The organism is Streptomyces sp. NEAU-174, from assembly GCF_052665095.1.
Map to the genome: position 1 here is coordinate 339,924 of NZ_JBQTCE010000007.1, position 57,671 is coordinate 397,594.

At 70.9% G+C, this 57,671-nt stretch carries 44 protein-coding genes and 3 pseudogenes (2 of these 47 cut by a window edge); 26 read left to right on the forward strand and 21 right to left on the reverse strand.

What is annotated here, in order from left to right:
* The 3 genes in view from ACT2CW_RS22220 to ACT2CW_RS22230 are tightly spaced (at most 58 nt apart) and all read left to right on the forward strand, a layout consistent with a single transcriptional unit that may run on beyond the window.
* Positions 1-106, forward strand: the 3' end of a protein-coding gene (locus ACT2CW_RS22220; RefSeq protein ID WP_445517964.1) for a purine-cytosine permease family protein. It extends 1,469 nt beyond the left edge of the window; 106 of the gene's 1,575 nt are visible here — the last part of the coding sequence; its start codon lies beyond the left edge, outside the window; the stop codon is at positions 104-106.
* Between the two features lie 58 nt (positions 107-164).
* Complete coding sequence (locus ACT2CW_RS22225) at positions 165-3,107, forward strand: hypothetical protein (protein WP_445517965.1); 2,943 nt, start codon at positions 165-167, stop codon at positions 3,105-3,107.
* Positions 3,108-3,113: 6 nt separating this feature from the next.
* Positions 3,114-3,560: an RbsD/FucU family protein gene (locus ACT2CW_RS22230; RefSeq protein WP_445517966.1), complete on the forward strand. Its 447-nt coding sequence runs from the start codon at positions 3,114-3,116 to the stop codon at positions 3,558-3,560.
* 159 nt (positions 3,561-3,719) lie between these two features.
* Here ACT2CW_RS22230 and ACT2CW_RS22235 read toward each other — a convergent pair whose 3' ends face one another.
* Both ACT2CW_RS22235 and ACT2CW_RS22240 read right to left on the reverse strand, forming a co-directional pair.
* The gene (locus ACT2CW_RS22235; protein WP_445517967.1) at positions 3,720-4,028 is read right to left on the reverse strand and encodes a hypothetical protein; all 309 of its coding nucleotides are present in this window, start codon (positions 4,026-4,028) and stop codon (positions 3,720-3,722) included.
* Between the two features lie 166 nt (positions 4,029-4,194).
* On the reverse strand, positions 4,195-5,019 hold the full coding sequence (locus tag ACT2CW_RS22240) for an oxidoreductase (protein ID WP_445517968.1): 825 nt from the start codon (positions 5,017-5,019) through the stop codon (positions 4,195-4,197).
* A 38-nt stretch (positions 5,020-5,057) separates the two neighbouring features.
* Here ACT2CW_RS22240 and ACT2CW_RS22245 point away from each other — a divergent pair, with 38 nt between their 5' ends.
* Positions 5,058-5,627, forward strand: coding sequence for a TetR/AcrR family transcriptional regulator (locus tag ACT2CW_RS22245; protein WP_445517969.1), 570 nt, complete (start codon positions 5,058-5,060; stop codon positions 5,625-5,627).
* Positions 5,628-5,829: 202 nt separating this feature from the next.
* Here the strand turns inward: ACT2CW_RS22245 and ACT2CW_RS22250 are convergent, their stop codons facing one another.
* Both ACT2CW_RS22250 and ACT2CW_RS22255 read right to left on the reverse strand, forming a co-directional pair.
* Positions 5,830-7,023, reverse strand: coding sequence for an alginate lyase family protein (locus ACT2CW_RS22250; RefSeq protein ID WP_445517970.1), 1,194 nt, complete (start codon positions 7,021-7,023; stop codon positions 5,830-5,832).
* An 87-nt stretch (positions 7,024-7,110) separates the two neighbouring features.
* Positions 7,111-7,542 (reverse strand): hypothetical protein, encoded by a 432-nt coding sequence (locus ACT2CW_RS22255; RefSeq protein WP_445518127.1) that lies wholly within the window; start codon positions 7,540-7,542, stop codon positions 7,111-7,113.
* On the opposite strand from ACT2CW_RS22255, the pseudogene ACT2CW_RS22260 reads away from it, so the two are divergent.
* Positions 7,543-8,071, forward strand: a pseudogene (locus ACT2CW_RS22260) (helix-turn-helix domain-containing protein). It abuts the gene before it with no gap.
* A gap of 40 nt (positions 8,072-8,111) precedes the next feature.
* On the opposite strand, the gene ACT2CW_RS22265 reads toward ACT2CW_RS22260, so the two are convergent.
* On the reverse strand, positions 8,112-8,726 hold the full coding sequence (locus tag ACT2CW_RS22265) for a dihydrofolate reductase family protein (RefSeq protein WP_432044827.1): 615 nt from the start codon (positions 8,724-8,726) through the stop codon (positions 8,112-8,114).
* Positions 8,727-8,883: 157 nt separating this feature from the next.
* Here ACT2CW_RS22265 and ACT2CW_RS22270 point away from each other — a divergent pair, with 157 nt between their 5' ends.
* Positions 8,884-9,486, forward strand: a complete 603-nt coding sequence (locus ACT2CW_RS22270) for a TetR/AcrR family transcriptional regulator (protein WP_445517971.1) — start codon at positions 8,884-8,886, stop codon at positions 9,484-9,486.
* A gap of 11 nt (positions 9,487-9,497) precedes the next feature.
* Here the strand turns inward: ACT2CW_RS22270 and ACT2CW_RS22275 are convergent, their stop codons facing one another.
* The 3 genes from ACT2CW_RS22275 to ACT2CW_RS22285 form a co-directional block, all read right to left on the reverse strand.
* On the reverse strand, positions 9,498-10,352 hold the full coding sequence (locus ACT2CW_RS22275; protein ID WP_445517972.1) for a class I SAM-dependent methyltransferase: 855 nt from the start codon (positions 10,350-10,352) through the stop codon (positions 9,498-9,500).
* Positions 10,353-10,453: 101 nt separating this feature from the next.
* Complete coding sequence (locus ACT2CW_RS22280) at positions 10,454-11,143, reverse strand: siderophore-interacting protein (RefSeq protein WP_445517973.1); 690 nt, start codon at positions 11,141-11,143, stop codon at positions 10,454-10,456.
* Between the two features lie 241 nt (positions 11,144-11,384).
* Positions 11,385-12,059, reverse strand: coding sequence for a GntR family transcriptional regulator (locus ACT2CW_RS22285; RefSeq protein ID WP_445517974.1), 675 nt, complete (start codon positions 12,057-12,059; stop codon positions 11,385-11,387).
* Positions 12,060-12,258: 199 nt separating this feature from the next.
* Between ACT2CW_RS22285 and ACT2CW_RS22290 the strand changes: the two genes are divergently transcribed.
* Together ACT2CW_RS22290 and ACT2CW_RS22295 are read left to right on the forward strand one after the other, a co-directional pair.
* A complete protein-coding gene (locus ACT2CW_RS22290; protein WP_445517975.1) occupies positions 12,259-13,821 on the forward strand; it encodes an AbgT family transporter in 1,563 nt (520 codons plus the stop codon).
* A gap of 85 nt (positions 13,822-13,906) precedes the next feature.
* A complete protein-coding gene (locus ACT2CW_RS22295; RefSeq protein ID WP_445517976.1) occupies positions 13,907-14,986 on the forward strand; it encodes an NAD/NADP octopine/nopaline dehydrogenase family protein in 1,080 nt (359 codons plus the stop codon).
* A 68-nt stretch (positions 14,987-15,054) separates the two neighbouring features.
* Here the strand turns inward: ACT2CW_RS22295 and ACT2CW_RS22300 are convergent, their stop codons facing one another.
* Positions 15,055-18,486, reverse strand: coding sequence for a CARDB domain-containing protein (locus ACT2CW_RS22300; RefSeq protein WP_445517977.1), 3,432 nt, complete (start codon positions 18,484-18,486; stop codon positions 15,055-15,057).
* A gap of 213 nt (positions 18,487-18,699) precedes the next feature.
* Entirely contained in the window at positions 18,700-19,815 is a 1,116-nt protein-coding gene (locus ACT2CW_RS22305) for a M24 family metallopeptidase (protein WP_445517978.1), read from the reverse strand.
* Positions 19,816-20,546: 731 nt separating this feature from the next.
* On the opposite strand from ACT2CW_RS22305, the gene ACT2CW_RS22310 reads away from it, so the two are divergent.
* From ACT2CW_RS22310 to ACT2CW_RS22335, 6 genes are read left to right on the forward strand one after another with little or no spacing between them, the layout of a single operon-like run.
* Positions 20,547-22,001, forward strand: a complete 1,455-nt coding sequence (locus ACT2CW_RS22310) for an acyltransferase domain-containing protein (protein ID WP_445517979.1) — start codon at positions 20,547-20,549, stop codon at positions 21,999-22,001.
* Positions 21,998-28,048: an SDR family oxidoreductase gene (locus ACT2CW_RS22315; RefSeq protein WP_445517980.1), complete on the forward strand. Its 6,051-nt coding sequence runs from the start codon at positions 21,998-22,000 to the stop codon at positions 28,046-28,048. The genes ACT2CW_RS22310 and ACT2CW_RS22315 overlap by 4 nt, the downstream gene beginning before the upstream one ends.
* A 35-nt stretch (positions 28,049-28,083) precedes the next feature.
* Positions 28,084-29,112, forward strand: a complete 1,029-nt coding sequence (locus tag ACT2CW_RS22320) for a 3-oxoacyl-[acyl-carrier-protein] synthase III C-terminal domain-containing protein (RefSeq protein WP_445517981.1) — start codon at positions 28,084-28,086, stop codon at positions 29,110-29,112.
* Positions 29,109-30,569, forward strand: coding sequence for a cytochrome P450 (locus ACT2CW_RS22325; RefSeq protein ID WP_445517982.1), 1,461 nt, complete (start codon positions 29,109-29,111; stop codon positions 30,567-30,569). Before ACT2CW_RS22320 ends, ACT2CW_RS22325 begins: the two co-directional genes overlap by 4 nt.
* Positions 30,570-30,573: 4 nt before the next feature.
* Positions 30,574-31,683 carry a Rieske 2Fe-2S domain-containing protein gene (locus ACT2CW_RS22330; RefSeq protein ID WP_445517983.1) on the forward strand — a complete coding sequence of 370 codons (1,110 nt, stop codon included), beginning with the start codon at positions 30,574-30,576 and terminating at the stop codon, positions 31,681-31,683.
* Positions 31,684-31,729: 46 nt separating this feature from the next.
* On the forward strand, positions 31,730-32,023 hold the full coding sequence (locus ACT2CW_RS22335; protein ID WP_445517984.1) for an acyl carrier protein: 294 nt from the start codon (positions 31,730-31,732) through the stop codon (positions 32,021-32,023).
* Positions 32,024-32,059: 36 nt separating this feature from the next.
* Here ACT2CW_RS22335 and ACT2CW_RS22340 read toward each other — a convergent pair whose 3' ends face one another.
* The 3 genes from ACT2CW_RS22340 to nthB are packed head-to-tail and all read right to left on the reverse strand — an operon-like array spanning position 32,060 to position 33,689.
* On the reverse strand, positions 32,060-32,422 hold the full coding sequence (locus ACT2CW_RS22340) for a nitrile hydratase accessory protein (protein ID WP_445517985.1): 363 nt from the start codon (positions 32,420-32,422) through the stop codon (positions 32,060-32,062).
* Positions 32,419-33,021, reverse strand: a complete 603-nt coding sequence (gene nthA / locus ACT2CW_RS22345) for a nitrile hydratase subunit alpha (RefSeq protein ID WP_445517986.1) — start codon at positions 33,019-33,021, stop codon at positions 32,419-32,421. The genes ACT2CW_RS22340 and nthA overlap by 4 nt, the downstream gene beginning before the upstream one ends.
* Complete coding sequence (gene nthB, locus ACT2CW_RS22350) at positions 33,018-33,689, reverse strand: nitrile hydratase subunit beta (protein ID WP_445517987.1); 672 nt, start codon at positions 33,687-33,689, stop codon at positions 33,018-33,020. The genes nthA and nthB overlap by 4 nt, the downstream gene beginning before the upstream one ends.
* A gap of 92 nt (positions 33,690-33,781) precedes the next feature.
* Here nthB and ACT2CW_RS22355 point away from each other — a divergent pair, with 92 nt between their 5' ends.
* Positions 33,782-34,666 carry an NAD-dependent protein deacetylase gene (locus ACT2CW_RS22355; RefSeq protein WP_445517988.1) on the forward strand — a complete coding sequence of 295 codons (885 nt, stop codon included), beginning with the start codon at positions 33,782-33,784 and terminating at the stop codon, positions 34,664-34,666.
* Here ACT2CW_RS22355 and ACT2CW_RS22360 read toward each other — a convergent pair.
* Positions 34,660-36,198 (reverse strand): long-chain-fatty-acid--CoA ligase, encoded by a 1,539-nt coding sequence (locus tag ACT2CW_RS22360; RefSeq protein ID WP_445517989.1) that lies wholly within the window; start codon positions 36,196-36,198, stop codon positions 34,660-34,662. The genes ACT2CW_RS22355 and ACT2CW_RS22360 overlap by 7 nt on opposite strands.
* 157 nt (positions 36,199-36,355) lie before the next feature.
* Here ACT2CW_RS22360 and ACT2CW_RS22365 point away from each other — a divergent pair, with 157 nt between their 5' ends.
* The 6 genes from ACT2CW_RS22365 to ACT2CW_RS22390 all read left to right on the forward strand — a co-directional run bounded on the left by ACT2CW_RS22365 (position 36,356) and on the right by ACT2CW_RS22390 (position 42,676).
* Positions 36,356-37,381: an AraC family transcriptional regulator gene (locus ACT2CW_RS22365; protein ID WP_445517990.1), complete on the forward strand. Its 1,026-nt coding sequence runs from the start codon at positions 36,356-36,358 to the stop codon at positions 37,379-37,381.
* Positions 37,382-37,653: 272 nt separating this feature from the next.
* Positions 37,654-38,712 (forward strand): 3-keto-5-aminohexanoate cleavage protein, encoded by a 1,059-nt coding sequence (locus ACT2CW_RS22370; RefSeq protein ID WP_445517991.1) that lies wholly within the window; start codon positions 37,654-37,656, stop codon positions 38,710-38,712.
* Positions 38,713-38,751: 39 nt separating this feature from the next.
* Positions 38,752-39,723, forward strand: coding sequence for a quinone oxidoreductase family protein (locus ACT2CW_RS22375; RefSeq protein WP_445517992.1), 972 nt, complete (start codon positions 38,752-38,754; stop codon positions 39,721-39,723).
* 27 nt (positions 39,724-39,750) lie between these two features.
* Positions 39,751-40,680: a TauD/TfdA dioxygenase family protein gene (locus ACT2CW_RS22380; RefSeq protein ID WP_445517993.1), complete on the forward strand. Its 930-nt coding sequence runs from the start codon at positions 39,751-39,753 to the stop codon at positions 40,678-40,680.
* A gap of 32 nt (positions 40,681-40,712) precedes the next feature.
* Positions 40,713-42,092 carry an MFS transporter gene (locus ACT2CW_RS22385; RefSeq protein WP_445517994.1) on the forward strand — a complete coding sequence of 460 codons (1,380 nt, stop codon included), beginning with the start codon at positions 40,713-40,715 and terminating at the stop codon, positions 42,090-42,092.
* The gene (locus ACT2CW_RS22390) at positions 42,089-42,676 is read left to right on the forward strand and encodes an RBBP9/YdeN family alpha/beta hydrolase (RefSeq protein WP_445517995.1); all 588 of its coding nucleotides are present in this window, start codon (positions 42,089-42,091) and stop codon (positions 42,674-42,676) included. The genes ACT2CW_RS22385 and ACT2CW_RS22390 overlap by 4 nt, the downstream gene beginning before the upstream one ends.
* Positions 42,677-42,750: 74 nt before the next feature.
* Here the strand turns inward: ACT2CW_RS22390 and ACT2CW_RS22395 are convergent, their stop codons facing one another.
* Entirely contained in the window at positions 42,751-43,971 is a 1,221-nt protein-coding gene (locus ACT2CW_RS22395; protein ID WP_445517996.1) for a YeiH family protein, read from the reverse strand.
* Between the two features lie 108 nt (positions 43,972-44,079).
* Between ACT2CW_RS22395 and ACT2CW_RS22400 the strand changes: the two genes are divergently transcribed.
* Complete coding sequence (locus tag ACT2CW_RS22400; RefSeq protein WP_445517997.1) at positions 44,080-44,988, forward strand: LysR family transcriptional regulator; 909 nt, start codon at positions 44,080-44,082, stop codon at positions 44,986-44,988.
* Between the two features lie 63 nt (positions 44,989-45,051).
* Here ACT2CW_RS22400 and ACT2CW_RS22405 read toward each other — a convergent pair whose 3' ends face one another.
* Positions 45,052-45,525: a MarR family winged helix-turn-helix transcriptional regulator gene (locus ACT2CW_RS22405; RefSeq protein WP_445517998.1), complete on the reverse strand. Its 474-nt coding sequence runs from the start codon at positions 45,523-45,525 to the stop codon at positions 45,052-45,054.
* 94 nt (positions 45,526-45,619) lie between these two features.
* On the opposite strand from ACT2CW_RS22405, the gene ACT2CW_RS22410 reads away from it, so the two are divergent.
* Together ACT2CW_RS22410 and ACT2CW_RS22415 are read left to right on the forward strand one after the other, a co-directional pair.
* Positions 45,620-46,924, forward strand: coding sequence for an amidohydrolase family protein (locus ACT2CW_RS22410; protein ID WP_445517999.1), 1,305 nt, complete (start codon positions 45,620-45,622; stop codon positions 46,922-46,924).
* 297 nt (positions 46,925-47,221) lie between these two features.
* Entirely contained in the window at positions 47,222-47,968 is a 747-nt protein-coding gene (locus ACT2CW_RS22415; RefSeq protein ID WP_445518000.1) for a hypothetical protein, read from the forward strand.
* Positions 47,969-48,036: 68 nt separating this feature from the next.
* Here the strand turns inward: ACT2CW_RS22415 and ACT2CW_RS22420 are convergent.
* From ACT2CW_RS22420 to ACT2CW_RS22430, 3 genes and pseudogenes are all read right to left on the reverse strand, one after another.
* Positions 48,037-48,323: pseudogene (locus tag ACT2CW_RS22420) on the reverse strand (DUF4345 domain-containing protein); the annotation flags it as partial.
* Between the two features lie 565 nt (positions 48,324-48,888).
* Positions 48,889-52,017: a discoidin domain-containing protein gene (locus ACT2CW_RS22425; protein ID WP_445518001.1), complete on the reverse strand. Its 3,129-nt coding sequence runs from the start codon at positions 52,015-52,017 to the stop codon at positions 48,889-48,891.
* 81 nt (positions 52,018-52,098) lie between these two features.
* On the reverse strand, positions 52,099-52,743 hold the full coding sequence (locus ACT2CW_RS22430) for a TetR/AcrR family transcriptional regulator (protein ID WP_445518002.1): 645 nt from the start codon (positions 52,741-52,743) through the stop codon (positions 52,099-52,101).
* Positions 52,744-53,383: 640 nt separating this feature from the next.
* Here ACT2CW_RS22430 and ACT2CW_RS22435 point away from each other — a divergent pair.
* Positions 53,384-55,123: pseudogene (locus ACT2CW_RS22435) on the forward strand (CocE/NonD family hydrolase).
* A gap of 49 nt (positions 55,124-55,172) precedes the next feature.
* Here the strand turns inward: ACT2CW_RS22435 and ACT2CW_RS22440 are convergent.
* Together ACT2CW_RS22440 and ACT2CW_RS22445 are read right to left on the reverse strand one after the other, a co-directional pair.
* On the reverse strand, positions 55,173-56,321 hold the full coding sequence (locus tag ACT2CW_RS22440; protein WP_445518003.1) for a serine hydrolase domain-containing protein: 1,149 nt from the start codon (positions 56,319-56,321) through the stop codon (positions 55,173-55,175).
* Positions 56,322-56,370: 49 nt separating this feature from the next.
* Positions 56,371-57,351, reverse strand: coding sequence for a helix-turn-helix transcriptional regulator (locus ACT2CW_RS22445; RefSeq protein ID WP_445518004.1), 981 nt, complete (start codon positions 57,349-57,351; stop codon positions 56,371-56,373).
* Between the two features lie 175 nt (positions 57,352-57,526).
* Between ACT2CW_RS22445 and ACT2CW_RS22450 the strand changes: the two genes are divergently transcribed.
* Positions 57,527-57,671: the start of an alpha/beta hydrolase gene (locus ACT2CW_RS22450; protein ID WP_445518005.1), read on the forward strand. 737 nt of this gene lie beyond the right edge of the window; the window shows 145 of its 882 coding nt (coding positions 1-145); its start codon is at positions 57,527-57,529; its stop codon lies beyond the right edge, outside the window.

Here is a 57,671-nt window from a genome sequence, read left to right on the forward strand (position 1 = left end):
CTCGCTCGTGACCACGGCGGACGCGCCGCCCGAGGGGAACACCACCGAGCTCCGGAGTCCCGACCCGGCCGTCAGTCACGCGGCCGACCGCAGCACCGAACGCTGACCGACCTGGTGGCGGCGAGGCCCATCCGGACCTCGCCGCCGCTCGAGGAGCTGACCCCTTGTCCGCCTTGCCTGTTTCATCCGCCTCGTCCGCACATGAGACCGCGCTGCGCCGCTTCCGGAACCCGGACCCCTGGCACGCGCCCGCCGCCTACTGGTTCTGGCACCGGCTGCCCGACGAGGACACGATCCGCGCCCAGGTGCGGCAGATGCACGACGCCGGGATCCGGAGCTTCCAGGTGCAGGCGCGTTTGTCGTACCCGATCGAGGGCTACTTGGACGACGACTACCTCGCCGCGTGCCGTACGGCCGTCGAAACGGCCGCCGGACTCGGCATGATCGTCGGCGTTTACGACGACTACAACTGGCAGACCGGCCACGCCGCGGGCCGGGCCGTGACCGGCCACGACGAGCTGCGTGAACGGCATCTGTTCTGGGTGCGGATCCCCGCGGGCGCGAGCGAGGGATCGCTCAGCGGGATCCGCTCGGCGACGGAGAACCTCGGCCCGGCCGCGATGGACTGGCACTACGAGGGCGGCGTCGTCGCCTGGGCCGACTGGCGGGTCGAGTACGCGCTCGTCGTGGAAGCCGTGGAGGCCGCGGGAGCTGTAGGAACCGCGGAAGCCGTGGAAGCCATAGGGACCGTGGAATCCGCGGAAGGGGAGCAGGGCGTGGCCGCCGAGCGGCCCGAGCTCGTCGACCGCGTGGACGGCGCCACCGACGGATGCCGTGTCCGCCTCGTCGAGCCCGTGCCCGACGGCGCGGAGGCGATCGTGTTCGTCTCCGCCCGCTGCGCGACCTCCCGCCTCGTGAACCCCGTCGACCCGGTCGCGGTCGATCGCTTCATCGAGGCCGGTTACCAGCCCTTCGCCGACGCCCTGGGCGACTTCTTCGGCTCCACCGTCGCCTATATGTTCTTCGACCAGCCGCATGCCGTGTACTACGACTGGGCGGAGCGCACCGGAGACCTGCGTTCGGCCATGCCGTTCCACGAGAGCCTGGCCGTCTCGATCCGGGAGCGCTGGGGCGGGCGGACCCCCCAGGTGCTCGCCGCCGTGCTCGACGGGGACGACCCGGAGCGGCTGAGCCTGCGCGCCCAGTTCTACGAGCACTTCAGCGGCTACGCGATGGAGACGTTCCTCGGCAGGCTGCGCGGCTGGAGCCACGCCCACGGCCTGCGTCAGTCCGGCCATGAGGTCCTCGGGCACGTCGGCGGCTGGGCGCTCGACACCGCGTTCGCGAACTGGGACCTGCGGGTGAACTTCGGGCTCGACCACTTCGGCGTCGACGGCTACCGCGATCTCACCGCGGTGGACGCGCAGGACGCCCTGGTGCAGCTCAGCCCCGTGTTCGGCGATTCGGTCGCCCGCCACCACGGCCGCGGCGGGACGATGGTCGAACAGTACTTCGTCACCCCGCCCGACGGCGGGACCCCGTGGTCCGGCCACTGGGGGCTCACCTTGCAGGAGTTGCGCACCACGGCGATCAACCACCATCTCCAGGGCATGCGGCAGATGATCTTCCACGGCTTCTACCAGACCCACGGCCATGGAGACGATCACGAGTCGCTGCGGAATCCGCGCTTCGACTTCCCCCCGGGCATCAACTTCGAGCCGTGGTTCGCCGATCACCACCCGCGGTTCGCGCTCGAGAGCGCGCGGCTGAGCGAATTCCTCGAACCGGTGTCGCCACAGAGCGATGTGGCGGTCCTGTACCCGTTGCGTACGGTGTGGACCGCGGGGCAGCTCGGCGAGCAGGCGACGGCGCTGGGCGAGTGGGCCCGCGCGCTCACCGAATCCCGGGTGGGCTTCCACCTCGTGGACGAACGCGATCTCGGCGCCGCCACCGTGGCGGAAAGCGCGATGTGGATCGGGGACCGCCGGTACCGGGCACTCGTGCTCCCCGCCGTGACAACGCTGCGCTCGGCGGCCTCGATGCGCCGGCTTCGCCGCCTGGCCGAATCGGGCGTACGGGTGCTCGGAAGCGGCGCGACGCCCGCCGTCTACCAGGAGGGGCCACAGACCGCCGCCGAGGACTGGGCGGACCTCGCCCCCGCCGTGGAGATGTTCCACGCGGTCCCCGGGGAGGCGGTCCTGCGCGGGCTCGCCGCGCAGCGTGCGCGGACCGAGCCAACGCTGCGCGTGCCCGTGGGCTCGGCTGTGCGCTGGCGCGGCGGCCCGGACGCGGCCGACGGCTTCCGCTTCGCGTGCTTCACCGAGACCGAGGGCACGGTGGAACTCCTGCTGCCCGACGGGCCCTGGCACATCGAGGAGTGGGACGCCGCCGACGGCACCGTGCGCACCCTCGAAGCGGCTGAGAGCCCGGTGATCGTGCTGCGGCTGGAGCGGAACGCACTGCGCCTGTTGCGTGTGCGCGGGAACGCGGAGCCCGCTTCCGGCCGGGCGGGCGCCACGAGGGATTCCGAGGCCGCGGCCGGTCCCAGCACAGACACCGAGGCCGGTCACGGCACAGGGGCCACGGCCGGTCCCGGCACACCGCAATGGTCGGCGCCGGAGCCGCTCGAATCCGGCTGGCTGCTCGAGGTCGCCGAGGACGCGTACGAGGAGGCGGGCACCCGCCGCGACATCGCGGTGACATGCGGCTGGGAGCGGCAGGGCCTTCCGGCGTTCGCGGGCACCGCCGACTATGTGCGGCGGATCGAGCTCGACACGCCGGTCCCCCTGGAGCTGACGCTCCCGGCCGTCGCCGGAGCCGTGGCCGTGTCCGTGAACGGCATGCGGGTGGCGGAGCGCGCCTGGGCGCCGTACCGCGTCACGATCCCCGCCGACGCCCTGCGGCCCGGGGGGAACGAACTCCGCGTCCGGGTCGCGCCGTCGGCGGCCAACCGCTACTACGCCGGGACCGGGCTCCGCGCCGAGCCCGAGCCGTGCGGGCTGCTCGCGCCGCCACTGCTGCGCCACGCGCTCAGGATCCCGAACCCCGGCGCCTCCCCGGACGGTTTCGGCTCCGGCCCCCGCTCATCCTCGATCACGGAAAGGTGATCCGACGTGCTCAAGGGACTCGACCCGCTCCTGACCCCGGACCTGCTGTACACGCTCGCGCGGATGGGACACGGAGACACCATCGCCCTCGTCGACAGGAACTTCCCCGCGCACTCCGTGCACGACCGTGTGATCCGGCTGGACGGCACCGACGTCGTCTCGGCGGGCCGGGCGGTGCTCGGGCTGCTGCCGCTCGACACGTTCGTCCCCGAGCCCGTCGCGAGGATGGGGGTCGTCGGCGACGCCAGCGCCGAGCCACCGGTGCAGACGGACTTCATCGCCGCCGCGGAGGAGGCATCGGGCCGTCCCGTGGCGGTGGAGACGGTCGAGCGCCACGCGTTCTACGCACGCGCCCGGTCCGCGTTCGCGGTGGTCATCACAGGCGAGGACAGGCCGTACGGATGCTTCCTGCTCACCAAGGGCGTGCTGCCGGAGTTCTCTCCGGAGCGTTGATTCCGGCCGCCGGACCGTCGGCGGCACGGCAGCGATTACCGCAGCGTGAAATGGCCTGCCCGCAGCCCAACCGCGATTTCCCGGACCGGCATGGGCCCGACCCCACTGTCCGTGGCGGGGTCGGACCCATGCCGGTGTTCATGAACACGCCTCAGCGGTTCAGCCCCGAAGACGGGCGAGCGACCGTGGCGCGGCATCGTCGGACGGCCGGCCGGCGAGCACACAGGCCTGGGTCGCGCGCGAGGGCGTGATCCCCTGTCCGACCAGAATCCTCACGCACTCCGGGCCGTTCTCCGCGGCACCGGCCTCGCATGCTTCCTGAATGGCTTCGTCGTCCCGCCCCTGCCCTTCGAGGTATTCGGCACACGCCTCGTCGTCGGCATGGGCGGGAGCGGCTGACACCCCCAGCGGCAGGAGCGCCGCCGCGGCGACGACGGCAGCGGTGACCAGACGGCTTGCACGAACCATGAGAGCCTCCCGTGGTGTGGATACGACCGGGGTAGGTCGCCAGGGCCCGTTGTCGCACCCTCCGCTCGAGCCTCGTCCGGATGAACGCTCGAACGTCGTGCGCACTCCGGTCGAGGACGGCCCCACGCGTCCGCCCGCGTGACGGAGCCGGCGTCACACCTGGGCGTCACACCTGAGCGAGGATGCCTCCGTCGACGCGGAACTGGGATCCGGTGAGCCAGCGCGCCCGCTCCGACGCCAGGAACGCGACCAACTCGGCGGCGTCCTCGGGGGTTCCGGGGCGGTTCATCGGCACGTTCAGCCGCGCCGCGAGATCGCGCTGCGCCTCCTCCAGCGACACCCCCTGACGGTCGGCGATCTTCTGATGGTGCGCGATCGCCCCCGGGGTGGCGATGAAGCCCGGCAGGACGCACACCACCCGCACCCCGGCCGGGCCGACCTCGGCCGCGAGCGAGCGGCTGTAGCTGTTCATGGCGGCCTTGGCCGCCGCGTAGGCGGCCTGGCCCGGCTGTGGCAGGTGGCTCGCGATGGACGAGACATGCACCACGACCCCCGAGCCGCGCTCCACCATGCCCGGGACCAGTTCCTGGTCCAGCCGGACCGCGGACAGCAGATTGACCTCGAGGTCCGACCGCCAGGTGTCCTGCGGCCGGGTCAGCGTGTCCGCCGGGGCGCTGCCGGCTCCCGCGTTGTCGACGAGGATGTCCACCCCGCCCGCGGCGTCGCGCACCCGCTCCGCCAGCTGTCGTGCTCCGTCGGGGTCCGCGAGGTCCGCGGTGAAGAACCGCGCCGGCAGTGAACCCTCGGGCGGTGCCGTTCTGGCCGCCGCGAACACGGTCGCGCCCGCCGCGGCGAGCCGCCGCACGATCGCCGCGCCGAGCCCGCGGCTTCCGCCGGTGACCAGCGCGCGCCGACCGGCAAGCCCTTCGTCGGGAATCGCCGGAGGCACTCCGCTGCCACCGGCGGGTACGTTGCTCTCTGTGCCGTTCATGCGGGCAGAATACCTGACTTACCAGTAAGGCAGTTTTCATGGGAGAGCAAGCCGACCGGAGGCGCACCGACACGCGTCGACGCGTACGGGCCATCGCGCTGGAACTGTTCACCGAACAGGGCTATGAGCTGACCTCGTTGACCCAGGTCGCCAAGGAGGCGGGCGTCACCAGGCAGGCCGTCCTGCACCACTTCGCCAACAAGGAGGAGCTGCTCACCAGCTCCTACGAGGAACTGCTCCCGGCGCTCGACGTCATCATCGAGTCCGCACGCGCCCACCCGCCGTCCACCGCGACCCGCATGCGAGCCATCGAGCGGTTCGACGCCCTGGTCCGCGGCGAGCACGGCGCCTCACTGGTCTGCGCCCAGCTCAACGAGCACGCCCTGCGCGGCCTGGCCGCCGCCCGCACACTCCGGCAGCGGCTGGACGACCTGACCCGCGCACTGGCCACCGGCGAAGGGCCCGAGGGCACGATGCGCGCACGGCTGGCCCTGTCCGCCGTGATCATGGCCGTGGCACGCGGACGCGAACTGGGCGGCCGGCAGGCGGAACGCCACAGGGCGGCGCTCGCGGTGGCCCGCTCACTGATCGGGTCCGAGACCGCGTAACCTGCCGCACCCCGGCCCCCGGTGACAGCGGGGGCCGGGGCACTAAGCGCTCCGCGGGAAGTGCCACGAGATGCCGTCATGCGTCTGCGGCCGCATCGTGGCTGGTCGCGCCCGCGCGGCGGAGCCGCACATCAACACAGCCCCGCGCCCCTTCGGGGCGCTGCCCGAACCGTAGTGGACTTCCTCCGACCTGCTTAGTGGGTCAGGACGGGTTGTCCGCGTGGGTGAGGGTCGTCCAGGCGTTGAAGTAGTTGTCGGTGCCGGACGGGCGGTGGGCCTCGGTGTACTTCTGGGTGCTGGACATGCTGATGCCGAGGCGGTTGTGGAGGGCGTTGAAGCCGACCTCGGTGACCTCGTCCAGGCCCTTCTTGACGGATCCGCCGCACAGCCAGGACGGCACGGCGGTGCCGTTCTCGTAGCCGGTGTGGAAGCCCAGTGCGTAGCGCAGCCGGTCCTGGATCTTCGGGTAGAGGTCCCGGCCCTGGATGCGGCTGGTCTCCGCGATGTCGGCGATGGAGGCGAGGCCCCAGCCGGTGTGCCCGAAGTCGCGGCAGGTCTCCTGGGCGAGGCCGTCGGCGAAGGTGCTCTGGCCCTGCCAGTACTTGATGATCTCGGCCTTGGTGTCGATGCTGCTGTCCGCGGGCGGCTTGGGCAGATCGCCGTCACTGGTCAGGTATATGTACGCCGGGACGCGGTCGAGGTAGGTGCCGACCGCCTTGTCGTAGGCGGAGCGGTCGTCGAGGAAGACCGCGATGCCGATGGCCGCCTCGGTCATCACCAGTTCCCAGTTGCCGTTCTTGGTGGTGGCCGAGCCGTTGCTCACCTCGGGGAGGTACACGTTCCGCAGCATGGTGGCGAAGCGTCCGGCGCCCGGCCAGCCGCCGTCGTAGGTGTACTTGATGATCTCGGCGGCGCGCGGCCAGGTGGCGCCGGACCAGCCGGACTGGAGCGGGGCGTTGCTGTTGGTGTGATCGGTGATCGTGGCGGACCAGGCGTCCATGATCTCGATCGACTTCTTGGCGTACTTGCTGTCCCGGGTGAAGTACCAGGCGAGCGCGTCGGTGTAGGCCGCGATGGCGTCCTGGCGCTCCTCGGTGCACCCGTGGTTGGGGTTGGACGACGAGCCGCACTCCACGACGGCGCGCGGTTTGGGGGTGCGCGACAGCGAGGCGTAGGAGCTGCCCATCATGTTGTCGTAGGCGGCCTTCCAGGGCTGCTGACCGGCCTGCACCTTCGAGCGTGCGTAGTCGAGTTGGGCCCGGCTCACCAGCACCCCGGGATGGGTGAAGGCGGCCGGCGCGGCCGTGGCCCGCGGGGCCGGTCCGCCGAGCTGAAGGCTCAGCAGACCGGCCAGCAGGGCGAGAACACTGAGTAACGCGGTTCTGGTTCGTGCCATCCGATGACCTCTTCTGTTCATGGATGAGAACGCAGTTCCCAAATACGGACAGGATGGTCTGGACCATAAGGATGGCTCGTGAACATGTCAATGGCTGCGGGCGGTGATGTCGCCGTGGGAGGTGGTGGCACGGACGTCCAGCGCGGCCGAGACGCCGGCTGCGGCGCCGACCGAGATGTCGCCGTCGAGCGCGGTGAGGCGGACGCCCGCGGCCTCGTCGATCTTGATCTGGCGGTACGCGCCGTCGAAGGCGACGTCACCGAGGCGGCCGACGCCACGCAGCTCGGATGCGGCGGCCTTGCCCTCGACGTGTGAGCCGACGGGCAGTTGGACGGTGACCTCCAGGGATCCGGAGGGCCCGACGAGCTGGTTCTTGGGCTCGGGGGCGTCGATCCGCAGCACGCCGTCGGCGTAGGCGACGGTGGTCCGCTCGGCGGCCTGGACGTCGCGGCTCTTGGAGGGGCTGGCGGGCAGGACCTCGACGGTGGTGTCGGCGCGGTCGGCGGCGAACGCCAGCAGATCGCGCTGGTGCCGGCCGACAGCCTCCCTTACGCCGAGATCGCCCGGCGCCTCGACCGTCCGACCTCGACGATCACTCGTGAGGTGATGCGCAACGGCGGCCCCACCGCCTACCGCGCCGACCTGGCCCACCGCGCCACCGGACGCCGCGCCCACCGGCGCAGGCCCGCCTCCTCGCGCGGGCCGGGGTCGGTCCCCTGCCGCACGGGCGCGACGCCGAAGCCGTGGCCGAGTACGAGGAGACGCTCACCACCGTCCTCATGGCCTCGGGCCTGCCCAAGATGACGGCCCGGGTGCTGACCTGCCTGTTCACCACCGACGCCGGCAGCCTCACCGCGGCCCAGCTCGCACAGCGCCTCCAGGTCGGCCCGGCGTCCATCTCCAAGGCGTCGCCGTCCTCGGGCCCCACACCCCCACCGCCGCCCGCCTGGAGAACATCGCCCGCTTCCTCGACTTCATCAGCGAGAGCATCACCCGCGCCGCCGAACAGGCCCGCGAAGTCCTCCACACCAAACGCGAAACAACCTGAGAGGTGGCTCCGCGACGACGTCGGACGCCACCAGACGCCCTCAGAGGAGGTCGTAGGTCAGATGGGTCGCGGTCGTTGTCGGGGTCACGCTCCGCTGGACCAGGGTGCGCGGCGCTCCGCCGGTGAACAGCGGCGTTCCGGCGCCCAGCAGGACGGGCGCGAGGTGCAGCGACAGGACGTCGACCAGCCCGGCCCCGATCGCCGAGCCGACCGTGGCGCCGCCGCCCATGAGGACGACGTCGAGGTCCTTGCCGCTGTCCGACGACGCCGCCTCGGCGCGCTCGCGCGCGGCGGCCACGGCGTCGGGCAGACCGGTGGTGACGAACGTCCAGTCGAGGTCGGTGAGCCGCACCGACTCCGGCGGCGAGCTCGTCACCACGACGAACGCGGGCTTGCCGACCTCGCCGGCGCCGTAGCCGATCGAGTCGTCCCAGCCGCCCGGCGCGTCGACCACGTCGAAGAGCCGGCGGCCGAGGACGACGGCGCCCGAGCGGACGGTCCCCTCGTGCAGGACCCGGCGGTCGTCGGGGTCGTCGGAGAACGCCCAGGTGTGCAGGGCCTCGCCACCGGCGCCCAGGCCACTGTCCGGGCCGGGGTCGGGTCCGGTGACGAAGCCGTCGAGGGAGACCGAGATATCAGCGATGATTCGAGTCATGTCAGGGCAGACCCGATCCGCCGCCCGAACTCATCGCGCACGCTGCCCATGGATCGCTCGGGATCAACGCATAAGACCTCAGGATCAACGCATAGGACCGCTCGGGATCAACGCATACTTGTCGGCCGACACACAAGTTACTTGTTAGGATATCCGCATGGTCACCACTCGCCGTACCCAGCAGGAGCGCCGCGCCCAGGCCGAAGCCGCGCTGCTCAACGCCGCCGCCGAACTGGTCGTCGAGCACGGTGTGCGGTCGCTGACGCTGGCACGGGTCGGCGAACAGGCGGGGTACAGCCGCGGGATCGTCACCCATCACTTCGGGTCCAAGCAGGCCCTGATCGAGCGACTGGCCCGCGCGACCCAGGCCGGCTTCGTCCCCGGGCTCGCGGACCTCCCACCCGGGCTGGACCGGCTCCTGCGGCTCGTCGACGGCTATATCGGCGCCTCCGGAAGCGCCGGAACGATGAACCGGGCCTTCCTGCTGCTGTGGGCCGAAGCGGCCACCGCGTCCGAACTGGCCCCGATCTTCCGCGAGCGCGACGAGGCGTTCCGCTCCGATCTGCGCACCGATGTCGCCGCAGGGATCGCCGACGGCGACGTACGCACGGACATCGACCCCGACGACGTCGCCATCGCGATCCTCGGACAGCTGCGCGGGATCGGCCTGCAACACCTCCTCGACCCTCACACCGTCGACACCGCACGGCTGCGCCACACCGTCACCGACTACTGGCGCCGGGCACTGCGCGCCCCCTAGAGCAGTGCGCGTCAGGTCGTGGCCAGCAGCAGGTCTTCTCCGCTCGACGGGCGGAGGCCGTCGGTGCGATCGGCGAAGTAGCGCTCGGCGAGCGAGGCTCCCGACACATGCCGGACGTCCGCGAAACCGGCTTCGCGGGCCAGTTCCAGCATCTCGGGCGGTCTGTAGAGGCTGATGAACGGCGTTCCGGACGCCCGCGCGCCTTCCATGCTCGCCCGGAAGCCGGGGCGGTCGGCGGCGTCGACAAGTTCCACCGGCAGCAGGAAGGTCATGGCGAGCGTCGAGCCGGGCGCGAGCCCGGCGATCTGGCGCAGGGTGGCCGCGATGGCGTCTTCGGTGAGGTACATGCTGACGCCGGTGGAGACGATGACCGCGGGCCTGCCGGCCTCGAAACCGGCGGCGGCCAGTTGCTTCAGCCAGTCTTCGCTCGCCTCGAAGTCGACCGGCACCAGGTGCAGCCAGTCGGGGACGCCATAGCCGAGTTCGTCCAGGCGATGGCGCTTCCATTCCTGCGGGCCGGGCTGGTCGACCTCGAAGACCCGCACCCGGGAGCCGGCCTCAGGCCTGCGCTGGGCGAAGGTGTCCAGACCGGCTCCCAGGATGACGTACTGGGTGACGCCGTGGTCGGCCCGCTCATCGATCAGGTCCTCGATGAAACGGGCCCGGGCCACCATGGCCGCCCGGAACCCTCTGGTGGTATCCGGGTCCATGTCGGGGCGGCGGCGCCAGTCGGCGTCGGGAGCCGCCAGCCGCAGGCCGATCTCGTCCTCGAACACATGCGGTGGCGGGTCGAGCTGGACGTGCATCGCCCGCCAGAGGGCGGTCCGTACCGCGGTACTGTCTGGCGCCCCGGTCGGCTCGTCCATCGCGGCGTTCCCCTTCCGTCAAGTTTCGTCGAGGGATGCTAGCGCCCTGGCAGGCTAGGAGACGATGGGCCCGGCCACGGCGAACCGTCCAGGGCCGACGCCTACTCCAGCCCCCGCTTCCCCGGCGTCCAGAACGGCTTGGTGAGCACCGCACGCCGGTCCCAGCCCGCCTCCCGGACGAGCACCTGCCGCACCCGCTGCACGGTCCGGGCCTCCCCGGCGACGTAGGCGATCCCGCCCGGCTCCGGGGCGAGGCGGCGCACCGCGTCCGGGAGTGAAGTGCCGCCCCTGGTAAGCCAGTTGAGGCGATCCGAGTGGGCCAGCGGCAGCCGGTCCGCGGCCGTGTCCGTCTCCACGCAGCCGGAGACGCGCGCCCCGGGCGGCAGTGCGGCCAGCATCGCGCCGAAGGCGACGGACGCCGTCTCCTCCCCGACGAAGACATGATGGGCGGCCTCGGGCCGCAGCGTGAACGACCCCTCGGGTTTGCCCAGCCGCACCCGCTCACCGACCTCGACGCCGCCGCCCCAGCGCGCCCCCGGCCCCGCTCCCGGGTGGTCCAGCACGCACAACTCGACGGCGCCGGAGGGGTCGTAGCGCCACACGGAGTACGTACGACGGGTCAGCCCCGAGCCGACCAGAACGCGCACCTGCTGCCCGGGACGGACATCGAGCCCGGCGAGGGCGTCGCCCTCGATACGCAGCCGGCGCATACGGGCGGCGATCGGCTCGGCCTCGGTGACGGTGCCGCGGAGCATCAGCAGATCCAGGACCGGATCCAGCAGTGTGGGCATGGAGTGCTCCTCGGAGAAATCGGGTGGGCGCGGGGGGAGTTGAACGGCCACGCTGGACCAGAACGCGATAGTACGCGTTCTCGATTGAATGCGATAGTGCGCGACTTTGCGGTGCGCTCGCAGGCCGCCCGGGGCGCCCCCGAGCGGCTCGGGCGGGCTCGGGCGGGCTCGGGCCCACGTGGACCTCACGTCCGAGAACGGCGGTCAGGTCTGGTCGAACGAGGCCGGGTGCCCGGCCCGGTCATGCGTCTCGCGCTGGGCCACGACCCGGGCCCCCTGCGCCGTTTGAGTCGTTTCCCCCGGACAGCAGGGTGTCCAGCATGTACTGGCGCGAGCGTTCGATGCCTTCGAGGGCGACCTGCCTGATCTCGTCCTCCGTGCCCCTCCGGATCGTCTCCACCAACCGTCCATGGTTGACGCTTGTGTAAGGGGGCCGGCCGAGTTCACCCCGGAGGTTGAGGAAGCGCTCGATCTCTTCGTGCAGGGTGTTGATCATCGGGATCATCAGTGCCACGCGCGCGACTTCGGCGATCGCCACATGCAGCAGCCGGTTCGCCTCGTTCAAGTCGGGGCGTGAGGCGTTCTCCGCCACGGTGGCCGCGCTGAGGGCGTCCAGGCGGTCCAGATCCTCGTCGCTGGCCCGCTGCGAGGCGAGCACGGCCGCTTCCGGTTCGAGGAGCCGTCGCAGGCGATAGGTGTCCTGGAGGTCACCGAGGTCCGTCGGCTTGACGAAGGTGCCGCGCCGCGGGACGACGACGACGAGACCTTCCCTGCGCAGCGCGTTGATGGCCTCGCGCACCGGGGTCTTGCTCATGCCGTAGCGCTCGGCGAGCCACGCTTCGATGATGACGTCGCCGGGGCGGAGGCGGCAACGGATGATGTCGCGCTTGAGGGACGCGTACGCCTGCTGCGCCATCGACGATCCCGAGCTCACAGCACAGCTCCTCTTCAAACACTGTGTGGCGGCCCTCGTCATCCGGCGACCACCTGCGCGAAGACCTGTTGACATCCACCTTTCGCAGCGTACCATCCCTGTGAAATATCACAGAGATTGCACGACGATAGGGCCCCAGATGACGCGACTTCGAAGCAGCGGTCCGACCGTGGATGGCTCCATGAACCGGTTGTTCCGGGCGCTCAGCGCCCTGGAACGCGCGGGAAACAGGCTCCCCCATCCGTTCTGGCTCTTCTGGATCTTCGTGGCGCTGCTCGGTGTGCTCAGCGCCGTGCTGGCCGGGGTGGGCGTGTCCGTCACGCTGCCGTCGACGGGTGACTCCGTCGCGGTCAAGAGCCTGCTCTCGCTTCAGGGAGCCAAGTTCGCGGCCGAGTCGGCGCTGGACAACTTCGCCGGGTTCGCGCCGCTGTCGGTCGTGGTGGTCGTGCTTCTCGGCGTCAGCGTCACCGAGAAGAGCGGCCTTCTCACCGCGCTTCTCCGCGTCACGATCGGCCGGCTGCCCGTTCGGTGGCTGACCTTCTCCATCGCGTTCGGCTCCATGATCGCGCACGTCATGAGCGACTCGGCCTACATCGTGATGATCCCGCTGGGAGCGCTGGCCTTCCGGACCGTGGGCCGCAGTCCGGTGCTCGGCCTGATGGTCGCCTACGCGTCGACGGCCATCGGCTTCAACGCCAGCCCGCTGGTGACACCGGCCGACGCGGTCAGATCGTCCCTGGCGGCCGAGGCCGCGCACACCGTCGACCCGGGCTATGTCATCACTCCGGTGGCCACCTACTTCTTCACCGCGGTCTCATCGGTGTTCCTCGCCGCCGTCATCGCCCTCACGGTCGACCGCGTCCTGGCCCGACGGCCCGAGTTCGTGCCCACACCCGAGGACGACGCGGCCGCCGACAGGCTCTTCAACACCACCGCCCACGGCGAGGCGCCCCCGCACGGCGGCCCGGCCGGCGAGGCCCCCTCCTTCACCTTGAGCGCCGTCGAGAAGCGCGCCATGCGGCTGTCCGGCGCGGTGCTCCTGCTCTACGTCCTGGCGGTGTCCGCGCTCCTGCTGCCGGGATCCCCGTTCCGCGGCGAGGGCGGCAGCGTCGTCCAGTCCGTGGTCGTGGTGAACATCGCCGTGTTCGTCTCGCTGCTGTTCGCGATCCTCGGCATCGTCTACGGCAGGCAGGTGGGCACGATCCCCTCGCTGTCGGCCGTCCCCCACGCCATGGCCGACGGGGTGAGGTCCTTCGTCCCCGTGATCGTGCTGTTCTTCGTGGTCGCGCAGTTCCTCGCATACTTCACCTGGACCGGCATCAGCAATGTGATCACTGTCGAGGGCGCCCGGCTCCTGAAGTCCCTGGACGCGCCCCACCTCATCATCCTGCTCGTGATCATCCTGGCCATCAGCGGACTGAACATCATCATCAGCAGCGGTTCGGCGATGTGGTCCATCCTCGCCCCCGTCGTGGTCCCCCTGGCGATGTACATCGGGCTCTCCCCGCAGGCGGCGATGGTCTCCTTCATGATCGGGGACTCGGTCACCAACACCACGCCCATGAACGCCTACTTCGTCCTGGCCCTGGGATTCCTCCAGCAGTTCCGGAAGGGCGCGGGCATCGGGACCATGCTGTCCTTCACGGTTCCCGTGGCTCTCGCCGTACTCGTCTCGTGGTCGTCCTTCTTCGCCCTCTGGTACGCCCTCGGAATTCCGCTCGGCCCAGGGGTGCCCGTCAGATGACACCACCACCACGTACGCCACCTCGCACGGCTCGGCGACGCCGAGCCCACTCCCCCACCACATCGACACGGAAGAGTCACTCACCATGGGCAGCATCGCCATCATCGGCGCGGGCAACGTCGGCCAGGCCATCGCCGGCCATATGTCCTTCAAGGGACACGACGTACGGATCTTCGACAGGTGGGGCCGCGACCTTGAACCGATCAGGGCCAACGACGGCATCGACATGACCGGAGACGTCGAGGGCCACGGCACCCCCTCGGCGCTGACCTCCGACCTCGGGCGAGCCGTCGGCGGCGCCGAGGTGGTCATCGTCGCCGCGCCCGCCTTCGCGCACGCCTATCTGTCCCAGGAACTCGCGTCCGTCCTCGCGCCGGACCAGCTCGTCCTGTTCCAGCCGGGCGTGCTCGGCAGCGGCGTCGAGCTGGCGCGCATGTTCGCGCTCGCCGGCCGGCAGCCCTGCCTCATCGCGGAGACGCCCACCAGTCTCTACACCTGCCGGCTGCGCCGCCCCGCGCACGTCTACATCGGGGCGATCAAGCACGCGGTCCCGCTGGCCGCCGTACCCGGCGCGGACACGCCCCGGGCCCTCGACATCCTGCGGACGTACTTCGGCGACCGCTATGTGCCGGGCGAGGACACGCTGACCGTGGGTCTCAACAACTGCAACCCCATCTACCACGTTCCGCCGGCGGTGCTGAACTTCAAGACGGTCGAGGACGCCGACCGCCACCCGCTGCACACCCTGGTGACGCCGCGCATCGCCGAGGTCATCGACGCCCTCGACCGTGAACGCCTCGCCCTGGCGGACGCCCTCGGAGTGAAGGCGGCCAGCTTCTGGGACTTCCTCAACACCGCGTACCAGGTGACCGAGGGCAGCTTCGTCGAGCGCATCGTGCAGGGCTACGGCCGTCAGGGATTCCCCGAACCCGACTCGGTCAGGCACCGGTACTTCACCGAGGACATCCCCTTCGGACTGGTCACCTGGAGCTCGCTGGCCGCGCAGATCGGCCTCCCCGTGCCCCTGACCGACTCGTTCGTCGCCCTGGGCACGGCCCTGTGCGGACAGGACTTCGTGGCCGGGGGCCGCACGGCGCGGACGCTGGGCCTGCTCGGCTCCGACGTCGACGGCATCCGCGCCGCGTTCATCGACGGCGCGGTGTAGAGCCGCCCGCCGCCCCGGAAGGCATCGCGCCTTCCGGGGCAGCCGCTCGGACGTCCCGGGCGCGGCGCTCAGTCGCGCGACGCGGCGGACCGGTTCGCGGAGCCGTTGATCACGAACTGCGAGCCGGGCTCCTTCACCACATCGCCCTGAGCCGAGTTGGTGATCCGCACGTTCGTCAGCGTGGCGTCGCCGCGCGCCCCGCCCATCGCGAGGATCCCGGACCCGTTGTTGGACTTGTCGATGGTGACGTTCTCGAGCCGGACGCCGGGCATCGCGCCGCCGCCCGTCTTGAACTGGATGCCGTCGTAAGTGGAGTCGTGGATGTCGGTGTCCCGGATCGTGACCCCCGGGATGTCCTGGCCCTGGGCGAACAGGGTGATCGCGCCGAACTCCTGCGCCTCGCCCCAGAACGCGCCGCCCGTGCGGTACAGGCCGTTGTTGGCGATGAGCGTCTTGCCGGAGAAGGGCAGCGGGTCGTGGTCGGTGGCCAGCATGATCCCCGGGTAGTTCATGGTGTCGGAGATCAGGTTGTTCTCGATCGTGTTGCCGTAGCCGCCGTAGACCGCGATGCCGTTGGCCCGCCAGGGCAGTTGGACGGTGTTGTTGCGGAAGTGGTTGTCGTGGCCGATGTCCGTCGAGGTGTCCTTCACATACTTGTTGGCCCAGACGGCGAGTGAGTCGTCGCCGGTGTTGCGGAACGAGGAGTTGTACACGGTCGAGTTGCGGGTGCCGTTGGTGAAGTTGACGCCGTCGGCGTAGGTGTTGCGGATCCGTACGCCGCTGAACTCGAGGCCGTCACCGGGCCCCCACAGCGCGGGGATGTTGGAGTAGTCGCGGCCGACCCAGGCGCCGACGTTGGCGTGCTCGATCCACACATTGGTGATCTTGGTGTTCTTGCCGAAGCGGCCATTGAGCCCGACACCGCCCTCGGCGCCGCCGTCGCCGCCACGGATGGTGCCGGAGCCGAAGACGGCGATATCGGAGATCTTGGTGTTGTCGTCGATGTCGAAGCCGAAGTTGCCCTCGTGCGGGTGGTTGATGCCGCCCGCTTCCTGGGGCGGGATGAGCGAGTAGAGCTGGGAGTGCCACATCCCGGCACCGCGGATGGTGACGTCCCGGATACCCATCTGGTTGTACTGGCCCTGGTTCTGCGGGTCGTCGGTCAGGATCTTCTTCTCCTGGCGCCACTGGCCCGCGGGGATCCATACGCAGGGGATCGCGCCCTCCTGGTCCGCGGTGACGGCGCGCTGGATGGCGTCCGCGTCGTCGATGCCGTCGTCGGGCACGGCCCCGTAGTCGGTGATGGAGACGCACTCGGCGGGCTTGGCGGCGGGTGCCGCGACCTGCTCCAGATCGACCAGGTCGATGATGTAGAAGGCCGCGTCGTCACCGGAATCCCGCTGGAGCCGGAACTGCGTACCCGGCGGGTAGGTGTCGGTGAGCAGGGCGTGGGACTCGTCGAACAGCCGCCGGGCGTCGCCGCCGGGCCGGTTGGTCAGGCCCTCCGGGTCGTCGGTGGTGCCGTAGAGCCAGCTGTGCTTGGAGGACAGGGTGAGTTTCCGGACGAACTTCCCGTCCGCGTAGAGGCTGATGGTCGCCTCCCTGCCGCCACCGCCCGCCGCGTCCGGGATCGAGTTGCGGACGACGATCGAGTTGGACGGCGTGGTGGAGGTGAACTCCACGTACTGACCGCCGGTGTCGAGCCGGACCGATTCGCGCCCGGAGGACTCGGTGGCGAAGTTGGTGTGCCCGAAGGTGCGCTTGGCGTCCGTCTTCAGCAGGGTGCCGTCGTACCGGCCGTCCTCCGCCTCGTACTCGGTGTACGGCACGGCGGCGCCACGTCCGACGACGAGGGAGCGGGCGAAGGTGTTGTTGTCCTCGTTGGTCTCGGCGACGGTGTCGGTGGCGTCGGCCGTCGCGGTGAGCGTCGCTCCCCCGCTGGTGGCGGTCCAGTCGCCGCCGATGGCCACGGTGGCCGTGCCACCGGCGGGGATGGTGCCCGCCGTGCCGTTCAGCGTGGTCCCGCCGACGGTGAGCCGGGTGACCGATCCGGCGGGCACCGCGCTCGAGCCCCTGTTGTGCACCGCGACGGTGAAGGTGACCTTGGCGCCGACGGCCGGGCCGGCGGGGTTGGTGGTGATGCCGGTGACCTCCAGGTCCGGTCCTGGGGCCTGGCCGATGACCAGCTTCGAGGCGGCGTTGCGGCTGTTGTTGGTGTTGTCGAGCTCAGGGACGGTGTCGGCCGGGTCGACGACGGCGGAGACGGTGTAGCTGCCCATGGGCCGCTTACCCACCTTGACCGGCACCTTCTGCGACGCGCCCGGCGCGAGCGCGCCAACGGCGCCGCTGCCGGCGACCGTGCCCTCGATGCTGACGTTCACCGTGGTCGCGGGCGCGGCGGCCGTCCCGGCGTTGCGGACCGTCGCCTCGACGGTGACCGCGTCCGCCTCGGAGGGCGACTCGGGCGACCAGGCGAGTTCGGTGACGGTCAGGTCGGGGGCGGGTGCGGCCGTGCCGACGACCTCGAACTCGGCGACCTGCCCTCCGCCGGCGCCCGTGTTGCCGGAGAATTGCAGCCTTACGTCCGCGTACCGTCCCGTGACCGGGATGGTCACCGTGTTCTTGTTCTGCGACGGGCTGAAGGTGTAGTCGGCCCGGTCCTTCAGCGAGGCGAAACCGGACTCTCCGGCCGCCCGTCCCAGCACCTGGATGCTCTGCGGCCGGGTGGACCAGACGGGATCGGGGTTCAGCTTGACGACGACGCCGGTCAGATCGGCGTCGGCGCCGAGCTTCGCGGTCAGCGTCGAGGACTGGCCGCTCGCCTCCCAGTAGGTCGAGGTGCTGCCGTCGTTGGCGTTGCTCGCGACGTAGTCCTGGGTGGTCGACGACGCCTCGATGGGCTTGCGCAGGGCCAGGTTGGTGCCCGCGGGCGGGTCCCCCGGATTCTCCCCGCCGGCCTCCCCGCGCACCTCCACCTCGGAGAGCTGGGCGGCGTTCCAGCCCGTGTTGCCGGTCACCTGTACGCGCACGTACCGCGCCTCGGCCGCGACGTCGAGCGCCACCGTGTTGCCGGACGACGGGGAGAAGTCCTCGCGCACGTCCGGAACCACGGTGGTGAAGTCCTGGCCGTCCGTGCCGGCCAGGACTCTCACCGTCTCGGTGCGGGGCTCCCACGGCGCGGGGAGCTTCAGTGCCACCTCGTCGATGTCCGCCTTGGTCCCGAGGTCGACCTGCACCCACTGGGGGAACGAGCCCGCGGGACCCTCCCAGTAGGAGGCCTGGCTGCCGTCGGTGACATTGCTCGCCGGGTAGGAGCCGTGTGCCCCACTGGCCGTCACCGGCCTGCCCAGCGCCAGATTGGCTCCCGCTGCGCCCTGGGCTCTCTCCGCGGCATGGGCTCCCGCTGCGGCATGGGCTGTCACGGGCAGCGGCCCGACCGTGAGCAGACCCGCCGTCACCAGCCCGGCGGATAACCGCCGACCGTGATGTCTTCTTCTCATGAGGCCTTCTCGATCCTTCCCCTGAGCAGGCCCAGACGGTGCCGCGCTGGTGCCGAGCCAGCCGCAGTGCAAGAGTTGAGTGATTTCGTCTATCTTTTGCAGGGATGCTTTGACAGATTTCTACCGCTCATCGGCTTTGTCAACGACTCGGCACCCGGCGGTACGTGATCGGCCGCGGCGGGAACGGATCCGGCCCGGGGAAGGCCATGGCGGTCAGGGCAGTACGACCAGTTCACGGCTGGTGCGGTTGAGCCGCTCCCCGCCGTCGTCGGTGCAGACGACGATGTCCTCGATACGGGCCCCGAACCGGTCGGGAAGATAGATGCCCGGCTCGACGGAGAAGGCCATGCCGGGCTCCAGCGGCAGGGCCGAGCCCGCCACGATGTAGGGCTCCTCATGCGTCTCCAGCCCGATGCCATGACCGGTGCGGTGGATGAAGTGCGGCCCGAAGCCCGCATCCGTGATGACATCCCGGCCGATCGCGTCCAGCTGCTCGGCGGTGATACCCGGCCGCACCGCGTCGGTCTGGGCACGCTGGGCGGCCAACAGCACCTCGTACAGCCGTCGGTACTCGGCCGGCGGCTCGCCGACGACGTAATCGCGGGTGGAGTCGGAGCAGTAGCCGTCTTCGGTGGTCCCCCCGATGTCGACCACCACCGGGTCACCAGGCAGGATCACCCGGTCCGACAGCTCATGGTGGGGACTGGCGCTGTGGGGTCCGGAGCCGACGATGACGAAGTCGGCCCGCACATGCCCCTCGGTCACGATGGCCTCCGCGATGTCCCGGCCGACCTCGCGTTCGGTGCGCCCGGCGCGCAGCCACTCGCCCATGCGGGCGTGCACCCGGTCAATGGCCGCCCCCGCCCGGCGCAGCGCCTCCGCCTCGGCCTCGCTCTTGCGGATCCGCAGCCGGCCGAGCACCTCGCTGGCGAGTGCCTGGTCGGCGCCGGGCAGCGCGGCGCGGAAGGCGACGACCTTCTCGGCCCACATATGGTTGTCCACCCCGACCCGCGCCATACCGGCGGGCAGCCTGGCCGCGACGAGGGCATACGGGTCCTCGGTCTCGGCCCATCCGGCGATCTCGATCCCGAGGTTCCCGGCCGGGGACGCGAGCGCGGCGGGCCGCTCCAACTCGGGCACCAGGAGGAAGGGTTCGCCGTCCACGGGGAGCACAAGACAGGTGAGCCGCTCCAGGGGAAGTGCGTGATAACCCGTCAGATACCGCAGATCGGCGCCGGGACTGATCAGCAGCGCGCCCAGCCCCGCGTCGGCAGCGGCCTCCCGGGCGCGCTCCAGACGGTCGGCGGGGTAGAGATCGGTGAGGGTCACGGGGATTTCTCCATCCTGGTTTCGGGTCGGCTGAGGCAGCGGACCAGCCCATCCTCGACCGGCCGGGGTCCTCCGGCGACATCATTTTCGCCCGCAGCCGGCTCCGGGACTCCACACGGGCCACGCTTCCCGCACCCAAGCCGTTGACCAGCACAAATGAAGAAGTCCGGCTGGAGCACTAACAGCTAAAGAACTGATTGGCGTACGCAAGCACTCGGTCTCGGCCACATTGATTCTCCGAAAGATGGTCGAAATCCCGTACGTATCACGTTCAAACACCTCCATCATGTTAAATCAGAACAGACATTGCGGACATCGATGCCATACCTGGCCAGGCGTAGCTAACACGAGGCCTTGTCGAGCGACAAGACCGCAATCGCCCCCTGGCATCACGTAATTCACTAGTCATGAACACAATCGGTTTAGGCCGAAACTGAAACCCTAAGATCGTTGACCCCCCGAAAGGAGCACAGTTACCTTAATTAGCGAACCCGATCAGCAAGGAAAGCCCTCTTCAGGGTCACGCATTTGCGGGAATGGCCACCAACTATGGGTGGCCAGGGTCGAATTTCGCTGGACTCGCCGCTCCGATATACCGCAGCAAGCGGACGTATGTCGTCGATTTCATCGCGCCGTCGTGGCGTTTCAGGGCCCCGGCTAAGCCAATGCAACATCGCCGGCAGTCGGGACGGGAGATGAGGGTGATGCACATGGTGGATTCTGTCTTTGTCATGCCGGGAACGGTTGCCGCCCCGCGCGGAGGCATTCTGAGCGACTTACCCAACCGGTACGAGGCCGTACGTGAAGCGCTGTCCCGAATCGACAAGGCCGCCCAGGAAATGGGGCTGCCCAACATCAGTGCCCGGCTTGTCGAACAGAACGAGACGAGCGACCGGCGCGGCCCCGAAGTGCAATATCTGGAGATCTTCGCGGTCAGCATCGCGACGCACCATATGCTGATCGCCGAGGGCGCCGAGCCCATCGCGATCGTCGGGCAGAGCATCGGGGAGCTGTGGGCCCTGGCCGCCGCGGGGCATCTGTCCGTGGAGGACGCCGCGCGGCTGGCCGTGGCCCGGTCCCAGGTGCTGACCCGGCAGAGCTGGGGCGGAAAGATGCTCGCGGTCGGAGTGGACGGCCGCCGGGCGGAGTCGCTCGCCGAGCTGATCAACCATCCGCACCTGGTACTGGCCTGCGAGAACGCCCCTCGGCAGAGCGTCATCAGCGGCCCCGAAGCGTTGATCGAGCATGTGGAGCGGGTGGCCGACGCGCTCGGCTGGCCGAGTCTCCAACTCGACGTCCCGCATCCGACCCATACTCCGGCGATGGCGCAGGCCGCGCGGGACCTGCGGGAATCCGCGCCACGGGTTCCGTACGGTGCCGGGCGCTGGCGGGTGTGTTCCCCATGGCTGGGGCGGGACGTCGGCGACGACGACCCGGTCGACCTGGTGGCCGGCGCGCTCACCTCCCGGGTCCGGATGCTGCACACCATCCGTGAGCTGCACGCGGCCGGCGCCGATGCCTTTGTCGAGTGCGGGGAGTGGCCCGTCGTCACCAAGTTCGTCGAGGCGTCGATCCCTGGGGTGCAGTGTGTCGTTCCGCTGAGCGAGCGCGACCCGGTCGGGGCCGTCCGGGCGCTGGTCGCCGATTCCACCGGCGGTGGCCCGTTCCGCTCGCGCTCGTCGGCACCGTCGAGCAACGGTCATGGTCCCGTCGTACGGGTGAGTGAGCCCACGCCGGCCGGACCGGTTGCGACACTTCCGGCCACCGAGCTGCCGCCGGTCCGGGCCGCCGTGTCCGCCGCGTCCGCACCACCCGCGGCCCCTGTGTCCTATGTGGCCCCCGTCCCCTCCCCGGCCCCCGCGGCTCCGGCTCCGGCTGCCCCGGTCGCGGCCGCCCCCGTCGCCTCGCCGTCGTCTGCCGGGCTGGACTACGAGACGGTGCTGGCGGAGTTGCGGACGCTCTACGGCGACTTCCTGGGCTACCCGCCCGATCTGCTCGGTGAGGACGACGGCCTTGAGGCCGAGCTGGGTGTGGAGTCGCTCAAGCAGGTCGCCCTGCTCGGGATGGTGTCCGACCGGTACGAGCTGCCCGATCTGCGGGCGAATTCCTCCCTCCTGACCGTCGGCACGCTGCGCCGGATCGCGGAGGCCGTCGTGCAGGCCCGAGCGGGGGCTGCCGGACGATGACCTCCACAGAGAACCTGCGGGGTCGGGTCGCCCTGGTGACGGGGGCCGCGAAGAGCCTCGGTGCGGACATCGTGCGCCGCTTGGCGGGGAGCGGGGCCCATGTGATCGTCAACTACTTCCACTCGGTCGAACAGGCGGAGCGGCTGCGGGCGGAGCTGGAGCAGGCCGGTCACAGCTGCGAGTTCATCCGCGCCTCAGTGGCCAAGACCAGCGAGATCGACCGGATGTTCGACCTGGTCCAGGAGCGCCACGGTGGCCTGGACATTCTGATCAACAACGCCGCGGGCGGGGCCTTCCTGCCGCTGTTCGACATCGATGACACGTACTGGCAGCGGGCGTGGTCCACCAATGTGATGGCGGCCTACCACTGTTCGCGCCGGGCGGCCGAGCTGATGGCGGGACGGGACGGCGCGAGCATCCTCTGTCTCTCCAGCGTCGGGGCGCACCAGCCGGTCCAGGGTTACGGCCCCGGCGGTGTCACCAAGGCGGCCCTGGAGTCGCTGGTCCGCTATCTGGCGCTCGAACTGGTCGGCCAGGGCATCCGGGTCAACACGGTGCTGCTGGGCTCCGTCGCCAGCGAGATCGTCGTCAACCTGGACGCCCCGGCGGCGACGCCCGGTGGCCCGGCCGAGGCCAGCGAGCTGATGAACCGTACGCTCTCGACACCGGAGGCGGCCAAGTTGATCGTCCACCTCCTGCACGAGGACGCCGCCTTCATCACGGGGCAGACCATCGTCGCCGACGGCGGCATCAGCATCGGCGGGATGCAGGGCCTGCGGCTGCACAGCAGGCTGGCGGACCAGGTGAGCAGGCCCGCCAGGCGCCAACCGGTGCCCGCGGCGGCCGTGACGACACCGGAGACCCCTGCACCGGCACCGGAACCGGCATCGGTGGCGGCACCGGCACCGGCCCCGGCCCCGGCCCCGGCACAGGACCAAGCGCCAGACCCGGCGCCAGCCCCGGCGCCCGACCCAGCACCGGCCTCAGCACCGGCCCCAGCACCCGCCCCACCCCCCGAGACGGACCCCGAAGCCGTCGCCGTGGTCGGCCTCGGTCTGGTCCTGCCCGGCGCGAACAACGCGGCGGAGTTCTGGGACCGGTTACGGGAGGGCGCCCTGATCTCCAGCGAGCCGTCCGCCTTCGACCTGAAGCACTTCTGGGCGCCCACCCGGGAGGAAACCGACGCCTTCTACGTTCGCGAGGCGGCGTACGTCCAGGGCTTCGTCCCCGACCCCGCCTCGATCGCCGAACCGGACGGGAACGCCGGCCGCCCCGGATGGCCGCGTACCACTCGCTGGCTGCGGCACTGCGCCGTACAGGCCCTGGCCGGGGTGCACCGGCGCCCGACGGACCGGTGGCTCGCCACGACCACCGGTATCCACGACCAGACGGGGCTCGGCCCGCAGGGTGTCGTGCTGGGGGACGAGTACCGGCGCATGGTGCGCGAGGCGATCCCCGCCGACCAGGACGGTGACTGGCTGGCCGAGCTGGCCGACCACGCGATCAGCGCGTACTACGGTGGCGACGGCGGGGACCCGAAGGCCTACCTGCCCGCGTCCGTCTCCCGCGACGCGCTGCGCGGACTGATCCCCGACGACTCCCAGCACCTGACCCTCGACGCGGCCTGTGCCAGCGGACTGTTCGCCTTGGACGCGGCGGTCAAGGCGCTGCGCGAGGGCTCCTGCGATGTGGCGCTGGCCGGTGGCACCTCGGTGATCGAGCCGATCGGGTTCACCCTCTTCTGCCGGGCCCAGGGCATCTCGATGAGCGGCAGGATTCGCCCCTTCGACAAGGCGGCCGACGGAACCCTCATCGGTGAGGGCTCCATCATGCTCACGCTGAAGTCGTACGCGCGGGCCGTGGCGGACGGCGACCGGGTGCTCGGTGTCATCCGGGGCACCGGTCTCGCCGCCGACGGCCGGGGGAAGGGCATTCACGCTCCGGCCACGCGCGGGCAGGAGCTGGCGATCGCCCGGGCCTGGGCCGACGCGGGCGTCGAGGCCGACGACGTGGACTGGGTGGTGGCACACGGCACCGGCACACCGGTGGGCGACGAGATCGAACTGCGCTCGCTGCTCTCCCGGTTGGGGCCGCGGAAGCGGGCCTGCCTGTTGACCTCGAACAAGCAGGTCTTCGGGCACACCGGTGTGCTGGCGGGCCTGGTCTCGGTCGCGCACGCGCTGGTCGCGCTCGAACGCGGGGCGGTCCCCGGTCAGCCCGTGGTCACCGATCCGCACCCGCTGCTGGAGGACGGCACACGGCTGACCGTACCGGTCAGGGACGCGCCCTGGCCGACGGAGGACACACGGCCGCGCGTGGTCGGGGTGTCGTCGTTCGGCCTCGGAGGGGCGGACGCGCATGTGGTCCTGTCCGACCGGGTGCCGACGGCGGTCCCCGCGCGGCGGCGGGGCGGTGAGGCTCCCGCGGACACGGAGCCACTGGTCGTCGTGGGCTGGAACACCCATCTGCCTGGCCTGGACACCGCCCAGGTGCCCGCCTGGCTGCGTGGTGACGGCCCGCTCCCGGACGCCGGCTTCGGTATGCCGTACCCCCTGCCGTCCCCGCGTGAGGTGCGTATCCCGCCGCTGACGATGCGGCATATGGACCCCGCCCACCTGATGATGCTCCAGGCGCTCGGCCCGCTGCTGGACCGGCTCGGCGAGCCGGGCGTCAGCCTACGGCCCACCACGGCGGTGGTCGTGGGGGCGACGCTGCCGACCACGCACAACACCCGGGCCGCGCTGCGGGTGCACGCCGGCGAGTGCGCCACCACGTTCGACATCCTGCCCGACCCGGTGCGGGCGCAGACGCTCAAGGAGTACCTGGCGAAGGGGATGGCGGAGGCCAAGGGGGTGATCCCCGGCGATCTGAACGAGGACGACTTCACCGGGGCGGTCTCCTGCATCCTGTCGGGCCGGGCCGCCAATTACTACGACTTCCGGGGCCTGGGAACCAGCGTCTACGCCCACCGGGACTCCGCGCACACCGCCCTCGACCTGGCGCTGCGCCAACTCCGGCACCGCGCCTGCGACCTCGCCCTCGTCGGCGCGGTGTGCCAGCGGCCCATCAGCGGCTGGGACCGCCACCTCGACGAACTGGTGCCGGAGGGCCGGTCCATCGCGGAAGGTGCCGCCGTCCTCGCTGTCACCCGGCTCTCCACCGCGCTGGAGCACGGCCTGCCCATCCTGGGTTCGCTCTCCACCGCGGTCGAGGCCACCGATCCGCGGCGCCCGGCCACGCTCGGGCACGCCCTTCCCGTACTGGCCGACGCCGGACACACCTATCTGTCGCTGGACGCCCTGCTGGCGGTCCTCAAGGCCGTCTCCACCGGTGCGGACACCGTCGTGACGCCCGCCGCCCCCGGATCGCCACTGATCCGGTTCACCCGGCCGGACGGCCCGAACACCCACGGCCCGGACCAGGAGGAGGTGGAGCGGGCCGCACCCACCGAGCCGAACCGGGCCGCGCCCGAGCACACCGAGGACTTCACCGGCCGCCGCCAGACCCTCCGATTCGTCCCGACGGCCCCGCCGCGGAACGGCCCGGCCGCGTGCTCGATCCCGCCGGGCACCATCGTCATCACCGACGCCCCGGAGCTCGCCGCGGCCGCCACCGGCCCGGACATCGCCGTCTGGGCACCGCGGCCGGGCCTCGGAGCCGCCACCCACATCCCGCCCGAGGAGGCGCCCGGCGCCCTGGCCGACCTGCCGTTCATCCCGCGCCATATCCGGATCCTGTCCCGGCTGCCGGTCCAGGACGACGGGAGCGACGACGGGGGCGACGACGCCGAGGCCACCCGGATGGAGGACCTTCAGGACCTCACGTTCACCACGCTCCAGGCGGCGCTGCCCGCGCTGCGCACCGGCGGCTCGCTCGGCGCGCTCCTGGTCGGCGCGGTGCCGGACGATCTGCCGCCCCCGCTGAGCGGGCTGTTCACCGGCCTCGTCCGCTCCGTCCGGGCCGAGGTCCCGCAGTGCGGCGGAGTGACCCTGCTCAGCGACGCGCCGGACGCCGCGACCGCCCTGGACCAGCTGGCGCGGGCGGGCACCGCCCAGGTGCCGACCCACACACTGGCCTGCCGCGGGGGCGACTGGTTCACCCTGGCCGTCGCCGACGACCACGCCCCACCGCCCCCGGCGGAAGCCGCCTCGCTGCCACCCGGCGCGGTCGTGGTCGCCTTCGGCGGCGCCCGGGGCATCACCCCCGAGCTCCTCCACGCGATCGCCCGCACCAGCGACCGGCCGCATGTGTACGTCATCGGCCGCACCCCGCTGCCGGAAGGCGACGACGCGCTGCCGCCGCAGGCCGAGTTCATCGCCGCCGAACACCGCAGCCGCCCCGGCGCGTCGGTGGGCGAGCTGCGCGCCGCCTACGAGAAGGCCCAGGCGCGCCTTGAGGTACGCCGTACCGTGCGGCGGCTGACCGAACTGTGCGGCCAGGACCGTGTCCACCACCGCGTGTGCGACATCCTCGACGCCGAGGCCACCACCGCCGTCCTCGACGAGGTCGTCGACCGGCACGGACGGATCGACCTGCTCATCAACACCGTCCTCGACCTGCGGTCGCGTGCGCTGCACGCCAAGACGCTGACCGATTTCCGGGCGGTCCGGGCCACCAAGGCGACCGGCTACCGCAACCTCAAACGGGCCCTGGCCGGGCGTCCGCCCCGGATCTGGTGCAACTTCAGCACCCTGGCGACGCTCGCGCCCGCGCCCGGTGACATCGACTACTGCGCCGTCAACGAGTACCTCGCGTACGCGAGCGCCTGGGCCCAGCGGCACGGACCCGACGGCCACCGGGAGTTGGCGATCCTCTGGAGCGGCTGGCGGGAGGTCGGCGTCGCCAGCAGCGTCACCATGCGGGAGACCCTCAAGCGCAACCAGATGGACGCCTACATCAGCACCGAGCAGGGCTGCGCGCAGTTCCTCTCCGCCGTGACCCAGCCACCGGCCGCCGGGGTGGCGTTCTTCATCCGGGACGACGAACGCCTCCTGCTGGCCCGGCGTGGGATCAGCACCTACGGTCCGGGTGGGACCAGCGCCTACGGTTCCGCAGGCGAGCCGCGGATCCCCGCTCCGGACGCGCCGCCGCCCGCCGCGCCGGATCCGTCGCTGACCAGTCCGCTGCTCGACGGTGTCCTGCACCGCGGCAAGAGCTGGGCCGTCTTCACCAAGACCTGGGATCCGCACACCCTGGCCGAGCGGGACGGGCGGTGGATGCGCCACCACCGCGTCAACGGTGAGTACACACTGGCCGGAACGTTCACCCTCGAAGCCGCGGCCGCCGCGGCCGCGACCCTCTGCCCGGACCTCGTGGTCACCGGGTTCCGCGGTCTCGTCTGCCGGACGTCGATCACGGTCAGGCTCGCCGGACCGCTGCGCACCGTCGCGGTGGAGGCCCGGGTCACCGGCCGGAGGCGGGACGGCGCCGAGGTGGCCGTCCGGATGACGGCGCACCGGATCGGCAAGAACGGCAAGGTGCTGCGCTTCAACGACCTGCTGTGCGAGACGACGGTCGTGCTGGCGGACCGCTACCCCGTGCTCGCCGGACCACCCGACTTCTCGTCCCACGAGCCCGAACCCGATTTCGCGATGCCGGTCTACTCCCCCGACCCGCCGATCTCGCTCACCGGCCCGTTCGCCGGGACCAGCGATTACGCCCGTGGGCCGGACGGGAACAGCGCCAGGTTCGGTCTGGACCACGCCGCCTGGGCTCCGGCCCTGGCGGGGATGACCGTACCGGCGATCCTGCTGGACGCGATGGTGCACCTGTTGCTGCTGCCACCGCGTGGTGACCACCCACCGCTGGTCGGTCCGATGGCCGGGCTCGACGAGGTCGAGCTCGCCGGGCCGGGCAACGACTGCCAGCTCAGCGCGGAGCACCCGGCCATCCGGCTGCACTGCGACTTCGCCACCGGGGACCTGACCGCCGTGACCGGCCACGGCAAAGTGCTGGCCCGTATCACCGGGGTCACCGCACACGCCCTGGACCACAGCGGAGAGCTGGTCCGGCCCCGCCCCCGCGTTCCCCAGTCCCCCCTTTCGTGACAGTCGCCCCTTTCGTGACAGCGGAGGAGACAGCAGTGTTGTGGCAGGACATCACGATCGCCGGGACCGGCGCGTGGATACCCCCCATCAGGCCCGAGCACCAGCCGGCGGGCGGGCCGGGCACCGGGCGGCCCTCCATGATGGCGCTCAACGGATTCACCTCGGCCGCCGTCTCGAAGGACGACACGGCCACGCAGATGGCGGCCCGGGCCGGTCTCAAGGCACTGCGCCACGCGGACGTCGCCAGTGCCGACCTGAGCCTGCTCGTGCACGCCGGCTTCCAGGACCCGGACCACTACACGCCTTCGGCCTATCTGATGCGGGTGCTCGGAGGGAAGGACACCGCCGGGATCGAGGTCGGTGCCGCCAGTGACGGCGGGGCTGCCGCGCTCGTCGCCGCGGCCGACCACCTCGCCGCCCGGCCGGACGCGAAGGCCACGCTGGTCACGACCGGTGCCCGGTTCCCGGACGAACGGTGGGGCTATTCCCGGGAGTTGGGTTACGTAGCCGGTGACGCCGGGGCCGCCGCCGTGCTCACCCGGGGGACGGGCTTCGCCCGCCTGGTGGCGACCGCCCATGTCACGGAGTCGCAACTGGAGGGGCAGACCCGGACCAGGGAGGGCCACACCGGTGTCGCCCGGCGGTCCCCCGTCGAGGAGACCGGGTTCATGCCCCACATCGACGTGCTTCAGCGGGCCACCCACCGCTGCGTCGAGACCGTCCTCGACGAGGCCGTCGTGAAACCGGCGGACATCGCGCACGTGGTGCCCATCGCGATCGGCTCGGTCGTGCTCGACATGCTGCTCAGCGGCTCACCGCTCGGCCTCCGTGCCGACGACACCAGCTGGACCTACGGCCGCCACCTCGGCCACGCCGGCCCGTCCGACGTCCTGCTCGCCCTCGACCGGGCGTTCCGCTCCGGCACGCTGCGGACCGGGGACCGCGTCCTCGTGGTGAGTTTCGGGGTCGGCTTCCGCTGGACCACCGCGCTGCTCGAGATCACCCGCGATCCCGTCGCCATGGCACCGGCCGGTCGCTCACACACAGAAGGAGGTTGGTCATGACGGACACGAGTACGGCGACCGCCGCGTCGGTGCCGCTGGCTCCGCGGGCCCTGCCACTGCTGGGCCACGCGCTGCCCCTGCTCCGCGATCCGCTGGCGTTCATCATGTCCCTGTCCGGCTACCGCGAGATGGTCCGGGTCCGGCTGGGCCCGAGTACCGCCATGATGATCTGCGATCCGGACCTGACCCGGCAGGTGTTCCTGAACGACCGTGTCTTCGACAAGGGCGGCCCGATCTACGACCGGATCCGCGAGGTCATCGGCGACGGCCTGTCCACCTGCCCGTACCCCCTGCACCGGCGGCAGCGGCGGCTGTGCCAGCCGTCGTTCCACCCCACCCGGCTCGCCGGGTACGGGGCGGTGTTCGCGCGGGCGGCCGAGGTGAAGGCGGCATCCTGGCGCGATGGCGACGTCCTCGACATCACCCAGGAAATGATGACGCTGACGACGCGCGCCACCATGGAGACGATGTTCAGCGGCTCGCTGCCGGCCGAGACCATGCGGCGGGCCCTTGCCGACACCTCCACCATCGTGACCGCGTTCTTCCGCCGGATGATGACACCGGCCCTGCTGCGCCGGGTGCCGACTCCGCGGAAGCGGCGCTACGACCAGGCCCGTGACCGGCTGTCGGCCACCATCGCGGAGATCATCGCCGAGCGGCGCGCCGATCCGACCGACCATGCCGACCTGCTCTCCACGCTGGTCGCGGCGGTCGACGAGGAGAGCCAGGACGGCCAGAAGCAACTGAGCGACACCGAACTGGCGGACGAGGCCCTCACGTTCTTCCTCGGCGGGATGGAGACCACGGCCATCACCCTGGCCTGGGCGCTGCATCTGCTCGCCACCAACCCGGACGTCCAGCACAGTCTCCAGGCCGAGACCGATCAGGTCCTGGCCGGCGGGAAGGTCGATCCCGCGCACCTGCCCTCGCTCGATCTGGCCGCCCGGGTGGTGACCGAGACGCTGCGGCTGTATCCGCCCGCCTGGATGATGACCCGCGCGGTCCGGCAGGACACCGAGCTCGGCGGGGTACGGCTCGAGGGCGGCAGCACCATCGTGCTCAGCCCGTACCTGCTGCACCGCCGGGCCGACCTCTACCCCGAGCCCGACCGGTTCGACCCGGACCGCTGGCTCGGCGGTCAGCCCGACCGGGCCGCCTACATCCCGTTCGGCGCCGGGGCGCGCAAGTGCATCGGGGACCAGTTCGCCCTCACCGAGGCCATCCTGGCCCTCACCGCGATCGTCGCCCGCTGGGAGCTGACCCCCGTCGGCGACCAGCCGTTCGAGCCCAAGGTGGAGACCAGCCTGAGTTCGCGCGGGCTGCGCCTGCGGATCAGTGAGCGGCGGACGAACGGCACCGGCGACGCCGAACTGCACGCGGCCACACCGCGGTCCGCACCCGCCCACCCGTCCACGCCACCGGGCGCCGGCGGCTGCCCGGTGAAGCACGAGGAGTGATGCCGTGAAGCCTCACCTGAAGCCCCTGGTGAAACAGCTTCTCAACGCCCGGAGGGTCGGCCTGCCCGGCGCGGCCCCGGCCGACAGCCTGCGCACTCCTTCCCTGCCCTATCCGAACGGGTGGTTCTGCCTGGCCTTCTCCGACGAGGTGCGCCCCGGCTCCGTCACCACCCGTCCGCTCGCGGGCACGGAGGTCGTCCTCTACCGCACGGCCAAGGGCGTGCTGCGGGCCGTCCGGCCCCGGTGCCCGCATCTGGGAGCGCATCTCGGGGTCGGCGGTTCGGTCGAGGGCGAGGACATCGTCTGCCCCTTCCACCGGTTCGCGTTCGACCCGGCCGGCACCTGTGTGCGCACCGGTTACGACAAACCACCGCCGAAGGCGTCGCTGGCGCGGTACCCGGTGTGCGAGGCCAACGGCTCGATCTATGTGTGGTGGCACGCGCTCGGCCTGCCCCCGCAGTGGCAGGTCCCGGTCTTCCCCATGGACGACCGGCAGCCGTACAGCCACGACACCTTCGACATCGCCGGTCATCCGCAGGACGTCATCGAGAACGCCTTCGACTGGGGTCATCTGCCGGCGTTGCACGGCCTCAAAGGTCTCGACATCGAGGGCGCTCCGGTGGCCGGGGAGCCGACCAGCACCGTCACCGCGACCGCCCGCGGCACCATGATGCGCGGGTTCCGCCAGTCCTACACGCTCACGGTGATCGGGCTGGCCACCATCGCGGCGCGCACGGTCCTGCCGCGGGGCGCGGGCACCCTCCATGTGATGCTCCACGCGACCCCCACCGGCCCGGGCCGCATCCAGCTCCGGTTCGGTACGAAGCTGGAGCTGAACGGGATCCCCGGCGTGCCCGGGGCGGTGGGGCGCGCGGCGGCCATGCCCGTCGCCCGGCTGCTCAGCGCCGTCCTCCAGCGGGTGGCGAGCGTCGACACCGGCGCGGACCTGCTGATGTGGCACTACCAGGAGCATGTCGAGCACCCGAAGCTCGCCAAGGGCGACGGTCCGATCGGCCGGTACCGGCAGTGGGCGCAGCAGTTCTACACCGAACCCACGGACGATCTGGTGCCACCGCGGCCTCCCCGGGCCGGCGCGAGCCGCTCGGAGGAGTGACCACCGGCCGGCGAGACCTGGTCCACGAGTACGAGGGAGAACAGGCATGACCACGTCATCCGACCAGCCGGTGCCGGACTCCGGCGCCGTCCAGAAGGACATGCTGGGGTATCTGACGAAGCGTACGGGGAAGACCTGGGCGGCCGACGCGGACGTCTTCGGTTCCGGCGGGCTGTCCTCGCTCTTCGCCATGGAGCTGGTGGTGCATCTGGAGAAGTCGTACGGCATCGAGATCCGCGGCGCCGACCTGCGGATGGAGAACTTCCGCACGGTGCGGCGGATGGCCGCGCTGGTCGAACGGCTCCTCCGGCAGCCCGCCCCCGGTGGCCCCGGTGCGTGAACCCGTCGCCACGGCGGCCTCGGCGGCCGCCGGGGCTCATGCTCCGTGAACGTTCGAGTGGCCGTCCCGGTGGTCGTGGCCCGGGGAACGCCGCGCCAGGGCGTGGGCGCGTGCGCTCACTTCGTCCGCGGACACGACGCGCAGGCCGGCGAGCACGTCCTCCAGGGCGGCCAGCCAGAGCCGGTAGTAGCGATACGGCTCGTCCCGTGCCGGAGCGCTCTCCCGGGCCGCGATCCGGGCGATCAGCGCGGCCTGGAACCGCGGCCAGGTGAACGCGCCCGCCTCGTACAGGCCGACGGCCATGGCGAAGGCGCGGCCCTCCCAGGGCTCGGCGAACACCAACTCGCCGTTGGCGCGCGGGGGTGCGGCCGGGCCCTCGATGTCCAGCGGCGCGGTCATGGCGCCACCGCCTTGGCCACGCCGACCATCGAGTCCCGGGTCACCAGCGGCACGAGTTGCTCCTCGGAGAGGTGCTCGGTGCCGGGCGGACGCTCGGGCAGGACGAACCAGCGCACCTCACTGGTGGAGTCGTGGACGGTGATCCGCACGTCGTCGTCGAGTTCGAGTCCCATCTCGGACAGCACCGTGCGGGGCTCCTTCACCACGCGTGCGCGGTAGGCGGGGTCCTTGTACCAGCTCGGCGGCAGGCCGAGCACCGGCCACGGGTAGCACGAGCACAGGGTGCACACCACCACGTTGTGGGTGGTCGCGGTGTTCTCCACGACGACGATGTGCTCGCCCTGCGGCCCCGAGTAGCCGAGCTCCTCGATGGCCGCCGTGCCGTCGTCGAGCAGCCGCCGCCGGTACTCCGGGTCGGTCCAGGCCCTGGCGACGACCTTGGCGCCGTTGAGCGGGCCCACGTTGGTCTCGTAGGTGGTGATCAACCCGTCCATCACCTTCGGGTCGATCAGGCCCCGCTCGGTGAGCAGTTGCTCGAGCGCCTCGGTGCGCAGGGCCACGGGAAGGCTCTCGCCCGGCCCGTCATCGGTGGCGGTCATGAGGTGGTCTCCAGATAGCTCTCGAACAGCTCGGCGGTGAGCGCGAAGGGTTCGGCGCCGGCGCCCCACAGCTCGCGTGAGGTGAACCGCACCGAGTAGACGTACTGCGGATGCTCGCCCTGGAAGTGGGCGTTGGTGTCCGGCAGCACGAAAGCGGGCTGGACGATCTCGACGGTCCCGGTGTGTCCCCGTACATAGCCCGGCAACCGGGTGTGCCCGGGCACCGACCGGGCCTTGGCCCGTACCCGCTCGCCGACGGCGAAGGCGGGGGCGGTGGCCACGGAACGCAGCGAGCCCTCGGCGGTCGGCGCGTAGTCGGGCACCGCGGGCTCGGGGACCGGCGGCTCCGCCACATGTTCACCGCGCAGGTTGCGGGCGCGGGCGTCGACGGCACCCGACGCCAGGATGGCGCTGTCGGTGAGCATCAGTTCCGCGCCGTTGAGCCATCGCCCGAAGTAGCCGTCGTCCAGATAGGCGGCTCGGTCCAGTCGCTCGAGCGCGTGCCGGAAGGCGTCCAGGTTGACCCCGCCGTACGCGATGCGGCCGGAGAGCGTCGCCAGCGCGAACGCCCGGCCCTGCCAGGTCTCCTCGAAGACCGGCTCGGCACGGCTCGGCGGATGAACGGGACCCCATCCCGGAGTACCGCCCATATCGGCGATCCCCTCCATGGCACCACCTCCCCAAATATGAACATAATGGACTACGTGCCCGAATCGTATACGCCAGGTGTCCTCCGCGCCGCGTTCCGTACTCTGGCGGCATGCGCATGCGCCCCACTTTGAGCTGGACCCCCGCCGAGGACCTGCCGCCGGGCAGTACGGACCTGGATCCGGTCGCCGACGCGCTGAGCACCGGCGGTGTCCTGGTGCTCAGCGGGGCGGGCATCTCCACGGAGTCGGGCATCCCCGACTACCGGGGCGCGGACGGAAGCCTGAGCCGGCACACCCCGATGACCTACCAGGACTTCACCGCCAGTGCCCAGGCCCGGCGCCGGTACTGGGCCCGCAGCCACCTCGGCTGGCGCAGCTTCGGCCGCGCCCGCCCCAACGACGGGCATCGGGCCGTGGCCGCGTTCGCCCGGCACGGCCTGCTCTCGGGCGTGATCACCCAGAACGTCGACGGTCTGCACCAGGCGGCCGGCAGCGAGGGCGTCGTGGAACTCCACGGAAGCCTGGACCGGGTCGTCTGTCTCTCCTGCGGCACCTTCGGCCCGCGCCGCGAACTCGCCCGGCGGCTGGAGGAGGCCAATGCGGGCTTCGCGCCGGTGGCCGCCGGAATCAACCCGGACGGCGACGCCGACCTCACCGACGAACAGGTCGGGGACTTCCGCGTGGTGCCCTGTACGGTCTGCGGCGGCATCCTCAAACCGGACGTGGTGTTCTTCGGCGAGGCCGTACCGCCGGAGCGGGTCGAGCACTGCCGCGAGCTGGTCCGCGAGGCGGCCTCGCTGCTGGTCCTGGGCTCCTCACTGACGGTGATGTCCGGGCTCCGGTTCGTCCGCCAGGCGGCCGGGGCCGGAAAGCCGGTGCTGATCGTCAACCTCGACCCGACCCGGGGCGACCGGCACGCCGTCACCCGGGTCGCCCTCCCCCTGGGCACGGCGCTCACCGCCGTGGCCGACCGGCTGGGCATCCCCGGTCAGTAGCCGGATCCGTGGTCCGTCCTCACGGCCGCGGTCGAATTTTCCTCTTGCCTGACGACGATTTCCCGTTTGAGGATTTTGCCGGTCGCTCCCTTGGGGAGCCCGTCCGTGACCGTGACGATCCGCGGGTACTTGTAGGCGGCAACCCGCTGTTTGACGTAATCGCGTATCTGATCAGCTGTGGTGTGTGCACCATGCCGGAGCGTGACCACGGCGGCCACCTCCTCCCCGTGGCTCTCGTGCGGCACGCCGACGACGGCGGCCTCGGAGATGGCGGGGTGTCCGTAGAGCACCTCCTCGATCTCGCGTGGATAGACGTTGTATCCACCGCGGATGATGAGGTCCTTCTTCCGGTCGACGATGAAGTAGTAGCCGTCCTCGTCGACACGGGCGAGATCGCCGCTGTGGAACCACCCGTCCCGGATGGCCTCCGCGGTCGCGTCCGGACGGTTCCAGTACCCCCTCATCACGTTTTCGCCGCGGATCGCGATCTCACCGACTTCGCCCCGCCCGGCCGTGGTGCCGTCGTCCGCGACGAGCATCAACTCGACCCCGCGGATGGGCAGACCGATCGAACCGGCCTTGTGCGGCCCGTCCGGAGGGTTGAACGACGCGACCGGCGAGGTCTCCGAGAGGCCATAGCCCTCCAGCACGGTGGCGCCGAATTCCCGCTCGAAGCCGTGCAGCACTTCGACCGGCAACGAGGCACCCCCGGAAACGGCCAAGCGCATCCGCGAGAGGTCGTGGCCGTCGGGGATCGCGGTGTGCAGCAGGGCCGTGTACATCGTGGGGACACCCAGGAAGACGGTGACCCCGTCCCGGTCCATGATCTCCAGCGCCTCGGCCGGATCGAACCGCGGCAGCAGGGTCAGCGTGGCACCGGCAGCGACAGCGGTGTTGAGAGCGCAGGTCTGTCCGAAGGCGTGGAACATGGGCAGGCCGCCGAACAGCACGTCGTCCGGCCCGATGTGGAGCACCGTCTCGACCGTGGTGGCCGTGTTGGTCATCAGGTTGCGGTGGGTCAGCTCGGCACCCTTCGGCGTTCCTGTCGTGCCCGAGGTGTACAGGATCACGGCGGTGTCGTCACCGGCCCGATCGACGAGCTCGGGCATCGGCGCGGTGGCCCGCACGAGATCGTCGAATGCCGCGGGGCCGGTGACCAGACACTCCGCGCCAGCCTCTGCCGCGGCCGTCGTGACCTCGTCCGCGAACAGCGGGAACGTCACCACGACGCGGGACCCGGAATCCCGTAGCAGGAACGCGATTTCGCGGGCCTTCAACAGCGGGTTCATCGGCACCACCACGCCGCCCGCGCGGAGGATGCCGTAGTACACGACGGGGAAATGGGTGACGTTGGGCATGACCAGCGCGACACGATCGCCCGGTCTGATGCCTCTGGTGCGCAACAGCGTGGCGACCCGGGCGGCGGCGTCGTTCAGCTGGGCATACGTGAGGGCGGTCTCGCCCTGGCGAATGGCGACTCGTCGCCCGTCGGCCCGTGCGGATTCCGCCAGGAGTACGGCGAGGTTGTTCATGCGGTTCCCCTCCCCACCGCCGTGCCGGGCGGTCGGTGATGTGAACGCCGGGTGGCGAGCTCTCACGGCGGTGCAACATTAGGCCGCGCCGCACCGCACCGCTTGACCTGGCGTGACAGGTGACTTACCAATTGGGGACAACCCCTGGAGTACACCCATGAAGCCCCTCGTCCGCAACGCGGCGCTGAACAGCTACGTCGAGCTCAGCCGGTCGCTCGGCATCGACCCCCGGGACCTGATGAAGCGGGTGGGTCTGGACCCCGTCGGCCTCGCGGTCCAGGACAGATGGATCTCCGGGGTGGCCGTGACCCAGCTGTTCGAGCTCTCGGCGGCGGCCTCGCACCGCGAGGACTTCGGCCTGCTCCTGGCCGAGCGCCGCCGCCTCTCCAACCTCGGCCCCATCAGCCTGGTCATACGCGAGGAGCCGGATGTCCGGAGCGCGCTGGAACTTCTCGTCCGCCACGAGCACACGTACAACGAGATGCTCCATAGCCGGCTCTCCGAGGCGAGCGGCCTGGCCACCCTCAAAGTGGTGCTGGAGCCCGGTGGTGAGGCCGTGCCGGCCCGCCAGGCCATGGAGCTGGCCGTGGGCGTGTTCCACCAGGTCCTGCGCGGTTTCCTCGGTGCCCGGTGGCAGCCGGTGTCCGTGTGTTTCACCCATGGCGCGCCGGCGGACACCGGGACACATCGGCGCGCCTTCGGCCCCGTCGTGGAATTCGACCGGGAATTCAACGGGATCGTCTTCTACGCCAGTGATCTCAACGTTCCCAACCCCATGTCGGATCCACTGCTCCACACCTACGCGCGGCGGTATTTCGACTCCATCGCGGTCGCGAGGGACACGACCGTACCGGACCGGGTGCGCGAGCTGATCGAAGTTCTGCTGCCGACCGGGCGCTGTTCGATCGAGCAGGTCGCCACCAGCCTCGGTGTCGACCGGAGGACCGTCCACCGCCACCTGTCGGCCTCGGGCGAGTCGTTCTCCTCCCTCCTGAACGCGACGCGCACGCAGCTCGCGGAGCAGCTTGTGGCGAACCAGCGCCGCTCGTTGACCGAGATCTCCGGGCTGCTGGGGTTCGCCGCGCCCAGTGCCTTCTCACGGTGGTTCAGCCGGCGGTTCGGTTGCAGCCCGCGGGAGTGGCGCAACCGGCGAACGAGGCAGCGGCACTCGGGCGAGGAGTGACCACCGGGCGATTGGCGATCCGTGGCCTCGGCCTGAGCCGCGATCCGTCGCCGGTCCCCAAGTGATAAGTCGGATGTCACCGACGGTAAAGCGGGTCGCGTAACCGGCCCTTAACGTTGCCGTACCGCGAGGGACACCGCCTACCTCACCAGGGCGAGCGGAAACCCCGTACGCAATCGCTTCGATCCCCGCCGTCCTCCTCCGCGCTCGTATCGCGGGCAGTGACGCATCTGGCGGGGCGGGTGAAGACCGTCCGACAAAGGAGATCGACCATGCACTTCCTCGATGACTCCCTGTACCCGGAGAACCAGGAGAAGCTCGTCATCCAGGCCGCGCCCTACGGGCCGGAGTGGCTGCCAGGTGACGCCGACGACCTCCCGCTCACGATGGACGAGCACGTCCAGGCGGCGGTCGACTGCTACCAGGCCGGCGCCACCGTGCTGCACATCCACGTACGCGAGCTGGACGGCCGCGGCTCCAAGCGGATGTCCATGTTCAACGAGCTGATGGCCCGGCTGCGCGAGGCCGTGCCGGACATGGTCCTGCAAATCGGCGGGTCGATCTCGTTCGCCCCCGAGGACGAGGGCTCCGACGCGAAGTGGCTCAGCTACGACACCCGCCACATGCTGGCCGACATCACCCCCAGGCCGGACCAGGTGACGATCGCGATCAACACCAACCAGATGAACATCGTCGAGCTCTTCGACGACGAGGACATCGAGGGCACCTCGATCGCCAAGCCGGCGTACTACCAGGCCTACCGGGACATGGTGGTCGAGGCCGGGCCGGAGTTCTACCTCGAACACCTCGAGCGGCTCCGCGCCAACGGCATTCAGCCGCATTTCCAGCTCGCCAACATGGCACAGCTGGAGACCGTGGAGCGGCTGATCCGCAAGGGTGTGTACACCGGCCCGCTGGTGCTCAACTACGTAGCGATCGGCGGCGGGTTCGCCGGCCGGCACCCGGCCGACCTGATCGAGTTCATCCGCCGCGTCCCGGACGGGGCGGTGCTCACGATCGAAGCCTCCATGCGCGCGGTGGCGCCGATGAACGCGATCGGCATCGCCCTGGGCACCCATGTGCGGGTGGGCAACGAGGACAACCTGTGGCGGCACAAGGGCGAGCGGATGTCCTCGGTGGAGCAGGTCGAGCAGATGGTCCGGATCGCCCAAGCACTCGGTCGTGAGATCGCCACCGGGCCGGAGGCGAAGCAGATCTACAAGCTCGGCGAGTGGTACGCGGACAGCGACGAGACCCTGGCCCGGCTCGGCATGGTGCCCAACCGCCGCCCCGGCCGGCGCGGCTTCATGCTGCGCGACGTCGAGAACTGACCCCACCACACCACGAAAACACGAGCAACGGAGCAATTCATGGCACACGCCACTCGCTTCCATGAAACCGGAGGCCCCGAGGTACTCCGGTGGGAGGCCACGGCCGTCGGCGACCCGGGCCCTGGTGAGGTGCGCGTCCGGCATGCCGCCGTCGGACTCAACTTCGCCGACACCTACTTCCGTACCGGGCTGTATCCCGCACCGCTCCCCGCGGGGCTCGGTGTCGAGGGTTCCGGGGTGGTCGAGGCCGTAGGCGAGGGCGTGGCGCATATCGCCGAGGGCGACCGCGTGACCTACACCGGCAGCCCGCTGGGCGCCTACAGCACGGAGCGGGTGATGCCCGCGGGCTCGCTGATCAAGCTGCCGGACGAGATCGACTGCGAGACCGCCGCGGCGATGACCATGCGTGGCCTGACCTCGGCCTATCTGCTGCGCCGGATCCATCCGCTCGCCTCCGGGGACACGGTGCTGCTCCACGCGGCGGCCGGCGGGGTCGGGCTGATCTTCTCCCAGTGGGCGAAGCTGCTCGGCATCACCGTGATCGGCACGGTATCGAGCGAGGAGAAGGCCGAGATCGCCCGCGCCCACGGCTGCGACCACATCATCCACTACCGCCGCGAGAACGTGGCCGAGCGGGTGCGTCAGCTGACCGACGGCCAGGGTGTCCCGGTGGTCTTCGACAGCATCGGCAAGGACACCGTCGCCGGATCCATGGCCTCGCTGCGGCGCCGCGGTCTGCTGGTGTGCTTCGGCACCGCCTCCGGGGTGCCGCCTCTCGACGCCATGCAACTGGCCATCCACGGCTCGCTGTTCGTGACCCGGCCCGCGCTGGCCGACTACATCGCCGAACCCGCGGAGCGGGACGCCCTGGCGGGCGAGCTGTTCGGGCATGTCGCGTCCGGACGCATCAAGATCCAGATCAATCAGCGCTACGCCCTCCAGGACGCGGCACAGGCACACCGCGAGCTGGAGGCGGGACGGACGACGGGGTCGTCCGTCTTCGTCCTCTGAACACACCCATCAACCAAGGAGTGAGCCATGCCCCGGACCGTCCCCCCGAAGGAAGCCACGCAGGAAGCCACGCCCGCCCTGGTGCGCCCGGGTGTCCTCCGCACGTCGATCAAGGTCGAGCCCCTCACCCGCACCATCGGAGCCGAGCTCTCCGGCGTGCACCTCGGCGACGCCGCGCGCGACGACGACCTCTTCTCCCAGATCAGGCAGGAGCTGCTGCGGTACAAGGTCCTCTTCCTGCGGGACCAGGACATCACCCGCGACGAGCACGTCGCCTTCGCCGCGCGCTTCGGCCCGCTGGAGGACCATCCGGTGGCCGGCAGCGACCCGGACCACCCGGGGCTGGTCCGCATCTACAAGGACCTGGCCAGCAAGCCCGAGCACTACGAGAACGCGCTCCACTGCGACGGGACCTGGCGCGAGTGCCCGTCCATGGGGGCCGTCCTGCGCTGCGTGGAAACGCCGGAAGTCGGCGGTGACACGATCTGGGTCAACATGGCCGAGGCCCACCGCGGGCTGCCCGAGCACATCAAGGCCCAGATCGCGGAGCTACGGGCACGGCACAGCATCGAGGCCACCTTCGGCGCGGTCCTGCCGACGGAGCAGCGCCACCAGCTGAAGGCGCGATACCCGGACGCCGAACACCCGGTGGTGCGCATCCACCCGGAGACCGGCGAGCAGATCCTCTTCGTCAACAGCTTCACGACCCACTTCGTCAACTACCACACGCCCGAGAACGTGCGCTTCGGCCAGGACTACGCGCCCGGGGCGAGCCATCTGCTGAACTACCTGATCAGCCAGGCGGCCGTCCCCGAGTACCAGGTGCGCTGGCGCTGGCGGAAGAACAGCGTCGCCATCTGGGACAACCGCTCCACCCAGCACTACGCCGTCCAGGACTACTGGCCCGGCGTCCGCAAGATGGAGCGCGCGGGCATCACCGGCGACAGGCCCATCTGAGGCGCGGCCGGACGACGAGAGAGGTGATGTCGATGGGACTTCACACGTCCGGCACGGTCCTGGCGGGCACGTCGCCCGCCGCACCGGCCGTATCCCGTGGGTACGCCTGGGTGGTGTTCGCGCTGAGCTTCGGGCTTCTGCTGTCCGACTACATGTCGCGGCAGGTGCTCAACGCCGTCTTTCCTCTGCTGAAGGCGGAATGGCTGCTGTCGGATGCCAGGCTGGGCTCGCTCAGCGGCATCGTGGCCCTGATGGTCGGTGTGCTCACCTTCCCGCTGTCGCTCCTGGCGGACCGCTGGGGCAGGGTCAGGTGCCTGGTGATCGCCGCGACCGTGTGGAGTCTCGCGACTCTGGGCTGCGCGTTGTCGGCGAGCTACGACCAGATGTTCCTGGGCCGGCTCATGGTCGGCGTCGGCGAAGCGGCCTACGGGAGCGTCGGGATCGCGGTGGTCCTCAGCGTCTTCCCCGTCGGGCTGCGCGCCACGCTCTCCGGCGCGTTCATCGGGGGAGGCGCCTTCGGATCCGTGCTGGGCGTGTCGATCGGTGGCATCGTGGGCCAGCATCTGGGATGGCGCTGGGCGTTCGGGGTGATGGGGATCTTCGGGCTGGTCCTGGCCGCGTTGTACGGCATCGTGGTCACCGAGAAGAGGCTGCGTTCGGCCTCTCGTGCCACGCATGGCGGGTCCGCCCATGCCATCCGTGGCACGTCCGCTCATGCCACGCACGGCGGGTCCGCCGAACGGGCCCCCATCCGGAGCCTGTTGCCGCGGCTCGTCTCGTCCGTTTCCGTGGTCTGTGCCTACATCGGCAGCGGATTGCAGATGTTCATCGCGATGGCGCTGCTCGCCTGGATGCCCACCTTCCTCCATCGCTACTACTCCATGCCCACCGCGAAGGCCGGTCTGGTCGCCGGAGTCTTCGCGCTGATCACCGGAGTCGGCATGATCGGCGGCGGGATGGTCGCGGACCGCGTCAGCCGGCGGTCCGGCGCGGGCAAGTGGACCGTCGCGACCGCCTGTAGCCTCGGATCGTTCGTGCTGCTGACGGCCGGATTCCAGCTGCCGACGGGCGCGCCGCAACTCGTGCTGATCGGGGCCGGGGCCCTGCTGTCCAACGCCACGGCCGGACCCGCGGCCGCCATGGTGGCGAATCTGACGCCCGCGGCCATCGCGGCGACGGCCATGGCCACGCTCACCCTGGCCAACAGCCTGCTCGGGCTGGCCCCCGGGCCCGCGGTGACGGGCGTCCTCGCGGACCACGTGGGGCTGCTCGGCGCGCTGCGGGCGGTCCCGCTCGTCGCGGTCGCGGCCGGCGTCGCCTTCACCATCGGCAAGTGCTTCTACGAGAAGGATCTGCGCCGCTTGGGCATGCTGTCCGACGTGGCGCACCGGACCCCGGAGCCGCGGTCATGAACCCCACCGGATCGCCCACGGTCGTGATCGTCCCCGGGCTGCGCGATCACGTACCGGACCACTGGCAGACCGTCCTCGCCGACCGGCTCGGCGACGACGCCCGTACCGTTCCGCCGCTGGAAACCGGCAGGCTGAGCCGTGACGCCCAGGTCGCCGCTCTCGAGGGGGTGCTGTCGGACATCGGTGGCCCGGTCGTCCTGATCGCCCACAGCGCCGGCGTACTCACCACCGTGCACTGGGCGCGGCGACACCATCGCCCGGTCCGGGGCGCGCTGCTGGCGGCGCCGCCGGACTTCGAAACGCCACTGCCGGAGGGCTACCCCACCCCGGAAGCCCTGCGTGCGAACGGCTGGACGCCGACCCCGCGGACACCCCTGCCGTTCCCCAGCATCGTCGCGGCGAGCACGAACGACCCCCTGGCCGCTTTCGAGAGCGTCGCCGGCCTCGCACGAGCGTGGGGCGGCCACTTGGTGGACCTCGGCCCCGTGGGACACCTCAACCCGGCCGCGGGCTACGGTGCGTGGCCGCGGGCCGAGGAGTTCATCCGCGAGCTCAGCCGAGTCCCGCCCGATGAGACCCTCTGACGTCCGGCGCATGACGTAGCTCCCCACCGGCCCCCTCCAGTCCCCTCCGGCCCCCCTCCCGCCCCTCCCGCCCGTCACAAGGAGCCGGTCAGGAATTGGAGAACGAGGCTGGTCACCGAGACCACCACCCACAGGCAGGCGCCGAGGACGAGCGGCCGGGGGCCGGTGCGGCGCAGTGCGGCGAGGTCGGTGGACAGGCCCGTCGCGGAGAGCGCGACGGTGATGAGGAAGACCGAGAGCTCGCCGAGTCCGTGGTGGGCGGCGGCCGGGATGAAGCCCAGGCCGTTCGCCGTGGCCATCAGCAGGAAACCGATCAGGAACCCGGGCACCAGCCTGACCACCCGGAGCCGGGGCCGGGCCGTGGCCTCCGCCGCGGCCCGGTCGCGGCGTCTCACCAGCCAGGCCAGTCCCAGGCAGATGGGGATGATCATGAGGCTGCGGGTGAGCTTGACGACGACCGCGTGGTCCGCCGCGGTCCGGCCGTAGCTGGTGGCCGCGGCGACCACCGAGGACGTGTCGTTGACCGCCGTCCCCGCGAAGAGGCCGAAGCTGTGCTGACTCATCCCCAGCAGGTGGCCGAGCAGCGGGAAGGTGAGCACGGCGGCGATGTTGAACAGGAAGATGGTGGAGACCGCGTAGGCCACCTCCACCCCGGCCGCGCCGATGACCGGGGCGGTCGCCGCGATCGCCGACGCGCCGCAGACGCCCGTGCCCACGCCGATCAGCGTGCGCAGGTCCCCGGCGATGCCGAGCCACCGGCCGATGCCGTACGCGGCGGCCAGACAGACCACCAACGAGCCGATCAGCACCGGAATCGAGCCGACGCCCACCTGGACCATCTGGGCCGGCGACAGTTGCGAGCCCAGGACGACGACCGAAGCCTGTAGGACCCGGGTGCTCGCGAACCCGATGCCGGGACGCCACCGTGCTCCTGGTCTCCTCAGGGCGGCCAGCAGCACACCGAGGACGATCCCGGCCACCGGGCCGCCGACGAGCGGGAACACCTTCCCCACCGCCGTGCCCGCCACCGCGAGAGCCAGGACGAGGGCCAGCCCGGGTACGAGAGCGGCCACGGCGGGCCGGGACGCCCGTGCCAGTTCGGCCTCCGGCCGCGCACCAGTCTCCGGCCGTGCCTCAGCCTCCGGCCGTGCCAGTGCGGCCTCCGGCCGTGCCAGTGCGGCCTCCGGCCGCGCACCAGTCTCCGGCCGTGACTCAGCCTCCGGTCGTGCCTCAGCCTCCGGTCGTGCCTCAGCCTCCGGTCGTGCGGGGACCGTACGGTCCAGATCTTCGCTCATGGCCTCGACTCTGCTGCGCTCCGGACCGTGGTTGTAGCCCCGAGATCGTGCGGAGGTCATAGCCAAGAGGCATGACCGCCGACCGGGTCCGGCCCATACCCTGGAGCTATGAGCCAGTTGCCGGATCCGGAATCACTGCGGCTGCTCGTCCTGGTCGGAGACGTGGGGAGCTTGAGCGGTGCGGCGGCGCGGCTCGGTCTTACGCAGCCGTCGGCGAGCAAGCGGCTGTCCGCACTGGAGCGCAGGCTGGGTCTGGTGCTGGTGGACAGGACGCGGCGGGGATCGCAGCTCACCGACGCGGGCCGGGCCGTGGCGGGCTGGGCGCAGCGGGTCCTCCAGGAGATGGAGGCGCTGCTGACCGGCACGGAGGCGCTGCGTACGAAGCGGGACGCCGAGCTGAGGGTGGCGGCCAGCATGACGGTGGCCGAGTGTCTGGTACCGGGCTGGATCGGCGAGCTGCGCCGCACTCGGCCGGAGTTGTACGTCGGCCTCCAGGTGACCAACAGCGAACAGGTTCCGGAGCTGCTCCGCAGCGGGGCGGTGGACCTGGGGTTCGTCGAGTCACCGCGGGCCCCGGCCGGGCTGTCCGCCCGGCAGGTCGCCCGCGACCGGCTGCTCGTGGTGGTCGCCCCGGGGCACCCCTGGACGCGCCGCCGTCGCCCGCTGAGCGTCGCCGAGCTCGTGGCCGCGCCGCTGGTGCTGCGCGAACGCGGATCGGGCACCCGCGAGACCCTGGACCAGGCCCTGCGCAAGGCCGGCGTGGGCGAACCGCTGCCCCTCCTGGAGCTGGGGTCGGCGACCGCCGTACGCAATGCCGTGATCGCCGGAACCGGCCCGGCAGTGATCAGTGAGCTCGCGGTGGGCGCCGACCTCGCCGATGGCCGCCTTGTGGCGGTGGAGGTCGAGGGGATCGAACTGCGCCGTGCCCTGCGAGCCGTCTGGGCTTCGGGACGCGTCCCCGTCGGCCCCGCGGCGGAACTCCTGGCCGTGACGAGACGCCGCGGAAAGCAGGCATGAGGCGCCGCGGGACCGACGTGGCACCGGCGCCATCCACCGACGCGTCAGCGGCGCCATCCACTGTCAGGCGGAGACGTCGCCGTGCGATTCGATGCGCTCGATCGTCTGCTCGCTCCATGCCCGGATGGCATCGGCCTGCTGCGGAGTGAGCGTGTCGAAGAAGTGGCGGCGGATGTTGCCGGCGTGCCCGGTGATGGCACTCCGCACGGCGCTGCGCCCCTCGGCGGTCAGCCTGGTCCCCGTACGGCGGCCGTAGGCGCCACTTTCGGTCCGTGCCACGAAACCGCGCTTCTCCATGCGGGTCAGCTGGTGTGAGACGCGGCTCTTCTCCCAGCCGAGCGACTCGGAGAGCTCGCCGACGCGCAGCTCGCGCCCGGCCGCGCGCCACAAGCTCATCAACACGCTGAACTCGGCCTTCGAGATGCCGAAGTCACGTTGGAGCGCACGGTCGAGCTCCTGGGCGAGCAGCCGCTGCGCACGCGTCCAGGCGCCCCAGAGCTCCCACTCCTCGGGGTCCAGGTCGCGGTTCTCCGTCATGGCGGAAATCCTACCCGGCGTGACCGCACAGTTGACGCATCAACTCCATGGAACCTAGAGTTGACGCATCAACTCTGCGAGAGGAGCTCACCCCATGAGGACGTTGGTGCGCGGCGGCATGGTGGTCAGCATGGACCCGGCCGTCGGCGATCTCCCGCAGGGCGACCTGCTCATCGAGGACGGCCGGATAGCGGCGATCGCCGCCCACGTGGACACGGCCGACTCGGAGGTCGTCGATGCCCGCGGCAAGATCGTGATGCCCGGTTTCGTCGACACCCACCGGCACACCTGGCAGACCGCCTTCCGCGGCATCGGCGCCAACTGGACGTTCCGCGAGTACGGCGCCGCCATGCACGGCACGCTCCGGCCGCACTACCGGCCGGAGGATGTGTACCTGGGCAACCTGCTGGGCCGGATCGAGGCACTGAGCTCGGGCGTCACGACCATGCTCGACTGGTTCCACTGCTCCGACCGCCCGGAGAACGCCGACGCCGCGATCCAGGCGCTGCGTGACGCGCCCGGCCACTCGGTGTTCTGCTACGGCGCGGGCTTCGCCGACGACTCGATCGCCACCGAGGTCAAGCGCGTGCGGTCCCAACTGCCGGACGACGGCATGGCGTTGGGGCTGCGCGGTCCGCAGTTGACCTCGATGGACACCACCGCCGCCGATGTCGCACTGGCACGGGAACTCGGGCTGCGGGTGAGCGTCCACGTACACGCCGCCACGGGCTGGCCCAGCGGCGAGCGCCCCGTCGCGGACATGCGTGACCGCGGGCTGCTGGACGACCGCACGACCTTCGTGCACGGCAACGGCATCTCCGACGACCAGGTGGCGATGATGGCCGACGCGGGCTGCTCGGTGACGATCAGCCCGGACGTCGAGATGAAGATGGGCTTCGGCTGGCCCGAGACCGGCCGCATGCTGGCCGCCGGAATCCGCCCGTCGCTGTCCGTCGACGACTGCCCGTCCGCCGGCGGCGACATGTTCGCCACCATGCGCACGGCGTTTTCCGTCCAGCGCGGTCTGAACGGCGGCCTCACGGCGCGGGACTTCGTCGAATTCGCCACGGTGGACGGCGCCCGCACCTGTGGACTCGACGCCAGGACCGGCAGCCTCAGCGTCGGTAAGGACGCCGACTTCATCCTCCTCGACGCCGAGGACCTCACGGTCTTCCCGGTCACGGACCCCATCGGCACGATCGTCTCCGCCGGTCACCCCGGGCTGGTGGACAGCGTCTTCATCGCCGGGGAGCCGGTCAAGCGAAACGGCCGGCTGCTCGACGTCGACCTGCCGGCACTGCGCACCCGGCTGCTGGAGTCCCGCGCCCGGATCGCCGAAGCCGCGGGCGTGCCGCTCGACGGATCCTGGGCACCGAACGCGAGCGCGCCGAGGCGTTGAGAGGCGTTGATACGTCTCGGGTCCTACGAGGGGTCTCCCCTGTTCGTCTTCATCGCCTACAATGCCCCGGCCAACTGGCGAAAAACGCGCGGTCGTCGCGCATGGGCGGGAGGAGCCGCGATGGCAACGGGGGGATGGGGTCTGCCGAACGACCCCGGGCAGGGCGGCAACCGCTGGGGTCCGCCGCCTGCGCCGGGTCCGTACGGGCCGCCGCCGACACCGAACCCCTATGGGCCCCCGCCCCCGCCGCCCGGGCCCTACCGTCCGGCGCCCGTCGGTCGGCGCTGGTACCGGCGAGTGCCCTTCCTGTCCTTCCTCATCCCCCTGCTTCGCCTGGCGCACCGGCCCGCGCGGAAACTGTTCGACCAGGACGGCGGCGGGCGCGTCCACGACCCCCTGGTCGACCGCGTCCAGATCACCCGGACGGTGCTCGGCGTCCTCGCGACGCTCGCCCTCTACTACGTGTACGGATCGGACGGCGACCTGGAGGACCAGGCCAGCGAGAGTGCGGCCCAGCTCATCGTGACCCCGGTCCTGCTCCTCGTCGCCGGACCGGTGGTCATCGCCCTCTTCATCCGCTACGCGCCCGCGGAGCGGCGGCGGTTGCTGCGCTCCCGGCTCAGCGTCCCGGCCAAGACCGTCGGCTGGTACGTCCTGACCGTGGCCGTCCTCGCCGCCACGGTGTGGGCGATCTCGGCCAACCCCGGGATGCTGGAAGGGCTGCACGGGGTGTGGCTCTTCGTGGCCGCCGTGCCCGCGCTCGTGCTGGTGCTGTGGGGCCTGCCGTTCTTCTTCCTGGCCTCGGCCTACGTCGCCCGCTCCGCCTTCAACACCGCCTATGTGCACGCCGCGCTGCCGGCCGTGCTCACCGTGGTGCTGGTCTGGATCATCGCCGTCTTCAACGCGACCGGGAGCGGCATGCCCAACGGGCCGCTGTGGGCACAGCTCTGCTCCCTGTTCGGCGGCCCGCTGTCGGTGACCGGACTCTCCCTGTGGGAGCTGTACCGACTGCGCACCCGCCACGGCGTGACCATACGCGGCTGAGGCGTCCCGCCACATCCGCGGCGTACGCCGCGGATGTGGCGGCGCTCATCCCCGGTCCGCCCGGGCCTTCATCGACCGGCGGGCACGGCCGCCGCACCGCCGCGCGGGGTCCGCTCCTCGGCAGGCCGAGCTCGATCACCGTCAGTGCGATCTGGAACCACCGCGGCCAGCCGTGCACCGCGAGCGAGAGCAACCGGCCCACGCCGCCCACCAGAAAGACCCCGGCCAGCCACCGCACCACCCGGGCCGGGATCGGACGCTGCCGCGCGGCCCAGATCCAGCCCAGCCCGTAGCCGGCGAAGCCGGCCCCCATGAACCGGCCCCAGCTGTCGACCGTCGTACCGGCGGAACCGGCGGGGGATCGCCGCGAGCCCCGGTCCGGGGCTTGGGGCGAAACCCGCCCGGGGTCTGGGGCGAAGCCCCGCCAGTTCGGGGTCTGAGGCGAAGCCCCCGTCCGGGGCCTGGGACGAACCCCCGCCGGTTCGGGGCCTGGGGCGAAGCCCCTCTGGGGCGGAGCCCCGGTCGGGGCTGGGGCGCCCCCGTCCGGGGCCTGGGGCAAAGCCCCGGTACGGGGCCTGGGGCAAAGCCCCGGTACGGGGCCTGGGGCAAAGCCCCGGTACGGGGCCTGGGGCAAAGCCCCGGTACGGGGCCTGGGGCAAAGCCCCGGTACGGGATCTGGGGCAAAGCCCCGGTACGGGATCTGGGGCAAAGCCCCGGTACGGGATCTGGGGCAAAGCCCCGGTACGGGGCCTGGGGCGGAGCCCCAGTTTCGGGAAGGGGCGGGGAGGGGAAAGATCGCCCGACACCCCGTAAGCGTCCCGTTGCGGTCGCTTCGCCGCCGCGGGACGAGCTGATACGGCCGACGAGTTCGGCGACCCAGCGCCCCCGGCCCGACCAACAAGCGTCCGCGCGCGGACCGGTCAGCGCACCGTCAGGCGCCGCAAGCGGGACGCCGCCTGCGCCGACGCGTCGACCTCCAGGCTGACGTAGCGGGCCGTCCCAGCAGCGGTCAGCCGACGTACACGCCCCCGCCCGGCGAGGGCTCCAGCGTCCCGATAGGTAATGCCGTCCGTGCTGAAGCCGACCTTCGCCCCCGGCACCGCCCCCACCGTCCACTCGGCCTCCACCAGACGGACCGCCCGGGCCGCGCCGAGGTCCACGACCATGCGGCCGCGCGGCCCCGGCCGCCAGGCCGTATGGGCGTCGCCGTCCACCGCCGCCGCGGGGTCGGACATGCCCTCCGGCAGCGGGCTCGTGGGGAAGACGGTCCTGCCGAGGGCCAGGTCGTCGTGCGGATGGGCGGCCGCACCGGCCAGGACGACGGTGATCGTCCGGTCCGCCCTGACGACGGCGACCTCGCTGCGCCCCTGGGCCCGGACGCGCAGGGCGCAGGAGGCCCCGGACAGGCGCACGGTCGCGCCGTCCACGACCTGGACCCGCAGGCCCGGCGGCAGGCGCCGGCTCGTGAGGGGGGTGAGCGTGAAGCGCGGGGCCAGCACGACCGCCGTGGCGGCGGGCAGCGCGGCCTCGAAGGACGTGCCGTCGGCGGTCAGCGTCTGCGTGCCCTCGAAGGCCACCGTGTCCGTGCCGGTGCGCGGGATCGTGATCCGCGTCCTGACGTCCTCGCCGGAGAGGTTGAACAGGGTCAGATGCCCGTCCGTCAGCGTCGTGCGCACCTCGGCGGCCTCCGCCGTGGGCGCGGCCGTCCGGGCGAGCGCGCGCAGCGCCCCGGCCGACGTGCCGGGGAAGCCCTCGACGAGGAGCGGTGCCGCCGGCCCGTCGCCGAGGACGATCTTGTCGTCGTAGACGCCGATCGGGTTCCGGCCGTCACGCACCACGAGCCCGGCGCGGCCGTCGACGTCGAGCCAGCCGCCGCGGCTGCTCACCGCCGGCCTCGGCCCGGTCGCCAGATCCCGCCAGTCCCGGCCGTCCGCGGAACCCTGGACGCGGTAGGCGCGGCCGGCCGCCGACTCCCAGCGCAGGGTGACCCGGTCGATCCGGCGCTCGGCGCCGAGGTCGACGGCCAGCCAGCTGTCGGCGCGCGGCCGGTCGGCCCTCGACACCGCCCAGCGGGTGGCCGCGTCGCCGTCGACCGCGAGCGGCGCGCCCTTCCCGGTGTCGGCCGACGAGGCGGTGGCGGACCCGCCGCGCGCGAGGTCCGCGCCCTGGGCGCCGTCGCGCACCTCGAAGGCGTACAGGGAGTACCCGTAGGCCGGGTCGGGCCGCACGCCGAGCATGCGGACGTGGCGCACCGTCGTGGGGGTGAAGCCGAGGTCGTCGACCCGTCCGGCGGGTGTGTCGGTGGCGGTGTCGCGGGCGCGGAGGGTCGCCTCGCCCTCCTCGAAGCGGTAGGTGCGCGCGCCGTCGAGCCCCGGCATGCCGGGCATCGTCAGGTTGTGCACCCCGAGGTGGCCCTCGGCGTCGGCGGTGCCGTCGCTCGCGTAGACGATCGAGCCCGTCGGGAGGGTCGCGAACCCGGCCCAGCCGCCGTCGAGGCGCAGGAGCGTCGCACTGCCGTCGAAGCCGTCGCGCGGGGACTCGTACACGCGCACGGTACGGCTTTGGACCTTCGCGGCGGTGGCGGGCAGGAACATCGGGGTCGCGCCGCTGAGCCGGAACAGCCAGTCGTCATGCCCCGGCTGCCAGGCGAACTTCACGAACCCGGGCTTCGTCACGGCACCGGCCCACGCGGCCCGCGACTGGTGCGACACCAGTCCGGGGCCGGTCCCGAAGTCCGTGACACCGGAGGCCCGCGCGAACAACTCCTCGCGCGACAGCGCCTCGACGGGCCGCCCGGACGCCGCCGCCCACACGTGCAGCAGATAGCTGATCGCGATCTCGGCGCGCGCCTCCGGCTCGTACTTCGGCTCCCCCGAGAACTTCGCCATCCGGTGCTCGGGCGGGTACTGCTGGTACGCCTCCAGCCGGGACGCCAGCTCCCGCTCCGCGCGCGCCGCGGCCCGGTCGCGCATCACCTGGGAGAGGAAGGCGAGCGGGATGACGTCCCTGCCGTAGAGGTGCTCGCGGTCGTTGACCATCGGCATCAGCGGTTCGCCCGCGTCGCTCATGACGCCCAGCAGCGTGTGCCACAGCGGCTGGGCGTTCGGTTGGCGCGCCAGGACCTGCGGGAGGGGGCGCCCGGCGGCCAGGAAGTGCGCGGCGTTACGGCCGGAGGTGCGCCACAGCTCCTCCTGGTAGTGCGGGCCGAAGGAGCCGTGGTTCTCGACGATGAAGGTGTCGTACAGGTTGCGGGCGGTGTTCTCGGAGACGGCGACGCCGTCCACGCGGGCGGGGTTGGCCAGGTCGGCGGGCGGCAGCCCCGCCTCGTTGCGCGACCAGACGCCGTACCACCTCGCCCAGTCGGCGGCGCGAGGGTCGTCGTGGGCCCACGCGAGCGCCGGTGCGAGGGTCTGCGCGTACAGGCCCATCTCCTCCAGCTTGGTGTCGCCGACATGTCCGCCCTTCAGGCCGTTCGGCGTCCAGTCGCCCGAGGCGGGGTCGTCGCCACTGCCCAACGACGCGGTGTAGGCGGCCTGTTCGCGGACGATGGTCTCGACGTTGCGCCGCGTCGCGGTGTCGAGGTCCTGCCACAGCAGCCGGGCGGCGAGGACGAAGTACGACTGGAAGGTGGTGTCGAAGAAGAGCGTGCGGCCCCACTCGTCGCCGCCGGTGAGCCGGTTCGAGGCGGCGAAGTGACGGATGGTGGCGAGCGTGCGCCGCTCGAGGGTCTCCCGGTCGGTGCCCGCGCGCGCCGCGTCGTAGGTGCCGTGGGTGAGCAGGACCGCGTTGCCGAGCACCACGGCGAACCCGAAGTCCTTGGCGGTGTAGTGCCCCTGGGTCTCGTCCCACTGCGTCTCGGACCACCGGGTGTGGTCCAGGAGCACCCGCAGATAGGTGGCCGCGACGGCGTCGGGCGGCGTGTCGGTGCGGCCCCGCGCGGCGTGGGCGCTCGCGGCTCCGGTGAGCGGGGGCAGAGCGGCCAGCGCGCCCGTGAGACCGGCGAGGTGCAGAAAGCGGCGACGGTCGAGGGGCAGGGACGGGTGCGACACGGAACGACACCTCGGAGGCTGGACAACGTTGTCAAAGCGCATTCTTGGGCCGCTCCGGTATGCGCGTCAACGGGTGTGACGTCAGCCGTTCGGACAGCACGTCGGCGCCCGCGGAGGTACGAGCAGTGCCTGTAGAGCCGGACCGACGCGCCGGACGATCGCCTCGCGGTCTTCCTCGGCGAGCACGGAGACTCGCACGATCTGCCGCCCGACGGTGATACCGATCAGCATGGAGGACGCGAGAGCAGCGCGGAGCTCGGCATCATGAGGGTCCGACCCGAAGCGCCGGACGCCTTCGGACAGCCGCGATTCGATGAACTCCCGCAGCTGTGCGCCCGCCTGTTCGTTGGAGACCGCTCCACGCAGCATCGCCCGCAGCGCGTCGGCGTCGGGCTGATCGCCCTCCCAGACGGCGAGATACGCCCGGACAGCCTGCTCACCAACCGATTCCAGAGGACCGCTGAACGCGCCCGCGATACGGGAGAGCGCCTCGGGCGAGATCGACATCACCGCTCCGAAGAGCTCGTCCTTCGACCGGAAGAACTGCATGACGAGTGCGGCGTCGACGCCGGCGTCCGCGGCGATCGCCCGGATCGTCGCGCCCTTGAACCCGGCCGCGGCGAACTGCCGACGCGCGGCATCGAGCACCGCCTGGCGGGTCGTGTTCCGTCCGGGCCTTCGGCCGCGCCGCGCAGGCGGCTCCCGTGTTTCGAGTCGCTCAGCCATGTCGGCAGTGTACGGTGAGCACGCGATATCAACGTCCGTTGATATGCTGCCGCGGGGCACCAGCGGCGGCCACGCCTCCTACCTCCAGCTCCCGTTCCGCACGCCCGAGGAAGAGCCCATGACGCAGACAGGTTTACTGGCCGGCCCGATCACCGGTCTCATCTACGAAACCCCCACTCACCAGGGACTCACGGGAGCAGAGGGTGAATTCCTGTACGAGGAGGGAGAACGGGTCGCTTTCCTCGTCGGGGCGACACCCATCGGCAACGTCTCCGCCCGCCCCCGGGTGAACCTGGCGCAGATCGTCGCCCGTGTGGACGGTGATGTCGCCAAGCTGCGCGACCCCGGGCTGACGAACATCGCCCGATTCGTGTTCACCCTCGGCCGGAAGAACGTCCGGGACCACGGGACACAGATCGCCCCAGAGGTCCACGACATCATCGGGCGCCGGCACATCGATTTCCGGCACGACGCCGACTTCACGGGCACCGCTGCCGCGGACAAGGTCCAGGCGTTCACCGACGACCCGGTCATCGCCGAGATCCTGCGGGATCTGAACGAAGCCGGAGTCTTCGAGGACACCGGCCCGCGAACTCTGTGCACACCGGCGAACGCCCGGAATGAAGTGCGTCGCAACGCGATGGGCATCCTGCGGTTCCGCGACGTCAAGATCCCGCTGCACAACGGCGAGTACGTCCTCGCAGACGTCTTCCGGCCCGCTCAGCCAGGCACCTACCCGGTCGTCATCAGTTCGGGGCCCTACGGCAAGGCGTTCAACCACCACTCCATCGCGACCGCCGCCGACCTCGAAGAGCACGAGCTCATGGAGGACGACTACTTCTGCGGCAATCCCGGCGGGCAGCCATTCGAGAATCACGAAACGGTCAACACCGTATCCTGGGTTCCCGACGGATACGCGGTCGTACGAACAGACATGCCCGGCGCCGGCAACAACCCCGGACGGCTCGCCCCCTGGGGGATCGCCGGAGCCGAGGCTCTTCGCGACTGCATTGACTGGGCCGGCGTTCAACCATGGTCGAACGGCAACGTCGGCACCTGGGGCATGTCATACCTCGCGATGAGCCAGCACCAGGCCGCCGGCCTCCAGCCCAAGCACCTCAAAGCGATGATCGCCATCGGCACCGACGTGGACCTCTACGAGGAGGTCGCCTACAACGGCGGAATCTTCAACGAGCAGTTCTGGCCCGTCTGGAAGGCGAACGGGATCGACCCCGCAGTCGTGGGAACGCCCGACATCGCGGACTTCATCCAGACCCTGAAGAACAGCCCCTTCCGCGACACCGACCCCGACGCCGTCTTCGGACCACGGGCCGACGTCTTCATGAGCCCCGACCTGACCGACGTCACCGTTCCCCTCTGGGCAGTTGCCGCAACGACGCACTCCGCTCACTTCCACCAGCTCGGCGGCAGCAACGCCTATCTGGCCACACCGACCGCGAACAAGAAGCTCGACCTCTGGGACGACTGGTTCCAGAAGTCCTACGCCGAGGAGACCGTCGCCGCGCACAAAGCCTTCTTCGACCACTGGCTCAAGGGAGTCGACAACGGGATCATGGACGTCCCGCCCGTGCGCCTGGAGATCCGGACCGGCAATGGTGCCGCGCACATCCTCCACGAGAACGAGTGGCCCATCGCGCGCACCGAGTACCGCCGCTGGTACCTCGACGCCTCTCGCGCACAGACGGCCCAGCCGGCAGGAGAGCGACAGTTCCTCCGGCTGGAGACGGCCGAACCGACCGCCTCGGCGCAGACGGCATATCCGGCCGAGATCGCGCTGGTTCCTCCTGCCCACGGAACGGCCTTGCGTGTCGATACCGCATCGGCCCAGTCCGATCCGCACGCCACCGGCTGCTCGTTCCTCAGCCCTCCGCTGACCGCCGACGCGATCCTCGCCGGATACGGAAAAGTCGGCTTGACGGTCTCGTCCACCAGCCACGACATGGACATCTACGTGTAGGTACGGGTCATCGACGAGACCGGCCACGAAGTCGACTTCACCGGGTTCGCCACGAGCGGCTTCGGCGATCGTCCCATTCCACTGATGAAGGGCTGGCTGAAAGCCTCACACCGGAAAATCGACGAAGAACGCAGCACGAACTACACCGTCAAACACACCCATCGCAAAGCCGACTACGCGGAGCTCGTCCCAGACGAGGAGGTCGAGGTCGAAATCGAGTTGGTCCCCAGCACCGGGCTGCTCAGAAAAGGCCAGCGCATCCGCGTCGACGTGCAGCCCTACGACGGCGTCGCGCACGGGATGCACCACGCCTACGACCCCGCCTACCACGACGGGGCCGTCAACAGAGTGCACACAGGACCGTCCCGCCTGGGCTACGTACAGCTGCCGATCGTTGGTTGACACCGCCCTGGGTGTGTTGTCCCGTCACCGACGTGCCCGGACAACACACCTAGGCGTTGTTCCGCAGTGCGTCGTAGATGGCCGTGACGTAAGCGCCGCTGCGGTCGGAACCGATGATGCCGGGGGCCATCCTGTTCATCATGTAGGAGATCGTCATGCGCCGATCGAGGTCCATGATGATCATTGACCCGCCCCAGCCTCCCCAGAAGCAGATCCTTCCCTCGGGGATCCAGGCGATGGTCTCCTTCTTGGGCAACGCATAGCCGACACCCCAGCGCAATGGGATGCCGAGGACCAGGTCCACACCGTTGGCCTGTTCATTGAAGATGAGATCGATCGTGTCCGGGCCGAGCAGGCGGACACCGTCGACCTCACCACCGCGGGCGATCGCGGACAGCATACGTGCGACGGAGCGGGCGTTGCCGTGCCCGTTGATCGCGCCCATGTCCGCGCGGCGCCATTCCGGGGTGTTGGCGGCGGTCGCCTCCAGATAGGGCCCGGTCGCGGCCCTGACACCCGGGTTGTCCGGCCCCAGGGCGTCGGTGTCGATCCGGATGGGGGGTGGCGGAATCACGTTCGCGATCCGGCCCCAGTCCTCCTCGGCGGCACCGATCTGGAAGTCGGCGCCCAGCGGACCGGCGATCTCCTCGGCGACGAACCGCTTCAGGGGCTTTCCGCTCACGCGGCGGACGACCTCGCCGAGCAGATGACCGAAGTTCGTCAAGTGATAGCCCGAGGCCGTCCCCGGCTCCCACCACAGGGCCTGAGCGGCCAGCCGCGAGGTGGACTTCTCCCAGTCGTAGAGGTCCTCAAGCACGGCGGGCTGGTCGAGACCGGCGACCCCGGAGCAGTGCGAAAGAAGGTGGCGGATTTCGACGTTCTGTTTGCCGTTGGCGGCGAACTCGGGCCAGTACTCGGCCACCGGTGCGTGAATGTCGAGTTCGCCACGGTCGACGAGCATGAGCGCCGCCAGGCTGGTGACGGTCTTCGTGGTCGACCACACATTGGTGATGGTGTGTTCGTCCCACGCCACGGTGCGAGCCGGGTCGCGGAAGCCGCCCCACAGGTCGATGACGACGTCGCCGTCGATGTCGAGGACCAGGGACGCGCCCAGTTCCTCGCCGGAGGCCACGTTCTCCTCGAACTTGGCGCGGACGGTGTCGAATTGGGCGTCGTGCCTTCCCTCTACGTTGCTCATGGCGGCTCACGCTAACACCGGACCGCACCATCGGAAGCCGGGCATGAATTTATCCCGCGGCTCCCTGATTTATTCCGGCGGCAGACGTGTTCTCCCCGCTTTGCGCGGTGTGCTGGGAGACGACCCGCTGGAGGTGGCTCAGGCGGTCCGTGGTCTTCGTGCCCGGCACGGGTTGAAGCAGGAGAAGCCGCTGCCGGGACAGCGGGCTGGCGAGTATGACGCAGTCCAGGTCAAGGCGCCCCACCCGCTCGCTGAACACGGATTTCGTCGAGCAGCGCAGTGTCGACACCCGGTGCTGGTCCCACATCTCGGCGAACTCCGCACTGGCCGCGCACAAATCGGAGACCAGGGTCGCGGCGGCCGGATCGTGGCCGCGCTGGGTGACTGTGGCCCTGAGGTCCGCCACGTACAGCAGGCTGGTCGCCTCTTCCTCCTCCGGCGACCTCGAGCGCAGTACGGAACGCCAGTGCGCGGAGGTGAACCAGTGCCAGGTCAGGTTCCTCTCGTGGCCGGGCCGGTCGGCGAACGTGCCGAACAGGGCGACGTTCAAGGGATTCTGTGCCAGGACGTTGGAGAGGTCGTCGGTGATGAGCGCGGGTGTCGTGGCCGCCACCGCGTCCAGGGTGTACGACAGTCCCGGGTCGAGGAAGTCCGGGGGCTCGGCGGGCGTCGGCGGCGCGTGCCCGGCCAGCAGATACAGATACTGCCGTTCGTCGGGTGTCAGTCGCAGGGCGGTCGCGATGCTCGCGAGTATCGCGACCGATGGCTGGGGGCCACGTGCCTGCTCGAGACTTTCGTAGTAGGCCGTGGACATGTTGGCCAGCTCCGCCACCTCGTCGCGGCGCAGCCCGGGAGTCCTGCGCCGGGCGCCGGGGGCAAGGCCGAGGTCCTCCGGGCGCAGGGCCTCACGGCGACGGCGGAGGAAGTCCCCCAACTGGATCCGGTCCGTCACCTGGGTCCCCGGGGTGGGCCTCCAGTCCGGGTCCGCGCCGGCCACCGGATCGCGGGCCACGTCGAGAGGGTGCTTCATGCGGTACATCGTCGCACTGAGCCCGTGCCCCGCGCACATGGACGGCGTCCAGGCCGCCGCCCGTTTTATCCACCGGCCGTCAGTACGTGGCTGAGCTGTTTGCCCGTCCCCGGCGCGTGTCTATGGTCCTGCTGTCCCGGTTGATTGCCGAGATACAGGATGAAAGAGGAAAAACATGGAATTCACGGCCCCTGTGGTGCTTGTTCACGGTTTCTGGCACGGCAGCTGGTGCTGGAGCCTGGTCGCCGAGCAACTCGCGAGCCGTGGTGTCGCCTCGGTCGCCGTGGACCTCGACGGACACGGTCTGAAGAGCCGCTCAC

Bases quoted from the DNA above. Each gene is read 5' to 3' on its own strand.
- ACT2CW_RS22235 (WP_445517967.1), bottom strand. From the start codon at position 4,028: ATGGTTCGTGCAAGCCGTCTGGTCACCGCTGCCGTCGTCGCCGCGGCG.
- ACT2CW_RS22240 (WP_445517968.1), bottom strand. From the start codon at position 5,019: ATGAACGGCACAGAGAGCAACGTACCCGCCGGTGGCAGCGGAGTGCCT.
- ACT2CW_RS22245 (WP_445517969.1), top strand. From the start codon at position 5,058: ATGGGAGAGCAAGCCGACCGGAGGCGCACCGACACGCGTCGACGCGTA.
- ACT2CW_RS22250 (WP_445517970.1), bottom strand. From the start codon at position 7,023: ATGGCACGAACCAGAACCGCGTTACTCAGTGTTCTCGCCCTGCTGGCC.
- ACT2CW_RS22265 (WP_432044827.1), bottom strand. From the start codon at position 8,726: ATGACTCGAATCATCGCTGATATCTCGGTCTCCCTCGACGGCTTCGTC.
- ACT2CW_RS22270 (WP_445517971.1), top strand. From the start codon at position 8,884: ATGGTCACCACTCGCCGTACCCAGCAGGAGCGCCGCGCCCAGGCCGAA.
- ACT2CW_RS22275 (WP_445517972.1), bottom strand. From the start codon at position 10,352: ATGGACGAGCCGACCGGGGCGCCAGACAGTACCGCGGTACGGACCGCC.
- ACT2CW_RS22280 (WP_445517973.1), bottom strand. From the start codon at position 11,143: ATGCCCACACTGCTGGATCCGGTCCTGGATCTGCTGATGCTCCGCGGC.
- ACT2CW_RS22285 (WP_445517974.1), bottom strand. From the start codon at position 12,059: ATGGCGCAGCAGGCGTACGCGTCCCTCAAGCGCGACATCATCCGTTGC.
- ACT2CW_RS22290 (WP_445517975.1), top strand. From the start codon at position 12,259: ATGAACCGGTTGTTCCGGGCGCTCAGCGCCCTGGAACGCGCGGGAAAC.
- ACT2CW_RS22295 (WP_445517976.1), top strand. From the start codon at position 13,907: ATGGGCAGCATCGCCATCATCGGCGCGGGCAACGTCGGCCAGGCCATC.
- ACT2CW_RS22300 (WP_445517977.1), bottom strand. From the start codon at position 18,486: ATGAGAAGAAGACATCACGGTCGGCGGTTATCCGCCGGGCTGGTGACG.
- ACT2CW_RS22310 (WP_445517979.1), top strand. From the start codon at position 20,547: ATGCCGGGAACGGTTGCCGCCCCGCGCGGAGGCATTCTGAGCGACTTA.
- ACT2CW_RS22315 (WP_445517980.1), top strand. From the start codon at position 21,998: ATGACCTCCACAGAGAACCTGCGGGGTCGGGTCGCCCTGGTGACGGGG.
- ACT2CW_RS22325 (WP_445517982.1), top strand. From the start codon at position 29,109: ATGACGGACACGAGTACGGCGACCGCCGCGTCGGTGCCGCTGGCTCCG.
- ACT2CW_RS22335 (WP_445517984.1), top strand. From the start codon at position 31,730: ATGACCACGTCATCCGACCAGCCGGTGCCGGACTCCGGCGCCGTCCAG.
- ACT2CW_RS22340 (WP_445517985.1), bottom strand. From the start codon at position 32,422: ATGACCGCGCCGCTGGACATCGAGGGCCCGGCCGCACCCCCGCGCGCC.
- nthA (WP_445517986.1), bottom strand. From the start codon at position 33,021: ATGACCGCCACCGATGACGGGCCGGGCGAGAGCCTTCCCGTGGCCCTG.
- nthB (WP_445517987.1), bottom strand. From the start codon at position 33,689: ATGGAGGGGATCGCCGATATGGGCGGTACTCCGGGATGGGGTCCCGTT.
- ACT2CW_RS22355 (WP_445517988.1), top strand. From the start codon at position 33,782: ATGCGCATGCGCCCCACTTTGAGCTGGACCCCCGCCGAGGACCTGCCG.
- ACT2CW_RS22360 (WP_445517989.1), bottom strand. From the start codon at position 36,198: ATGAACAACCTCGCCGTACTCCTGGCGGAATCCGCACGGGCCGACGGG.
- ACT2CW_RS22365 (WP_445517990.1), top strand. From the start codon at position 36,356: ATGAAGCCCCTCGTCCGCAACGCGGCGCTGAACAGCTACGTCGAGCTC.
- ACT2CW_RS22370 (WP_445517991.1), top strand. From the start codon at position 37,654: ATGCACTTCCTCGATGACTCCCTGTACCCGGAGAACCAGGAGAAGCTC.
- ACT2CW_RS22375 (WP_445517992.1), top strand. From the start codon at position 38,752: ATGGCACACGCCACTCGCTTCCATGAAACCGGAGGCCCCGAGGTACTC.
- ACT2CW_RS22380 (WP_445517993.1), top strand. From the start codon at position 39,751: ATGCCCCGGACCGTCCCCCCGAAGGAAGCCACGCAGGAAGCCACGCCC.
- ACT2CW_RS22385 (WP_445517994.1), top strand. From the start codon at position 40,713: ATGGGACTTCACACGTCCGGCACGGTCCTGGCGGGCACGTCGCCCGCC.
- ACT2CW_RS22390 (WP_445517995.1), top strand. From the start codon at position 42,089: ATGAACCCCACCGGATCGCCCACGGTCGTGATCGTCCCCGGGCTGCGC.
- ACT2CW_RS22395 (WP_445517996.1), bottom strand. From the start codon at position 43,971: ATGAGCGAAGATCTGGACCGTACGGTCCCCGCACGACCGGAGGCTGAG.
- ACT2CW_RS22400 (WP_445517997.1), top strand. From the start codon at position 44,080: ATGAGCCAGTTGCCGGATCCGGAATCACTGCGGCTGCTCGTCCTGGTC.
- ACT2CW_RS22405 (WP_445517998.1), bottom strand. From the start codon at position 45,525: ATGACGGAGAACCGCGACCTGGACCCCGAGGAGTGGGAGCTCTGGGGC.
- ACT2CW_RS22410 (WP_445517999.1), top strand. From the start codon at position 45,620: ATGAGGACGTTGGTGCGCGGCGGCATGGTGGTCAGCATGGACCCGGCC.
- ACT2CW_RS22430 (WP_445518002.1), bottom strand. From the start codon at position 52,743: ATGGCTGAGCGACTCGAAACACGGGAGCCGCCTGCGCGGCGCGGCCGA.
- ACT2CW_RS22440 (WP_445518003.1), bottom strand. From the start codon at position 56,321: ATGAGCAACGTAGAGGGAAGGCACGACGCCCAATTCGACACCGTCCGC.
- ACT2CW_RS22445 (WP_445518004.1), bottom strand. From the start codon at position 57,351: ATGAAGCACCCTCTCGACGTGGCCCGCGATCCGGTGGCCGGCGCGGAC.